Source organism: Brevundimonas sp. TWP2-3-4b2, from assembly GCF_049897345.1.
Lineage (GTDB): Bacteria > Pseudomonadota > Alphaproteobacteria > Caulobacterales > Caulobacteraceae > Brevundimonas.
Map to the genome: position 1 here is coordinate 112661 of NZ_JAFCWB010000001.1, position 57671 is coordinate 170331.

Sequence of the window (57671 nt, forward strand, 5' to 3'; positions counted from 1 at the left end):
CCGTCGTTCAGGCCCAGCACATAGGGGGTGACCTTGCGGGCCTCGGCGATGTCGGCGACCGACACGCCGACGTCTTCCGCCGCATAATAAAGACCGCCCAGCGTATCCACGGCGCGGCCGAAGGCACGGAACAGCTCGGGGGTCTTCTGGGTCCTGGAATCGCCGATGATGACCGACTTGCCGCCGCCCATCTCAAGGTCCGCGACCGCGTTCTTGTAGCTCATGCCCTTAGAGAGACGCAGTACGTCCTCGAGCGCCTCGGCGCTGGAGGCATAGTTCCACATCCGGGTGCCGCCGCAGGCCGGGCCGCGCGCACTTGAGTGAACAGCGATAATAGCACGCAGACCGGTCTTTTCATCAAAGACCGCGTGGACGCCCTCATGGTTCGCAAAGGACGGTGAATCGAACAGCGTCATGCTCATTCGAGCGTCTCCCGGGGTGTTTTTTTGTTGCGCGGCACATACCCTCCGACGTCGGACAGGGCAAGCACGGCCGTTTCACGTCAACGGGAGCGGGCCGCCTGGTCCAGCGCGGGCAGAACCGGAGCGGCTCCCGACGGCAGGGGCGCGGCCGGATTTCTCAGCCAGACGGCGACGTCGCGGAACATGATCTCGGCCTGCAGGTCGCGATCCAGGATGTGCCAGCCGTCGGGATAGTAGCCCGTCCGAAAGCCCGGACGGGTCCCGGCGTTTTCCAGCGCGCGCCGCATCGGGCCCTTTTCGACGACATGGTCGTGGGCACCATAGAGCAGCAGGGTCGGCCCGCGGACGGCGCCGAGCCGGTCGCTGGCGCTCTGCATCAGATCGACCAGGCCGTAGAGGGCGTCGAACCGGGTCGACAGGATGCTGGCCGGATCGCGGCCATTGCGGATCAGTTCCAGGCGGTTGTCGGAAGCCGCCTTCCCGCGGATGGCCCAGGCCGGCGGCTCGACCGAGCGGTCTCCCATGGCGCGGGCGGTGACCCACAGGGCGGTGCTGTTCAGGGCCCCTTGCGCCGACCAGCCCCAGACCCCGGGTGCCAGCAGGACGACACGATCGGCGGCCGGCGGGCGGCCCGAGCCGAAGGCGGCGATGGCGACCGAGCCGCCCATACTCTCGCCGACCACAGTGATGATGGCCTGCGGATGGCGGGCGCGGGCGATGGACACGGCGGTGCGGACGTCCTCGGTCAGGCGGGCCTCGCCGGCCCAGACGCCACGGCCCGGCGCGTCGCCGAAACCGCGCTGGTCAAAGGCCCAGGTCTCGATCCCCTGTTCGGCCCACCATGGGCCGGCAAGGCGGAAAGAGGCGCGGCTGTCGTTCATGCCGTGCAAGGCGATGATGACCGCCCAGGGGTCTCCGGCCTCGGGTGCCCAGCTGGCGAGCGGCAGGCGTGCGCCGTCGTCCATGATCAGCATGCCCGCTTCGAGCGCGGGCCCGGAGAATCCGGCCGGCGCGGCGAGTGGCGTCTGGATGGCCGGGGTGGCGCAGGCCGACAGGGTCAGGACTGCGGTCAGAAGGACCAATGCGCGGATCATGGCGCAAGGATGCCCTGAACACGCTCGCGAAGGTAGGGCACAATCTCGGCCTCGAACCACGGATTCCGGCGCAGCCAGGCCGTATTGCGCCACGACGGGTGCGGCAGGGGCAGGATGGACGGCGCGTATTCGCGCCACGCGCGCACCGTCCCGGTCATATTGACCTTCGCCTGATCCCTCAGCGCCCAGACCTGGGCATAGCCACCGACCAGCAGGGTCAGTTCGACATCAGGCAAGGCTGCCAGCAATTGCGGTCGCCACAGCTCTGCGCACCGGCGCGGCGGCGGATAATCCCCGCCGCTTCTGCCGTTTTTGTGGGGGGCCGTGCCGGGATAGCAGAAGGCCTGGGCGGCCACGCCAAGGCGTTGGTCGGCATAGAACGTCTCGTAGTCCACGCCCAGCCACTGGCGCAGCCGGTCGCCCGACGGGTCGGTGAACGGCAGGCCGCTTTCGTGCACGCGCCGCCCCGGGGCCTGGCCGCAGATCAGCAGCCGTGTTCCGGGAAAGACCCGGACCACCGGGCGCGGGGTATGCGGAAGCTGGCCGAGACAGGCCCGGCAGGCGCGGATGTCGGCGAGGACGGCGTCAAGGCCGTCCGCCGGATCATGCGAAGTCGTCATCGTCCTCGACGACGGGCGGCAAGGCCGCGAGGGCCGCCGCCGTTTCCTCGGCCGTCGGCAGACGCAGGCGGATCACCCCCTTGAAGGCGTTAGGGTCGATCACCTTGCCCTTCTTGGTGATGGTCAGCCGGCCCTCGCGCATCAAGGCGAGCGCGCAATGGCGCACCTTGGGCAGCATGCGCTGCCACTGCTCGGGCTGCAGGTCCTTGGCCACATCGGACGGTTCGATGCTCTTGCCGCCGACACCCTTGGGGTCGGCCTTCGCCAGTTTTTCGAAGATGGCGGATTCGATGGGGTCGCTCATCGTGCCTATATGCTGCATTGCGAGAGCAAGAAGAAGGCAGAGTTCGCATGGTCCAGAAAGTCACCGTAACCGAAGGCGAGTTCGCCGGCTGGCAGACCTATGATCTGCACGGCACCTTTGATCAGGTGGTGGGGCCGTTCTATTTCCGGCCCGACGCCGACGGGCGGATGCGATGCGCCTTCCGGGCCGAGCCCAAACACATGAACGCCGGCCACCGGATGCATGGCGGTTGCCTGATGACCTTCGCCGACATCGCCCTGTTCCAGACCGCCTATCAGGAGATGGAAGGGGCGTCCGGTGTGACTGTGTCACTGGACTCGACCTTTATCGACGGAGCCTGGGTCGGGGAACTGATCGAGGCAACCGGAGAAGTCATCCGCGCCGGCAAGAGCCTGATTTTCGTGCGCGGCCAGATCAATGCGGGCGAGCGGGTGCTGATGACCTACTCGGGTGTGATCCGGAAATTTACGCCGCGAGGCTGACCGGGGAACTGACAGGGCGGGCCGGATACGGGACCGGGCCGGTCGCGGCTTTGTGCTGCAACAAGGGGATTGACGTCGCGGGACGTGTCGGCCACCGTAAGGGCACTCATCAAGACCGGCGGAGGGATAGGCCCTTTGATGCCGGGGCAACCTTCCAGGATCCACCCGATCCCGGAGATGGTGCCAACTCCTGCGAGGCCTCCCCGGAAGCCGCGAGAGATGAGTGAAGCGACGGCCCCCTCACGCGTGGGGTCCGACTGACTTCACGGGTCTGTCACGCAAGGAATTGGTTCGCCCCATCGGTTTCGCTGAGCGAGACCGGAGCGGACCGTGGCGTCCATCGAGAAGACCAGAATCGAAGCGACGGGCCGCGATGTGCGCATTCCCGTCCCCGCCGGCTTTCGGCTTGAGTCCGGCCAGGACCTGACCGCGACCGAGGTCGTCGGACGGTTGTATGGCGTTGAGGGCGGCCCGCTGATTGTGGTCGCGGGCGGCATCTCAGGCGACCGGTTCGCCACGCGCTGGTGGTCGTGGGCCGTTCGGAACGGTGGCCCGATCGATCTGGATCGCGTGCGCGTTCTGGCCTTCGACCTGCTGCCGGGTCGCACGGATCGCGGCATCACCATCAGCACCCGCGATCAGGCGTGGCTGCTGGCCCTGCTGCTGGACGGCATGAATGAACCGCGTATCGACGCCTTCGTCGGTGCCTCCTACGGCGGCTGCATTGGTCTGGCTTTCGCCGCTGCCTTCCCCGCGCGGATCGGAGCGCTGACGGTCATATCGGCCGCGCATCGATCCCATCCCGCCGCAACGGCGGCACGCGGCATCCAGCGCAGGCTGCTGGCCTTCGCCCGTGACTGCGGCCGCGAGGCCGAGGGGATCGCCCTCGCCCGCCAGCTGGCCATGACGACCTATCGCTCCGCCGACGAGTTCGCCCTGCGGTTCAGCCTCACCCCGCCCACCCGTGCCGGCGAGCCCTATCCGGTCTGCGATTATCTGATCGCCCGCGGGGTCGACTATGCCGACGCCACCTCGGCCGAACGCTGGATCAGCCTGTCGGACTCGCTCGACCGGCATGAGGTCGCGCCGGAGGCCGTCCTCTGCCCATTGACCGTGATCGGCTTCACCTCTGACCGGCTGGTGCCGATCGCGGACAGCCGCGAGCTGGCCGCCCGGGCTCCGAACCTTCGCCGACTGATCGAGGCCCCTTCGATCTTCGGCCACGACGCGTTTCTGAAGGAGCGCGAGCTGGTCGGCCAGGCCCTTCACGACGTCCTCAAACCCCTCACCGCCCCCCAGCCCAGCGAGATTGCCGCATGACCGCCCCAGCTCAATCCCATCCCTGTACGACCGCCGCGCGTCATGGTGTGAACAGCGACCCGGCGCACGGCGCAGTGATGCCGCCGATCTATCTGTCGTCGAACTACAGCTTTGACGGGCTGGATGGGAAGCGGCGCTATGACTATAGCCGGTCGGGCAATCCGACCCGCGACTTGCTCGGCGAAACCCTCGCAAAACTGGAGGGCGGATGCGGTGCCGTGGTCACCGCGACCGGAATGGCCGCGGTGGATCTGGCGCTGTTCTCGCTCACACCCGGCGACCTGCTGATCGCCCCGCACGACCTTTACGGCGGGACCCATCGGCTACTGAGCGCCCGGGCCAGACGCGGCCATTTCGACGTGCAGTTCGTCGATCAGAACGACCGCGTCGCGCTGGACGCGGCCTTCGCCCTGCATCCGAAACTGATCCTTATCGAAACGCCGTCCAACCCGTTGATGCGTGTGGTCGATGTCGCCGACATCTGCGCACGCGCCCATGCCGTCGGCTGCAAGGCAGCGGTGGACAACACCTTCCTGTCGCCGGCGTTGCAGCAGCCGCTCGCCCTCGGCGCAGACCTGGTGATCCATTCGACCACCAAATACATCAACGGCCATTCCGACGTGGTCGGCGGCTGTGTGGTGGCCAGGGACCCGGCCGACCTGGAAAGCCTGACATGGTGGGCCAACTGTCTGGGGGTCACCGGATCGCCCTTCGATGCCTATCTGACCCTGCGCGGCGTAAGGACCCTGTTCGCGCGGATCGAGCGGCAGCAGGCGACCGCGGGCCGCATCGCGGAATGGCTGGACGCCCACCCCGCGGTGGGTGCCGTCCACTATCCGGGTCTCGCCTCCCATCCGGGGCATGCGGCCGCATCGCGTCAGCAGTCCGGCTTCGGTGCCATGCTGTCGTTCGAGCTGGCCAACCTCAACGCCGTGCGCGCCTTCGTTGATGAACTGGAGGTCTTCACCCTGGCCGAGTCGCTGGGCGGCGTGGAAAGCCTGATCGCCCATCCGGCCCTGATGACCCACGCCTCCATGGTTCCTGAAGCCCGCGCGGTGGCCGGCATCACCGATGGACTGCTGCGCCTTTCGGTCGGGCTGGAGCACCCGGAAGATCTGTTGGCCGATCTCGCCCGGGCCCTGCAGGCGGTGGTCGTCGACGCGCCCCTCGCCACTGAAGCCGCCTGAGAGGACCGCAACATGCCCGCCGTGTTCCTGTGTCGTCCCACAGTCGAGGGCGCGCCGGCGCCCGCCGCCGCCGAGCCGGTCGCCCTCCTTCAGCTCGACGCCGGCCAACCCGCCGACGCCGCTTCAGCCGTCTATCGTGAGTTCCGCCGCGGCCGGCGTGTCGTGGCCGTCGCATCCGGCGGGGCGACCGCGCTCGGCAGCCTGGTCACGGCGCTCGCCGCGATCGGCGTCGTAGCCACCCGGCCCGGCCACGGCGAGACCCTGCTGAGCGATGACGTCGCCCTTCTTGCCGGACCCGACGTCGCTACGGATGGTCCGGCCGCCGGGCCGTTCCGGCCCCTGCGCATCGCACTGGCCGGGTGTGGAGTCGTCGGTGGCGGGGTGCTGCAACGCCTGCTCGCCGACCCCCGCTTCGAGGTCGTCGGGGTGCTGGTGCGTGATCCCGGCAAGCGGCGCGACGTCGTCGTCCCGAAGGGACTGGTGCGGCTCGACCCCGCGGCTCTGCTGGCGCGAGAGCCGGCCGTGCTGGTCGAGGCCATATCCGATCCCTCGACGGGCCGGGCCCTGATCTGCGCCGCCCTGACGCGTGGCGTCGCCGTGGTCAGCGCCAGCAAACAGGCCCTCGCAGGTGATCTGACCACCCTGACCGCCCTGGCCCGAACGTCGGGCTCACCTCTGCTCTATTCCGCCAGCGTCGGCGGCGGTTCGCCGCTGATCGAAACCGTCCGCCGCGCCCGGGACCATGGGGCCGTGGTCCGCATCGAGGCCGTGCTCAACGGGACCTGCAACTTCATTCTCAACAGGCTGGCGGATGGTGTCACCTTCGACGCGGCGCTGGACGCCGCCCGCGTCGCCGGCTTCGCCGAAGAGGACCCGTCCGCCGATCTGACGGGTCTGGATGCCGCCGCCAAACTGTCGATCCTGGCGCATGAGGCGTTGGGCCAAGGTCCGACCGTGGATTCAATCCCCCGCGACACCCTGGCCGCCGACGCGGTCCTGCCCGCCGGGCGCGTTCGCCAGATCGCCAGTCTGGACCTGCGGGCCGGCACGGCGGACATCGCCTTCCGTGCGGTCGAGGGCGACGGCCTGTTCGCCGACCTGCCCGACGAGTGGAACGCGCTGCGGGTGGAGACGGCGGACGGCCGCGTCTTCACCACCCGCGGTCGTGGTGCCGGTCGGCTTCCCACCACTGAGGCCGTCTGGGCCGATCTGAACGACCTGCTCGCAGTCTGGCCGTATCAGGGGGGATGCAACGGTCACACCGATACAGACCCCCTCATCCTAAGGCTCTGATCATAAAAAATAAAGGGCGGCTAGTGGACCGATCTTTTGTCTCAAATCCTGACGCCGCCGGCCGCTATCTAAAAAGGGTGAAGATCCCCAAGCCCGGCAGGATCTCGACAATGTCCCGATGCCTTGCGCTCAGGCGGGAGGTGTCAACGACAACGACATCGTCGCCGAGTACGACCGGATCCGCAGTCTCACCGCGGCGGATGGCGGCGAGGTCGAAGACGGCGACCATCGGCCCTCCATCAGTCGATCTGAAGACCGCAACCCTTTTCAGGTCAGCGATCCGGGTACCGCCTTGCGCCATGGCGACCGCCTGCAAGAGGGTCGTGCGCCCGCGCATCTCATAAACCCCGGGCTTCATCACCGCGCCATCCACGGTAATCTTCTGGCTGGCGGCTTCAGAAACCGAGACAGATACCTCGGGATTTCGAAGATATCTCTCGCCCAGCCTTCTCTCCAGGTCCGTCGAAAGCTCTGCCGGCGTTAATCCAGCTGCCTGAACAGACCCCAGCAGGGGCAACTGCAGCTTGCCCGAGGCGTCAACAAAAATCTCAGCAAACGTCAAGTCCTCGACCTGGAATACCGTCACGGAAAGCTTGTCGGAGGGACCGATGCGATATCCGCTGGCGTCCGCGCCAGCGGAGGCGGCCATAAACTGCTCTGGATCAATGGTTCCAGCCGAACTGAACCCCGCTGGGCCCCTTGTACCGCATCCGGCCAGACTTGCCGCAGCAAGCAACAAGAGAAAAAATCGCATGGGTAAAGCTTCGATCCTGAATGCTGCTCGCCTTTGCCTGATCCTGGGTCAGTGAGCCGCGCCTAGGTAGGCTGGAGGACCCTCTATTGTCCAGAGGCGGAGCAGACGCAGCCAACGCTCTTTGAGGCCACCTTGCGGACGGTTGCCCTCGCGGGCACCTGCTGAGGCGCGGTCGCCGCCTCCTGGCCGAATACGCAGGGCTGCATCTGATCGGAGACGGGTGGCAATCCGTCCGCCTTCGCGGGAACGGACGGCAGTCGCGGCCCTCGACTCCGCCGGTTTCGCCGTCCACGCTCCAGTGTCAGCCTGGGGGAGACGCATGATCGAAGCCGCAGCCCACACCGTCGACCGCAGGGACCGTATGGTCATCCTGGCCTCCTCGGTCGGGACGGTGATCGAATGGTACGACTTCTATCTCTACGGCTCTCTCGCTGCGATCATCACCGCCCAGTTTTTCTCGGGCGTGAACGAGACCACGGGCTACATCTTCGCTCTGATGGCCTTCGCGGCGGGGTTCGCGGTGCGGCCGTTCGGGGCGATCTTCTTCGGCCGGCTGGGTGACCTGTGGGGGCGCAAGAACACCTTTCTGGTGACCATGCTGCTGATGGGGCTGTCGACCTTCGTGGTCGGCCTGCTGCCGTCCTATGCCGCCATCGGCGTGGCGGCACCGGCGATCCTCATCGCCATGCGGCTGGTGCAAGGCCTCGCCCTGGGCGGGGAATACGGCGGCGCGGCCACCTATGTCGCCGAGCATGCGCCACCGGGGAAGCGCGGCTTCTACACCAGCTTCATCCAGATCACCGCGACCGCCGGCCTGATGCTCAGCCTGCTGGTCATCCTCGGCGTGCGCACGGCGGTCGGGGAAGAGGCGTTCAAGGACTGGGGCTGGCGCATTCCCTTCCTCGTCTCGATCCTGCTGCTGGGCGTTTCGCTGTGGATCCGGCTCAAGCTGGCAGAGAGCCCGGCCTTCGCCCGCATGAAGGCCGAGGGCAAGGGATCACGCACGCCTCTGAAGGACAGCTTCGGCAAATGGCCCAATCTGAAGATCGTGCTGCTGGCTCTCATCGGCCTGACGGCGGGTCAGGCGGTGGTCTGGTACACAGGGCAGTTCTACGCCCTGTTCTTCCTCGAGAAGACGCTCAAGGTGGACGGCCCATTGGCCAACATCCTGATCGCGATCTCGCTCCTGCTGGCCACACCCTTCTTCGTCTTCTGGGGCTGGCTGTCCGACAAGGTCGGGCGCAAGCCGATCATCCTGACCGGCTGCCTGCTGGCGGCCCTGACCTATTTCCCCCTGTTCCATGCCCTGACCGGTGCCGCCAATCCGCAGCTCGCGGCGGCCACCGCCTCGGCCCCGGTCAGCGTCCATGCCGACCCCGCCGACTGCGCCCTGCAGTTCGACCCCGTCGGCAAGACGGTGTTCGACAGTTCGTGCGATCTGGCCAAGTCCTATCTGGCCAAGGCCGGCGTCAGCTATGCCAACGTCACCGCCCCGGCGGGATCGACCGCCGAAGTCCGCATCGGCGTTGTCGTGGTCCCCGGCTTCGACGGTTCCGACCTGCCCCGTCCCGACTTCAAGACCCGCAAGACCGAATGGGAGACGGGTCTGGGTAGCGCGCTGGCCATCGCAGGCTATCCGGCCAAGGCCGACAGTGCCCTGGTCAACAAGCCGATGGTGGTCGCCATCCTGTTCCTGCTCGTCCTCTATGTGACCATGGTTTACGGGCCCATCGCGGCGGCGCTGGTGGAGATGTTCCCGACCAGTATCCGCTACACCTCGATGTCCCTGCCCTATCATATAGGAAACGGCTGGTTCGGCGGCTTCCTGCCGACCGCCGCCTTCGCCATGGTCGCCGCTACCGGCAACATCTATTACGGCCTCTGGTATCCGGTGGTGGTGGCTCTGGTGACCGTGGTGGTCGGCTTCCTGTTCGTGCGGGATCGCAAGGACGTCGATCTGCATGCCTGAGGTCATGAACGAGACCGCCGCACAGGTGCTGCTGCCCCTGTGCCTGCATTTCGGCCTGATCGTCCTGCTCTACGCCGTCCTGACCTGGGCGAGGCTGGTCGTGGTACGTCGGGGCGAGGCCCGGACCGCAGACTTCGCCCGCGCCGACGGCGATCCGCGCCTTTCCGCCCGCATCCAGAGAAACCTCGCCAATCAGTTCGAGGCACCCGTCTTCGCCTGGATCGGTGCCCTGATCCTGATCCTCACCGGCCATGTGACGGGGCTGGATGTCGCCGCCGCCTGGCTGTTTCTGGCCGGTCGGCTGATCCACACCGCGGTGCAGTGCACCGGCGACAATGTGGGTCTTCGCGGAAAGGTGTTCGTGATCAATTTTGCGGGTGTGCTCTGGCTGATGGGCCACGCCATGCTAGCGATCACGGGTGGACCGTAACGCCGGCGACTGACCGCCGGATGACGGGCCCGGCCAAGAGACGACCGAGGACAAACCGTGACCGATCCTGACCTCTATCCCGTCCCCTCCGAATGGGCGCAGCGCGCCCGCATGAACGCCGCGGCCTATGAGGGCGCCCGCACCGCCGCGCGGGAAACGCCCGACGCCTTCTGGAGTGAACAGGCCCGCCGCCTCGACTGGATGATGGTGCCGACCGTCATCAAGGACGTGTCGTTCAACAAGGCTGACTTCCGCATTCGCTGGTTCGCCGACGGGGTCCTCAACGTCGCCTGGAACTGCCTCGACCGGCATCTGGCCGAGCGCGGCGACCAGACCGCCATCCTCTGGGAAGGCGACGAACCGAACCAGTCCGGCGGCCTGACCTATTGCGAACTGCATGCCGAAGTCTGCCGCATGGCCAATGTGTTGAAGGGCCTCGGCGTGGTGAAGGGCGACCGGGTCACCCTCTATATGCCGATGATCCCGGCCGCGGCTGTCGCCATGCTGGCCTGCGCCCGGATAGGCGCGGTGCACTCGGTCGTCTTCGGCGGCTTCTCGCCCGAAAGCCTGGCGGGGCGCATCGAGGATTGCGGCTCGAGGATCGTCATCACCGCCGACGAGGGCCTGCGCGGCGGCAAGCGGGTGCCGCTCAAGGCCAATGTCGACGCAGCCTGTGAGAAGGTGACGGTGGATCACGTTCTGATCGTCTCGCACACCAATGCCGACATCCCGATCGTGGCCGGCCGCGACGTGCGCTACGGCGAGGCCAAACACAGCGTCAGCGACGACTGCCCCTGCGAGCCGATGAACGCCGAGGACCCGCTGTTCATCCTCTACACCTCGGGTTCGACCGGAAAGCCCAAGGGCGTCCTGCACACCACCGGCGGCTATCTGTTCTGGGCGTCCTGGACGCACGAACTGGTGTTCGACTATCGCCCGGGAGAGGTGTTCTGGTGCACCGCCGACGTCGGCTGGGTCACCGGCCACAGCTATTGCGTCTACGGCCCGCTGGCCAATGGCGCGACCACCCTGATGTTCGAGGGCGTGCCCAACTATCCGACCGTCAGCCGGTTCTGGGAGATCATCGACAAGCACAGGGTCGAGATCTTCTACACCGCCCCCACCGCGCTCCGCTCGCTGATGCGTGAGGGGGACGGACCGGTGAAAGCCACCAGCCGAAAATCCCTGCGCCTGCTCGGCAGCGTCGGCGAGCCGATCAATCCCGAGGCCTGGCGCTGGTACCACGAAGTCGTCGGTGACGGCCGCTGCCCGATCGTCGACACCTGGTGGCAGACCGAGACCGGCGGCATCCTGGTCTCCCCGCTGCCCGGGGCCACGGACCTGAAACCCGGGTCGGCGACCAAGCCCCTGCCCGGCGTCGAACTTGAACTGGTCGACGCGGACGGCATCGTGCTGAAGGGCACAACTTCCGGCAATCTGGTCATCACCGACAGCTGGCCGGGCCAGATGCGCACCATCTGGGGCGACCACGACCGGTTCTTCGACACCTATTTCAGCGCCTACCCGGGCCGGTATTTCACCGGCGACGGCTGCCGGCGGGACGAAGACGGCGACTACTGGATTACCGGCCGCGTCGACGACGTCATCAACGTCTCCGGCCACCGCATGGGGACCGCCGAGGTCGAGAGCGCCCTCGTCCTGCACGACCACGTCGCAGAAGCGGCCGTGGTCGGCTTCCCCCACGACATCAAGGGCCAGGGCATCTACGCCTATGTCACTTTGAACGCGGGCGTCGAACCGCACGACGACCTGAAGAAGGCCTTGATCGCCCATGTCCGCAAGGAGATCGGCCCGATCGCGGCACCCGACGTGATCCACTGGGCACCGGGCCTGCCCAAGACGCGGTCGGGCAAGATCATGCGCAGGATTCTGCGGAAGATCGCCGAAGGGGATGTGGGAAGCCTGGGGGATACGTCGACACTGGCGGATCCCGGGGTGGTGGAGGAATTGGTGTCTCGTAGGGCGATTGGCCCAGGATAAGCCAACAAGGCCGTGCAACAGAAACTGGCGCAACGCGACGCCTGCCGTTCGTGAAGCTCGCCACTGCGGCCAGAAGCCGCTAAGGCTGGCCGCATTCTGTCAGATCCAAGCTGGACAACAACGCCGCGATGACGACGACGCCGATCCTTCTCCGCCCCCGGCGCTTCCAGGACACCCGAGGCTGGTTCTCAGAAACCTATTCCAAGGCAACGGCGGCGGCCGCAGGAATTGGATTGACGTTTGTTCAGGACAATCAGTCGTTCTCCGCCGCCACCGGTACGGTCCGTGGGTTGCATTTCCAGCGTCCGCCTCATGCACAAGCGAAGCTGGTGCGTTGCACCAGGGGTTCGATCATCGATTACGCTGTCGATATCCGCCGTGGTTCGCCCACTTACGGCCGGTTCGTGTCAGCCCGCCTCACGGCAGAGGGCGGCGAACAGATCCTCTTGCCGGTTGGCTTCGCGCACGGCTTTGTCACGCTGGAGCCCGATGTCGAGGTCGCCTACAAGGTCACCGACTTTTACGCGCCTGAGTGTGACGGCGGTCTGATCTGGAATGACCCTGACATCGGTATTTACTGGCCTCTTCCGGCGTCCGGTGCCTCGCTTTCCGAAAAGGACGCGGCGCTGCCCCGACTTGCCGAGTTGGACAGTCCGTTCGAATATGACGGCGCTCCGCTCGAACCCATTCCCGAACTCTGACGTAGGCCCGTGATGCGTATTCTGGTCACCGGGGGTGCCGGCTTCATCGGTTCGGCCCTTGTACGGCGCCTGATCGAGCACACCGAACATGAGGTGCTTGTGTTCGACAAGCTGACCTATGCCGGCGTACTCAGTTCGCTCGCACCTGTCGCATCGAGTAATCGCTACCACTTCGTCAAATCTGACATCTGCGATGCCGATGCGGTCTCAACGGCCCTTGCCGAATTCCGGCCCGACGTCGTGGCGCACCTGGCGGCGGAAAGTCATGTTGATCGCTCGATCGACGGCCCTGGCGAGTTCGTCCAGACCAATCTCGTCGGCACCTTCGTCATGCTGAACCAGACGCTCGGATACTGGCGTGGTCTCCAGGATACGGCGAAGGCGTCGTTCCGCTTCCACCACATTTCCACGGACGAGGTCTTCGGCTCGCTCGGGGACGAAGGCCTGTTCACCGAAACGACCCCCTATGATCCAAGGTCGCCCTATTCGGCCTCCAAGGCCGGGTCGGACCATCTGGTCCGGGCCTGGGGGCACACCTACGGCCTGCCTGTCCTGATCACCAACTGTTCCAACAACTACGGGCCGTACCACTTCCCGGAGAAGCTGATCCCCCTGATCATCATCCGGGCGCTGAACGGAGAACCGCTGCCGGTCTACGGCGACGGTTCCAACGTGCGGGACTGGCTCTTTGTCGACGATCACGCCCGAGCGCTGCAGGCCGTGTTCGAAACAGGCGCGCCGGGTGAGACTTACAACGTCGGCGGCAACGCCGAGCGGCGGAACATCGAGGTGGTGACTACGATCTGCTCGATCCTTGATCGGCTCGACCCTCGCAAGGACGGCCGCGGCTACGCCGAACAGATCACCTATGTGACTGATCGGCCGGGTCACGATCACCGGTACGCGATAGACGCCTCCAAGATCCGGGCTGATCTGGGCTGGACTCCGTCGGTGACGTTCGAACAGGGCATCGAGCAGACTGTCCGTTGGTATCTGGAAAACCGCAGCTGGTGGCAGGACATTCTTGACGCTCGCTATGCCACTCAACGGCTCGGCGTCTCGAATGGCTGAAACCCTGCACATCCTGATCACTGGCGGGGCGGGTCAGGTGGGATTGGAACTCCAGTCAGTGGACTGGCCCTCGCACGTGATCCTGCATGCGCCGCCCCGGACCGAACTCAACCTGGGCGATCTCGGTTCAGTCAGGGCCGCCTTTGCAACGACGCCGTTTGCCGCCGTGATCAACTGCGGTGCCTGGACAGCAGTGGACCAAGCCGAAACGAACGTCGCGGCTGCTTTCGCGGCGAACGCCATGGGCCCTGCCGTTCTGGCTGACGTGACCCGCGAAGCCGGTGTGCCGCTCGTGCAGGTGTCGACAGACTACGTATTCGACGGGTCGAAGACGGTCCCTTACGAGGAGACCGATTCCGTCGGCCCCCTCGGAGTCTATGGGGCGTCCAAGCTCGCCGGCGAGTTTGCCGCCCTGACAGGCAATCCGCGTTGCGTTGTCTTGCGTACGGCCTGGGTCCTGAGTTCGCATCGCTCGAACTTCCTGAAGACGATGCTGAGGTTGGCGGCCGACCGGCCCAGTCTCCGGGTGGTCGAGGACCAGCACGGCTGCCCCACGGCGGCCCGCGACATAGCGGCGGCGCTGAAGTCGATCACGATGAGAATGATTGCCGACCCCGGGGCGCCAACGGGCGTCTACCATTTCGTCAACGCCGGCGAGACGAGTTGGGCCGGCTTGGCCCGGGCCATATTCGCCTGCAGCGCCCGCTCGGGAGGCCCGTCCGCAACGGTCGAGGGCATCCCTTCGGCCGAGTATCCGACAACGGCGCGTCGGCCCGCCAACTCCCGGCTGTGCGGAGATAAACTGACACGCGACTATTCTATCGTCCCACGTCCGTGGCAGGAGGCCGTGGACGAAATTGTCTCTGAATTAATGCCTGAAAGGTCCTGCGTATGAAGGGCATCATCCTGGCCGGGGGATCAGGCACGCGCCTGCATCCGATGACCCTCGTCACGTCCAAGCAGCTGATGCCCGTCTACGACAAGCCGATGATCTATTATCCGCTGTCGACGCTCATGCTGGCCGGCATTCGGGAAGTGCTGATCATCTCGACGCCGCGGGACACGCCCAGCTTCCAGGCCCTGCTCGGCGACGGATCTGGCTGGGGGATGGAGATCCAGTACGCGGTTCAGCCAAGTCCGGACGGCCTGGCCCAAGCCTACATAATCGGTGCCGACTTCGTAGGGAACGAACCGTCCGCCCTCATCCTGGGCGATAACATATTTTATGGTCACGATCTCCACGGTCTGCTTGCAGACGCCAGAGACTCGACCGAGGGGGCGACCGTCTTCGCCTACCACGTCGGGGATCCGGAACGGTACGGCGTGGTAGAGTTCGACGCCGGCCGCAGAGCTGTCGCGATCGAGGAGAAGCCGCTGCAGCCACGGTCGAACTGGGCCGTGACGGGGCTGTACTTCTACGATGGTGAGGTCGTGGACATCGCGAAGTCCCTCAAACCCTCAGCCCGTGGGGAGTTGGAGATAACCGATGTCAATCGCCAGTACCTCGAGCGCGGCCGGCTCAATGTCCAAATCATGGGCCGAGGCTATGCCTGGCTCGACACCGGCACGCCGGAGAGTCTGCTGGAGGCCGCTGAATACGTCAGGATTCTGGAAAAAAGGCAGGGCTTCAAGATCGCGAGTCCCGAAGAAATTGCTTACCGGCAGGGGTTCATCGATGCGTCGCAGCTGCGGTGCCTCGCCGAGCGCCTCGGAAAATCTGAGTACGGCGCCTACCTCAACAAGCTTGTTGCTGACCAGTAGAACTGGAATGATGGTTTCTTGTGGCGCATCGTCTTGAGCACTCGATACGCGTTCGCAGTGCCCCTGTTAAACACATGAGCGACAAGATCCACGCCGAAGGTGCCCTCGCCCGATCGTCCGTCAACCCGAGCGGCCGTGAACTGTCGCTGCTGCTCATCGCTCCGGCGCTCGTGATCGCCTTCCTGATCCTGCCGCAGGTTTACGGCGGGGTCGTCTGGGGTTTCGGCTACCTGCATGAGTTCAAGGGTCAAGCTCTGAACTTTCTGGTCCAGAACGGCGTCGCCAACTTCCTGGTAATGGCGGGCTCACTCGGCCTCAAGGGGCGCCTTGATCGCAAGCTTGCGCAATCCCTCACACGGGCAGGAATTGTCCACGGTGGCTTCGCCTTCCTGGTATTGATGCTGCACCAGTTTCACTCGAACCAGATCCTGCTTCTCGGTGTGCTTGGATCATGCGTGTTCGGTCCCCTGTTCATGCTCTTCGAGCACAAGCAACGCCGCCCTAAGGTTGCGGTCCTGAAAACGTCGGATCTGAAGGATGCCATCGACACGGAATGCGACCACGTTTCCGACCCAAGCCAGGATTTGCGCCACTATGACGTGATCCTGACCGCAGAGATGGGCCACTTGCCCCCGCAGTGGGCTGCAACCCTCACTCGCGCCGCGCTATCAGGCACGCCCGTGCGCCATTTGGCGGAATATGTCGAAGAGCGGCATGGCATCGTCTCCATCGACCACTTCGATATCGACCACCTGCCGTTGGGCGGCCTGACCTCCTACGTCCTCCGCAAGCGCCTGATCGATATCGCTCTCGTCGTCCTTACCCTGCCGATCACAATCCCTCTCCTTCTGATCGGGATCGCGGTGGTGCGCTTCACCATGGGGAGCCCTGTGTTTTTCACCCAGCAGCGCACAGGTCTCGAGGGATGCGAGTTCGTGATGTACAAGTTGCGGACGATGAAACCCCTGGGCGCGGATGATGAGAAGCGCACCACCGTCAGCGGCGACGCGCGCATCACGCCCGTTGGACAGTGGCTCAGAAAAACCCGGATCGACGAACTGCCGCAACTGCTCAACGTGTTCAGAGGCGATATGAGCGTGATCGGTCCGCGCCCGGAGTGGACTTTCCTGAGCGCCCAATACACCCGCGACCTGCCGGTTTACGCTTACCGCCACCTTGTACGCCCGGGCATCACCGGCTGGGCTCAGGTGCGGGGGGGGTATGCAAGCGATCTCGCCGAAACGAGGACCAAGGTCGGCTACGACCTCTTCTACATCAAGAACCTGTCGTTCGCTCTCGACATGCAGATTCTGGTGCGTACCGCGTGGACCGTGGTGTCCGGTCGAGGTGCCCGCTAACCGGTCCAACGGGTCAATCCGACCCGATCGCCCAATCCTTGAGGAGCGTTCTCCCTGCTTCAGGTTACCCGATCCGTATTCACGCCTGCTGATACCCCGGCGCACATCGCCTTGGCTCGCAAGGTTTACGAGGGACCGGCGACCACCGATCGGGACCACTGGAACTGGAAACACGCCCAATCACCCTTTGGCGCATCAGAAGTGACATCCCTGCTGGCCTCTGGAGAACTGGTCGGCCGCACCATCAGCAGCAGCCGGCCTTTCCGGGTGGACGGAGTGGTCTGCCGCGGGCGGACAATCATGGACTTCGTCATCGACCCGGCCTTCCGGCGGGCCGACCAGACGATCAGGCTGATCCGGGCCGGATCGCAGATGGAAGACGGCGACATCATCCTGCACGGCTCCAACGAGATGAGTGATGCGCTTTACCGCAAGCTCTTCAGATACCCGATCGTGGGCAGCCTGACCGCCGCGGCCTTTCCCCTGCGCGTTCGGGGCCTCGTCGCCAAGATCGCCGGCCGCGCCGCAAGCCGGGTGGACGTGCTGGTCGCTCCGTGGCGCTGGCTCTGTCGCGGGATCGGGGCTGCGGCCCAGGCGCTTACGGGAATCCGGCTTGTAGAGGCGGCGCCGACCGATGCCGAAATGGACGAAATGCTGCAGGCCTTCCGTGAGAAGGCGGGCCCCCATTTCGAACGCTCGCGCGCCTTCGTCGACTGGCGTTTCCGAGCCGGCCCGGTGTTCAATGCCCGGGTGCTGAGCATTCGCACCAAGGGCGTATTCCGGGGCTACGTGGCCGTCCGACGCGTAACCGTGGAAGGCTTCGAGTTCGAGGTCATCATCGACTTCGCACACGATCTCCGATTGCGAGGATCGGAACGGCTGGCGCTGCGTCTGGCGCTCATCGGCATGACGGCTCGCAGGGGGGGCGACGCCCTGTTCGTGATCGCCAACTTCGCCAATGACGCCATTCGGCAGACGCTCGGTTTCCCGCTCGTCCCGATCCCGGACCGCTTTCTCAAGCACCCCACGCCGATCTTTGCCCACGTCCGTGACCATCGGGAAAATCGCTTGAAAGCGCTGGGCGGAACCTTCATGACACTGGCCGACATTGATTATCTCTAGTGAAGCGACATGAACTTCCTCAGCTTGGTCTTTGATGCGATCGACATCGTGAACGAGCAGATCGTCACCGGCTCGAAGATCGGCAAGACGGCAGACACCGTACTGCTTGGCGAAGAGGGAACGATCGACTCTCTCTCGCTCGTCAACCTTGTGGTCGCGGTCGAGGAACTTGTCGCGGACCGGACCGGCAAGGCGATCACGCTGGTCGACGAGGAAACGTTCACGGACGAGTCCCGCCCATTGGCGACTGTAGGCTCTCTGGCGAGCTTGGTGGACAAGAAGCTTGCCGACTGAGCGGCCTGAGACAGTCCTGATTACAGGCTCAAGCCGAGGTCTCGGGTGCCTCTTGGCCGAGCGGCTAGCTTCCCGAGGAGATCAGGTCGTCGGCCTCGCCCGGTCTCCTGCAGGCTTCGAACATGAGAATTACCGTCATATCCAGATCGACCTGACTGACGAGGCGGAGGTCGTCGGCGTGTTCGCGAAGCTCAACGCCGAGGCGGGCGGAATCCGGCTTTGCGTGAACAACGCGGGGGTTTCCCAGACCAGTCTGGCTCTCCTTACAAAAGCTCAGACCTTCAACGCGACCCTGACTGCAAACCTCACCACCGCCTTCCTGGTTTCGAGAGAAGCATTGAAGCACATGAAGCGGCGCCGGTTCGGCAGAATCGTGAACATGACGTCGATCAACGTCCCGATGGCGAGCGTCGGCGGTGCTGCCTACAACGCGTCCAAGGCGGGTCTTGAGGCGCTGATGCGCACCTTCGTCAATGAGATCGGTCCGACAGAGGACATCACGTTCAACGCGCTCGGCCTGTCGCTCGTCGCGGGCTCCGGAATGGTAGAGGGCCTGTCCCCCGCTGCCTTGCAGGCGAAAACCGCACGTCTCGCCAAACCGGCAATGCTTGACGTGTCCGAAGTGCTGCATGCCCTCGACTTTCTGGCCGCGCCTGAAGCGCGCAACATCACCGGCCAGACGCTGTATTTCGGGGGCGTATGATGGACGTCTTGGCCCTGACCACCGGACCTTTCCGGCAGAACGGCTACGTCGTCGTCGGTTCCGGGGGCGATGCTCTCGTCATCGACCCGGGTGGCGAGGCGGACCGCTTCCTGACTGCTCTGGAGAGCCGAAACGCTACGCTGAAGGGCATTGTGAACACCCACGGCCACTTCGATCACATCGGCGCTGTTCAGGACCTGATCGACGCTACGGGCGCGCCGTTTCTGCTACACAGCGGAGACCACGCCCTCTTGCGGCGAGCAAACCTCTACAAGGCGCTGTTCCAATCCCGCGAAGCCATTCGCGTGCCCGGGACGGTCATCGATCTGAAGACGGAGTCGAATCCTGTGGCCCTCGGGAGTTTGTCCGTGGAGTGGATCGAGACGCCGGGGCACACCGATGGGTCCGTCTGTCTGTTGATCGAAGATGCGCTGTTCACAGGCGACACGCTCCTTTCCAAGGGGCCGGGCAGAACGGATTTGCCGGGCGGTGATCGCAAGAAACTCGAGCAGAGCCTGGATGTCCTCCGCGGTCTGCCTCCGACACTGCAGGCCTATCCCGGCCACGGACGCCCCACCACGCTGGCGCAGTTTTTTGGCCATATTCTGGATTCCGAAAAGGGCGAGCATGCAGGCCGGCATTGAGGGGATTGGCGTCGCGCTCGGCTCAACGACTCTGACCAACGACGAATTGGCGGCGCAGTTTCCGGAATGGGACTTCACCAGCCTGATCGGCAAGACCGGCGTCACGTCTCGCCCGATCGCCGCACCGGGTGAAACGGCGCTCGACCTGGGCGAGCGCGCCTGCCGCCATCTCGAGGCGCAGGGACTTCTGAAGGCGGACGAGATCGACGCCGTGATCTTCTGCACAGAGACTCCGGACCACCCGATCCCGCCGAACGCCTGCGTCCTCCATGGCCGACTGAAGCTGAAAACGTCGGTCAGCGCGTTCGACATCACCTTGGCCTGCTCTGGCTTCACCTACGGGTTAATGTTGTCGCGCAGCATGATCGTCAGCGGTGCGGCGAGTCGTGTCCTGTTGGTCACCGCGGACACCTACTCGCGCCTGATCCACGAGGGCGATCGGGCGACGCGTTCGCTTTTCGGCGACGGCGCAGCGGCGACAATCATCTCCACGAACCCGGCCGGGATGCAAATCCTCGACGTGCAGACCGGAACTGCCGGCAGCCAGCATGGCCGGTTCATTGTCCGGGCGGGCGGTGCCCGTCTTCCGGTCAGCGAAACGACGCGGGCGGAGTATGTCGACCGGAGCGGCAACCGACGATCCCAGGAGCACATCGAGATGGACGGCCTCGGCGTCCTGTCGTTCTTCAACTCGACGATTCCCGGGGCCGTGCGCGACCTGCTCGCCAAACATCAGATGACGATCGCTGACGTTGATCTGTTTATTTTCCACCAAGCGAGCGCCGTTGCTCTCGAGGGCATTCGCAGGGCGCTTTGCTTGTCGGCGGAGAGATTTGTGGTCGATCTCGAAGAGACAGGTAATCTGGTCTCTGCATCGATCCCTGTTGCAATGTCGCGAGCGCAGAAGTGTGGACGCCTCGGGCCCGGTCAACGTATCGTTGTCTGCGGTTTCGGCGTAGGTCTATCTTGGGCGACGGCGCTGGTCCAGACCTGACCATCAACGACGGAAACGCCATGTCAGTCATCGACTTCCTCAAGGCGCGCCTTCTCGAGAACGCGGACGAACGGGTGCTAGGGTTCCGGGGAGAAAGCGTCACCGGCCGCCAACTTTTCGGGCAGATCGAGGCGAGCAAGCGCTGGCTGGCCGACCAGGGCGTGGGCAGCGGAACGACCGTGGTCCTGATCGGAGATTTTACGTTTGAGGCCATCGGCCACCTGTTAGCGCTCGTAGAACTTGGCGCGATCACGGCCCCGCTGACGCGCGCAACGCTGCGGAGCGTCGAGGAGCAGCTCGACGAGATCGAGCCGGACCTGATCGTCGATGCAGAACAGTCATCGGTCGAGAGGCGCGCGCGCCCCGTCGTCGCCAACGCCCATTACCAGGCCCTCCGCGAGCGTGATGCGGCCGGGCTGGTGCTGTTCACCTCGGGGTCTACCGGGCGCCCCAAGGCTGTCGTCCACGATTTCTCGCGGCTGCTAGAAAAGTTCCATGACGTGCGTCCCGCCATGGTGACGCTGAATTTCCTCCTGTTCGACCATTGGGGCGGGCTCAACACGCTGCTGCACAGCCTCTCAAGTGGGTCCATGCTTGTGTTGCCCGACAGCCGGAAGCCCGACGACATCTGTACGATGATCGACCGCTATCGCATCGAACTTCTGCCTGCCACACCCTCGTTCCTCAACATGCTGCTCATCAGCGGTGCCGTTCAACGGCATGACCTTTCCAGCCTTAAGGTCATTTCATTCGGGGCCGAACCGATGCCCGCCAGCACCCTGGATCGGCTTCGAGTGACCTTCCCGGCCGTCGACCTGCGGCAGACCTACGGAATGATCGAACTGGGCGTGTTGCGCGCCAAGTCGAGAAGCGACGGGTCTCTCTGGGTCAAGCTCGGCGGGAAGGGTTACGACCTTCGCGTGGTGGACGGGATGCTCGAGATCAAGGCGACCGCCACAATGCTCGGCTACATCAACCATCCGTCGCCCATCACCGAGGACGGCTATTTCAGGACCGGAGACCTCGTCGAGGAAGACGGTGAGTATCTGAAGATCCTCGGCCGAAAATCGGACCTGATCAACGTCGGGGGCCAAAAGGTCTATCCCGCCGAAGTAGAGACCGTCCTGCTCGAAGTCGACGGCGTGCTCGACGCGTCGGTCCACGGTGAGGCTCATGTGCTGACCGGCAAGATCGTGGTGGCCCGCGTCGTCATCCCGGAGGGTCACGACCCCGCCGAGATGCGGAAAACCATCAAGCGCCACTGCGCCGAGCGCTTGCAGCCCTACATGGTGCCCACGAAGATCAGCTTCGAAACCGGGCAGCTGCAGAACCATCGCCTCAAACGCCAGCGGCTCTAGCTCTTTTCGGGCCGTCTGCGGCGCTTCCTCGGGATTGGCGTCAACCGCCAGACCGCCATTCAACAATCCGGACCACCATGCTCACCGTCGGCACCATAGGCACACGCGGGATCCCCAACAGCCACGGCGGCTTTGAGCGCTTCGTCGAACTGCTTGTCGACGATCCGCGTTGGGCCGACGACGGCGTTCGCTTCGCGGTCTATGGCGAAGGCGAGGACACCCCGCACAATTCCTGGACGGCGCTCAGATCAGTGGGCTGCACGAAAAAGGACCGACCGTTCTGGTACTATTTCCGATCGGCCTACTTGGCCTCGAGGGAATGCGACGTCATCCTCTGCTGCGGCGTCGCCCTGTCCATCTTCGCCTTCTGGCCGGGCTTGAGAGGCAAGGCCCTGATCGTCAATCCGGACGGATGCGAATGGCGGCGCACGAAATGGTCGCGCCTTGGGCGCCTTATCGTCTGGGCGATGTATGCGCCGGCGATGCTCGCCGCCAAGCGGATCGTGATCGACGCGGAAGCGCTCAGATCGGATTTCAGGCTGAGTACGGAAGCTTGGTACATCCCGTATTCAGCGCCCGAACCCAAGGCAGCCGCGCTGACGCACGCGACCCGTGAGGCCTACGCGCTCGACCGGCCATATGTGCTGGTCGTCGCCCGGCTTGAGCCGGAGAACAACATCGGCATGATTGTGGAGGCGTTCGAAGCCTTGGCGGATCCGAGGTGCGAGCTCGTCATCATCGGCGGCACGACAACGCCTTTCTATCATTCCGTCCTGGCATCCCGGGCGAGCCCGAACATCCGCTTCATCGGCGGGATATATGATCAGGAAATCCTGGACCAGGTCCGGTCGAACGCCACCGTATATCTGCACGGACATTCGGTGGGGGGCACCAATCCGTCGCTCCTCGAAGCTCTCGCTTCGGTGACGGGCCGCCTCGGCTGTCACGACAACAAATACAACCGCGAAGTCGCCGGTGCCGAGTCAGACTATTTCGCCGATGCGGAGCAGCTGACGGAGCTGATGCGACGCCATCTTGCCGAACCGACGCCGTACACCCGGCGTCCTACCCGCGATATGCGCTTCCACCCCAATACGATATACGAGCGATACAAAGCCGTGTTCAGGGACGCCGATGCTGCTCGTTAACTCGTTTGACGTCGAACCCTGGTGGACGTCTACGCCTCCGTGCGTCGATCCGGCGGACTGGGGCGGCATGCCGGACCGCAGCGCCGGCCCCATGGCGGAATATCTCGACCTTTGCGACGAGGCCGGGGTCAAGAGCACCTTCTTCTTCATCGGCTGGTACGCTAAGACCTTCCCCGAGCGGGTTCGCGAGGTCGTGGCCCGCGGCCATGAGGTCGGCTGTCACTCCCTGTTGCACGAGGATGTCAGCACCCAGACGACCGCGGAATTCCGGGAGACGACCCTCACGGCTCGGCAGATCATCGAGGACGCCGCAGGTGTCGCGGTGGAGGCGTATCGCGCGCCCTCATTCAGCTTCCCGCCGGCGCGCAGCCGCGAACTCCTTACCGAACTCGCCGGGATGGGGTTCCGCGTCGACTCCTCCATCACAACCGCGGGGAGGGTCTACGGGGGGGGACACTCCGCCGAGCAGTACCCGAGGCCTATGCATCTAGGCGAAAGTCTCGGGATCGACATCTTTGAAGTTCCCGTACCGGGAGTCAGGATCGCGGGCCGTGACCTGACCGTGTTCGGGGGAGGCTATTTTCGACTGGCCCCCGGTCCTCTCCTGAACCATCTCGCCCGCCGCGAGCAATACCAGGTTCTTTACCTGCACCCGCACGACTTCGACCCCGATCTGCCGCCCCTGCCGAACAGCGGCACCGTCAGCCAGTTGCGGCGGAAACTCAGCATCGGCGACATCCGGCGCAAGCTTCTGGATCTTTACGCGAGCGCCGATGTCAAGACATGTGGTGAACTGGCGACGGCCGCCGCCTAGGCGGCGACGTCCCTGACAATCTGGGCGAAGCGCCGGGCAACTCTGTGCCAGGAGAATTTGGCGAGTTGCGCCTGCCGGTCACCCGCCGAGGCCGGACGGATTGGTTCTGAACCAAAATGCCCGGAGATAAGGTCACGCAACACGTCCCTCGCGTCGTCCCTTTCCGGGTCGAAGTAGGTCGCCAGTGATCCCGCGACCTCTGGCATCGACGTCCGGCTGGACGAGATGACGGGCAGCCCGAAAAGCGTTGCGTCAAGCAGCGGTATACCGAAACCTTCAGCGCTGCTTGGGAAGACGAACAGCGACGCCCCTCGGTATAGGTCGATCAGTTCCGCATCAGAGACATTGGAGAGCTGCCGGATCCGGTGATCCGATGGGACCTTCCACTCGTAACCCATGTGGTGAGAGCCGACGATGACAAGGTCGACGTCGGGCAGGTCGGCCGCCAGAAAGGCCTCTACGAGCAAGCTGATGTTTTTACGGCGTTCTATCCGTCCGACCGCAAGAATGTAGGGCCGTTTGGCGGGATCCGGTTCAGCCACCTCATAGACGGCCTCATCGAATGACGGTCCCAGCAGCAGCACATGGACCTTGCTGGATGCGAAGGGGAAGAGGCGTCGGATTGAGGCGGCGCTCGACTCGCTGATGGTGAGAACGCGCTTCGCCTGAATTAGCGTGAGAAGCGTCAGGAGCCTGAATCGGAAGGCGAAGGCCCAGGGAAAGTACTGCGGGTGGGTGACCGGCAGAATGTCGTGCATGAACACGACCGTCGACACTGGCGACAGGGGTGGCGCGATGTAGGTGAATAGCGCCGCCCTGACCCGCTCCCGGCGAAGCAGACGCGGGAAGTCGAGGAGCAGTCGGCGCGAAGAGGACGACGACGGCAGCTGTCTATGCTCGACACCAGGGTAAGCCTGACGGATTTGTTCCGGATCGTCGGAGAACAAGACGATTCCATCAGCCAGACCCTCCGCCTGAAGCGCCTCGACCAGGCGCGCCAGAACCGTTCGTGATCCTTGCGACTTTCCCGTCAGCACATGACCGTCAATGGCCAGCCTAAGCGTCACGTTATTTGCCCACGGCGCTCATGCATGAGACATCAGAAGTTGAAGCGGCGTTCGACGACCCGCCGCTCGTCGGCCTCGGCCATCATGACGACGAGCTGATCATAGCTGACAGCACGCTTCCAACCCAGCTTCTCCTCGGCCTTGGACGCGCTGCCGATGAGCAGGTCCACTTCGGCGGGGCGGAAGAACTCAGGCGAGACGCGCACGACCAAAGCGCCGGTCCGGGCGTCATGCGCGACCTCGTCGAGGCCCTCGCCTGACCAAACGACCCGCATGCCGATGCTGTCCGCAGCCCCGCTGACGAAGGACCGGACACTGCGGGTCTCACCCGTCGCGAGAACGAAATCGTCGGGAGTATCTGCCTGAAGCATGCGCCACATCCCTTCGACGTAGTCGCCAGCGAAACCCCAATCCCGCTGCGCGTCCAGGTTACCGAGTTCAAGCACATCGGCCTGCCCGTGTTTGATCCTCGCAAGCGTCCGGGTGATCTTGCGGGTCACGAACTCAGACCCGCGCAGCGGGGACTCGTGATTGAACAGGATGCCAGAGCAGGCGAACATTCCGTAGGCTTCGCGGTAGTTGATCGTGGCCCAGTGGCCAAACAGTTTCGAGACGCCGTACGGGCTGCGGGGATGGAACGGCGTATCCTCGGTCTGGGGCACCGCACGAACCTTGCCGAACATTTCGGAAGTCGAAGCCTGATAGAAGCGGGCTTGCGACCCGCTGGCGCGCAGTGCCTCCAGCATCCGCATCACGCCAAGTGCGTCGACATTGGCTGTATAGATCGGCTGTTCGAACGAGGTGCTCACAAAGCTCTGGGCGGCGAGGTTATAGATTTCGTCAGGCGCGACCTTGTCGAGGACTCGCTGAACGTTGGTCATCTCGGCAAGATCAAAGTCGTGGAGCTTGACGTCGCCGGAGATTCCCAACTCTTCAAGCCGGCCAATCGGGTTGGAACTGCTACGACGCACTCCTCCCTGTACCTCGTAACCCTTTTCAAGCAGCAGCTTGGCCAGATACGCTCCGTCCTGGCCGGCTATTCCGGTAATGAAGGCAGACTTTGTCATAGTGTCTCTCACAAACGCGCGATCCCCATACCGGCACCTTCGAACAATGCAAGGGAGCCCCCGCGGATTCCGGCCTTGACGGAGCCAGGGGCCAAGGCTGAGGTCAGCCCGACGGCGGTGACACAGGCCCGCGCCAGGCGAATCGCGCCGGGGTCGGCCCACGCGGCTGAGCTGCCGCGTTCGGGCTCCCCAAGCCCTTGGCGACGTGCGCCTGTCCGACCAGCAGGCTGCACCCGATGATCAGGCCGAGGGCCAGCAAAGGCGTTGATCCTCCCTCGCCCTGGTTCAGAAAACCAGCGGTCGTCGGCACCGAAAGCAGCATCGCCAGGTGCAGGCCACAGCCATAACGTCCCAGCAGGCGGAACTGTCGGATCGGCGACAGGGCGAGCCGCTGCAGCGGCAGGGCGAGGACGACGTGCTGCAGCCCGATCAGAATGATGCCTATTACCCCGGCCCTGACAAAAGCGAAGGAGAACAGGCTGTGGAAGACCGGAATGCCGGCATAGGTGCTGCCTTGCAGCAGCATCAGTTCGCGCAGCGGCACGACGCTGTGCAGGCCGGTGCCGAACACCGTGTTCCATAGGCCCTGTCCCTGCACGAAATTGTACGCTGAGAACGTCTCATATCCCCGCCAGAACGAGTTGATATCGCCGGCGGCCGTGCGGTCGAGCGCTAGGACTTCGCGCAGGACGGCGGGCGCGGAATAGTCCAGCAAACTGACAAGATCGACCGACAGAAGCATCGACAGGATCGGCGTGGTGAGCACGAACAAGGCCGCATAGATGACCGGAACGACACCCCAGGCGTACAGACGGAAGGGAATGAGCCCGGCCATTCCGATGAAGACCATGCCGCCGGCGACCAGCGCCGTCCTCGACTGGCTCAGCACGATGGTGGCGGCGGCCAGAACGACGACGGTGCCCAGCCATAACGCGCCGGCCGCGCTTATCCGCGGCTGGGTGATGAGGGCGTAGACCGCCGCGGCGGCCCCGAGCGGCAGGATCAACCAGCCGCCGGCGAGTTCGGTACGCAGTACATAACGTCCCTGGGCCACGATCTCGGGCGACGTGACGTACAGGCCAATGAAGTAGACGCTCAGCCCGACAGCGGCGAGCATCAGCGCGTTCAGGGGCACGCGGATGTCCCGGAAGTGAACGACCAGCGCGATGCCCAGTCCGAGCCAAACCGGAACCCGGAGGACGTAGTAGGTCGCGCGGAGCGCATCAAGGCCGAGATGACCGGTCAGGATGGTCACCACCGCTCCCACGCCCAGCAAGGCCAGCAGCGGAGCCACGATCCTCATGGTGGTGGCCAACGTCAGCTTCCGCCCGAGGAGGAGCAGGGCGAGGGCAGCGAGCACGGTCAACAATTCCGGCAGGCGGTTGCCGTTGGCCAGCCCTGCGGCGAGCAGGGTCGTGGCGATGGCCTTGGCACCTTCGTCGTGCGCCGCCGCGCCGACGGCCGGCGTCCGGGCCGCGGATCTCGCTTGAACAATAGATAGCATGTCCAAACACTATCGGCGGCGGCCGACCCCGGCAAGCAGCCACCTGCGCCTCCATCCCCTTGTCGCCGCGCGGGGGGACGCTCGGGGCCTATCCAAAGCGATTAGCGGGTGCGTTTCGCACCTCCGCTGGCTAATGTCGCTCGCTCTAACCATCGTCAAAGAAAGCGTCACGTTTCTTCATGGCCCACGTTCTGGTCACCGGCGGTGCCGGCTTCATCGGCTCGGCGCTTTCCGCGCGTCTGCTGGAATCCGGCCACAAGCTGAGGATTCTCGACTGTCTCAGCCCACAGATCCACGGTCCGGCCGCGACGCCGCCGGCCTGGATTGCGGACGCCGGCGTCGAGTTCCTTCAAGGCTCGGTGGAAGATCGCGGCGCGTTTGAGCGGGCGCTCGAGGGCGTCGAGATCGTGGTGCACCTCGCGGCCGAGACGGGGACCGGTCAATCCATGTACGAGATCGCCCGCTACAATGGCGTCAACAGCCAGGGTGCCGCCAATCTGCTGGACATCGTCGCCAGCCAGACGCACCGAACCCTGCAGCGAGTGATCCTGACCTCCAGCCGGTCGATCTACGGCGAGGGCGCCTATGCGCGGGTGGACGGGGCGCGCGTCACTCCCCCCGCCCGCTCGGCGCGCCAGCTCGCGGAGAGAATTTGGGAGCCGTTGGACGAAGTGACAGGAGATGTCCTGAGGGCCGTTCCGACGCGCGAGAGCGACCCGCCGCGTCCGGCGTCCATCTATGCGGCGACGAAATACGCGCAGGAGGACCTGGTCCGCATCGGCTGCGAAGCCTTCGGCATCGGCTATGCGATCCTGCGTCTTCAAAACGTCTACGGGGAGGGCCAGTCCCTGAACAACCCGTACACCGGCATCCTCTCAATATTCTCCACCCGGATTCGCCGCGGCATTACCCTGCCCCTGTTCGAGGACGGCGAGGAAAGCCGCGACTTCGTTCACGTCGAGGATGTGGTCGGCGCGATCTCGGCCTGTATCGAGACCCCGGAGGCGCCTGACGCGGTGGTGAACGTCGGGTCCGGCGTGGCGACCAGCGTGCGGTCGGTCGCCGAGTCCCTCAGCCGCGCCTTCGGCCGCCAGGCCGACCTGGTGATCACCGGCGAGTATCGCCTCGGCGACATCCGCCACAACTGGGCCGATATCAGCCAGCTACGCGAGCGTCTTGGTTACGAACCCCGGATCGATCTGGATACGGGGCTTCGCCGTTTCGCGGACTGGGTCTCCGCCCAGCCCCTGCCCGAGGACCTGCTGGACAAGGCCAACAACGAGCTTAAGGCGCGCAACCTGATGCGGGCCTGAGCCGCGCTCAGGAAAACGTCCCGCCCCGCGAAGGGCCCAAGAAGGACTGACGGCTTGAAAGCCAAAACCCTATCGAACGCGATCTGGAACGTCGTCAACGGGAGTTCCAGCGCTCTCGTCGCCGTGATCGTGCCGCCGTTCCTGACGCGCCTGCTGGCACCCGACGCTTACGGTGCATGGGCCGTAGCGCTTCAGATCGGTGCCTATGTCGGCCTGTTTGGCTTCGGCATCCAGATGGCCGTCGGCCGCTATGTCGCCTATTGCGACGCGCGCGGCGACCGCGAGCAGAGGGACGGCATCGTCGCCACCGCCTTCTGGTTCCTGACGACCGCCAGCGTGGCGGCCTTCTTGGTTATCCTCGCCGCGGCCTTCTCGATCCAGCGGCTGCTTCCTGAACTGGACCCGGCGCTCGTCGGCCAGACCCGGTCGGCCATCGTGCTGGTCGGACTGTCCCTCGCCATCAACCTTCCGGCGTCCGTCTTCGCCGCCATCTTCACCGGTCTGCAACGGTCCCATGTGCCGGCCCAGATTCAGGGCGCGGGGCGCATACTGCTGGCGTGTGGGCTCATCGCCGCCGGCCAGTTCCGTGACATCGGCGTCCTGGGCCTTGTCTATGTGCTGATTTCGGCCCTCACCGTCGCCGGCCTGTGGTTCGCATGGCGGACCCGCACCCCGGCGCCCAGTCTGGCCCTGCGGAAGGTTTCAGCCGCACACGGCCGCGAACTCGCCAGCTTCTGCTTCAGCCTGACCATCTGGAACTTCGCCATGCTGATGGTCAGCGGCCTGGATCTGCTCATTGTCGGGCGGTACGACTACGCCTCAACGGCCTTCTTCGCCGTGAGCGTCACCCTGACCACGCTGGTGTCGGGCGTCCTCAGCTCTCTCGCCGGCGCGCTCGTGCCGGCCGCGGCCTCAGTGGATCACGCCGAAGGAACGGCGGAGTTGCGCACACTCCTGTTCCGCGCGTCACGCCTGATCCTCGCCGCCTCCATCGTCGTTTCAGCGCCACTGATCTTCCAGGGCCAAGCGATCCTGAACATGTGGGTCGGTCCTGCCTACGCCGCACAGGCGACCATCCTGCTGGCCGTTCTCGTCCTCGCGACCCTGATCCGGAATGCGATGGTGCCCTATGTCACCGTGGCGATCGGAATCGGCTATCAGCGGCGGATGTTCGCCACTCCCTTGGTGGAAGGCGCTGTCAGCGTTATCGCCAGCGTGGTGCTATGCCAGCTTCTGGGCGCGATCGGCGTTGCGGTCGCCAAGGCGATCGGCGCCGTTGTCGGCGTCGCCCTCCTGCTGGTTCAGCACCCTCTGAAGCAGCCCCTGGGCGGGGTCAGTCGCTTCGATTATTTCCGTCACTGCGTGATGCAGCCGGCCTTGGCGCTAATCCCGATCGCGGCGGTGGGATGGCTGGTGGACCGGACACTACCTGATGTCGGACTTGTGGGACCGGGTCTCATCTTTGCCGCAGCGGTGGTCGCGGTCTGGTTCTTCACACTGTCGTCTGAAGACCGAACATTTGCGATCCAGGTTGTACGGCACCGGGGTTCACTTCGTCATCCTTCAGGGCCTCGCGCCGAGGGTTGATGAGTGATGCGACGCTGCCAGTCACCCCGGCTTTGTGGCGGAGAACTCATAAGTCCGCGTCAGCATGCCCGAGGCCAGACCGAGCGTCATGCGATTTGCAAGCGCCGACTTGTTCAACAGCACGGGTTCGATCCTGACATCGACAAGTCCGGCAGACCGCAGCAACTCGTCGATCGAGGAGCGGGTGAAGAACCGGTAGTGCGTCCGATCCATGATACCCTCCTCGACGTACTCCCACTTGCCTCTGAAAATGAGCGGGAAGGTCACGCTCCAGTGCTGAACATTCGGCAGCGCACCGACGAACTGCCCGCCGGGCCGGATCCTATCAACGATGTGCTTCAGGACGAGCCACGGATCGTTGACGTGCTCAAGGACAAAGCTGGCAATCGCGAGATCGTAGCCGTTCCCTAACTCTTCAGGCCCGAACGACGAGATGTCGCCGGACAGAATTTTGGCTTCAGGGCACGCTGCCCGCGCACGCTCTGCAATCGAGGGGATATATTCGACGCCGGTGGCGACAGTCGCGCCGTCGTCAATCAGGCGGCGGAGGAGTGCGCCACCCGCGCAACCAACTTCCAGAACGGAGCGAAATCCTGGGCGAACAAACGCGAGCAGTCGGGACTGATCATGGTCGTAGTAGCCTTCTGCGGAAACGGGTGCAGACATGCTCATTCCTTAAGCAACCGCGCCGGAACGCCGCCAATTCGGCTTCCGGCAGGGAAAGATTTAGTAACTACCGCCCCGGCCCCGATGACACAGCCTTCGCCCAGCTCGACACCCCCCAAGATTTTCGCACCGTAGCCGACAAAGCACCAGTCTCCGATCCGGACCGGCCCTTTTGAACGCAACGGTTGCTTCATTATCGGAACGTCGCGACGATCTTTAGAGTGTTCGTTGTCGCTAATGTAAACGTGTTCCGACAGCACGACGTTGTTACCGATTATGACAGACTGGCATGACGTTATGCAGGAGAACCGCCCGATGTAGACATCGTCTCCAATGACAATATATGGCTCGAATTTCTCACCCGAATATTCAACAATCGGCGAGAAGTATGAATACTCGCCAATCCGACACCTCTTGCCAATGCGGATGCGCTCTGGGTTGTGTATAAGCCGCGGCCGCGACATGACTGCGTCTGGCGCGCGCTTTAGTATCGGGAGCGGTGGGACCGACCGTAACCTGTCCAAAAAGCGTAATATGAATTTTTTCATAGAGCCGCGATGAAAATACGTCCGCCCGAGAAGATCTGATACATCAGGTGACCAATATCGACCCCAAACCGGCCAGTTCTAAGCGAATAATCCGCAGTTTACATTTGGGACTCTGCGGGAATATACGCTCTTGGCGCGAAACTCAATGACCGCGTCGTAGCGATGGCAGGTTTAGGTGTCCAGGATAACCCTCGTCACGGTCACGTTCAACGGCGCCGGCGTGTGGGTGCCGTTCATGGCGTCGGTGTTGGCCCAGAAGCCGGCCGACTGGCGGCTGATCGTAATCGACAACGCCAGCAGCGACGGCACGCGCGCCCTGCTGGCGCAGATCGATGATCCGCGGGTTACGGTCATCCTGAACGACGGCAATGTCGGCGTCGCCGCGGCCAACAACCAGGGCATCGAGGCGGCGCTCGCAGGGGGCGCGCACCGCGTGGTCCTGATCAACAACGATACGGAGTTCGGGCCCGACCTGCTGGCCCGGCTGGACAGTCAGATGGCGGCATCGGGGGCGGACGTGATCTCGCCGTTGATCCCTTACTACGACCGGCCGGACCGGATCTGGTACGGCGGCGGGTCGTTCGTTTGGCTGTTCGGCATCATGAACAAGCACGACCATTCCGACGCGGAACTGGCAGCCGTCGGCGACAAGCCGTTCCAGAGCGACTATGCGCCGACCTGCTGCACCATGATCGACCGGAGCGTGTTCGAGCGGATCGGCCTGATGGACGAACGCTACTTCGTCTACTGGGACGACACCGACTTCATGTGGCGGATGAAGCAGGCGGGTCTTCGCCTGTTCGTGGACCCGTCCGTCATCCTGCTGCACAAGGTGAGCAGTTCGACCGGCGGGGCGTTGTCGAATTTCACGATCCGCTATTATTTCCGCAACCAGATGCTGTTCACGCGCAAGTTCCACGGCTGGGCGGGGACCCTCTACTCGGCCGCGACCTCGCTGGCTGTCGGAGCCGTCAGGCTGGTGCTGAGGGACGACAAGCCGCGGCACTTCTATCTCAGGGCGCGAGCCCTCGCCGAAGGTCTGTCGCTGCCCCGTCCCTGAAAGCCGGCCTCTGAAATCACCGTGCGACTTTCTGGAACCAGGCGGAGCGGTTGTCCCTTGATCGTCGGACAATGGCGCGCCGCGGGCGGTGCCGCACGTCGAGCCTGTCCTGTACCTGGAAATTCATGCGTAACCTTATCCTTGTCGCCCTTTTCGCGGTCGCCGCGTGCTCGACCGGCCCGCCGGGGGAGACGACGTCAAACGCCTTGCAGACCGTTGACCGGATCGCGCTGCAGAATGCGATGGCGACCAGTTTCTTAGAGACCGAATACCGGATCGGCCGGACCGACACAGGGCCGATCGGACCTGTTGCTACTTGCGCGGCTTGCGCATGGTGGCCTTTGAGTTCGTCGCGCGACTTGCTAAGGCATGAAGCGGATCACTTCGAGTTCGTCGAAGGGTTTGGCAGGCAGCAGCAATTTCTGCTTCCCGCCCGCTTTGGGATCGGAACTTTATGCGCGCGCTCCTGATAGCTTGCTTGTTTATGCTCTCTGCGTGTTCGTTAGGATCCATGCCCGCGGCCTCATCGGATGTGGCTGGCCGTTTAGACCCTCTGGCGCTGCAGACCTTCGGAAGCGATCCCGGCGCTCCCACTTACCGGACAGGACGGTCTGACCTGCTGGCTGTGTCGGTTCCCCAGATCCAGGACCTCAGCCTTGAAGAGGTTCGAATTGATACTTCGGGCAACCTGCCATTGCCGCCGCACCGAGCTTCGCAGCCTTCACCTATCTCTAGTTGAAATTGCGGGGCCCGAACCGCAGTTGACCTCTCCACTCCGGATTACGACCGTCGGCTAGGCCGATCTCCATTTGTTACGCAGGTTAGAAATATGCTTGGTGAAAACCCTCAAGATGGACGCGCAGATGCGCATCGGGAAGCGGCGGGCGCTGCCGGCTTGATGACCTACGGAACGATGCAGGCGGGCGCGTCGGCGAATCCGGTTTTTAATATTGCAGAATATTGGCGGCTCGCTCTCAAGCACCGCCTGGTGATCGGGTGCACATTTGTAGCATCCTTGGTGATCGGTATCGCAGTCACCTTGTTGATGACACCGATATATACAGCCTCGACCACAGTTCAGATCGACAGGGAGGCGGCTCGAGTTCTGGACGTCGCGGAGGTTCAACCGCGGGAATCGATGGTTCAGGGAGAGGAGTTTTTCCAGACACAGTACGGTATCCTGCGAAGCCGTTCTCTTGCCGAACAAGTGATCGACAATCTCGGCCTGGCCAGCTCTGATGCCTTCCTTGTCGAAATGGGTGCTTCTGATCCGGAAATCGCGGAAGGCGCTACAGCGGCGAGCCGCCTCGCCGCCCGACGCGAGGCCGTCCTTGAAGTTGTGCAGGCGAATCTTGGGGTGATCCCGGTTCGGGGCTCGCGCCTGGTGGCTGTGACATTCAACAGTCCTGATCCAGTTCTGTCGGCCCGCATCGCCAATGCCTTCGCCAGCAACTTTATTCAGGCGAATCTGGACCGTAAATACCAATCCTCCTCATACGCTCGCACCTTCCTTGAGGAGCGACTTGCCCAAACCAAGGCTACGCTGGAAAACGCTGAACGCGCCTTGGTGTCCTATGCTGCGGCTCAGCAAATCATCAACATCCAGGACGGCGACACCGCGAACGATCGCACCCAGTCGCTCGCTGCCAACAACCTGGTCGCGCTGAACGAGGCTTTGGCGGACGCCACGGCCCAGCGCGTCTCGGCAGAAGAGAAATGGCGGCAAGCCCGCACCTCTTCCCCGATGTCGCTGCCTGAGGTGCTTCAGAATCTGACGATCCAGGGCCTGACCGAGATGCGCGCCAAGACACGCGCCGAATATGAGCAGAAATCTCGCATCTATCAGGCTGATTGGCCTGAACTTGTTCAGTTGCGCGGGCAACTTGATGAGTTGGACAGCCAGATCAACGCAACGGCCCTGAATGTTCGCCAATCGATCCAGGGTCAGTACACCGTCGCTCTGAACCAGGAGCGTTCGCTGCGGGCCCAGGTCAACGGCCTGAAGGGCGACGTCCTCGACTTGAGGTTCCGGAGTGTTCAGTACAACATTCTTCAGCGGGACCTGGATACGAACCGCACTTTGTATGACGGCCTTCTGCAGCGCTACAAGGAAGTCGGCATCACCGGCGGTGTGACGACCAACAACATTTCCATCATCGACCCGGCGGAGCCGCCGGCCGAGCCTTCCAAGCCGGATCTGCTGCTCAACATCCTGTTGGCGATCATCCTGGGGCTCGGACTGGGCGTTGTGATTGCCTTCCTCCTGGAAGCACTCGATCAGAGTCTCGCTACCCCGGATGATGTCGAAAGCAAGCTGGGCATTCCCGTGCTGGGGGTCATCCCGCTCTTTGAGAAAGGAGACACGGCGCTCGCGGCGCTGGCGGACACCCGGTCGCCGTTCTCGGAAGCCTATTACTCCTTGCGTACGGCGCTTCAGTTCTCAACCGGGAACGGCGCTCCGAGGTCCCTGCTGGTCACCAGCGCGTCTCCAGCCGAGGGCAAGTCGACGACGGCCTATGCCATCGCTCTCAACTTCGCGCGGATCGGAAAACGTGTGTTGCTGATCGACGGCGACCTGCGGAACCCATCAATGCACCGGGTTGTCGGCGTCGACAACGACAGGGGCATGAGCAATCTGCTGGCTGGCTCCGCCGAGATCGGGGAAGTAGCTCGCAACACCCCACAGGCGAACCTTGACATCATCTCATCCGGCCCGCTGCCGCCCAGCCCGGCCGAGCTTTGGGGCGGTGACCGGCTCCGTCGGCTTCTTGATGAACTGAAAACCCGCTACGATCATGTCGTAATCGACGGGCCGCCGATTCTCGGCTTCGCCGATGCGCCCATCCTCACCGAAGCGGTCGAGGGCACCCTCTTCATTGTTTCTTCCCGAGGTGTGAGGCGCGCGCAGGCCCGTGGCGCCCTGCGGCGCCTTGCATTTAATCACAGCAGCATAATCGGCGCTGTGCTGACCAAGTTCGATACCAAGGCAAGTCAGTACGGCAGCTATGACTATGCTTACGACTACAACTACGGGTCAAAACCGGCCACGGCCGGGGCCGGGAGCGGGAAGAAGGGCAAACGGGATTGAGAAACAGGGCGGATGGTTCTGTGTCGTTTCGACGGATTCAGGTCTCTGAGGTCGCCTCCTACGTCCTGACCGTCGGGGCCGTTGTGCTGGCATGGCAAATGGCCACTCAGCCAATCATTCAGCGGGCGCCGGTGGAGATCGCCATCCGTATCGCCCCGGAATCGCCCCTGGTGTTGCGACGCGCGGCCGAGGCTGAACTGGCAGCAGGGCGCGTTGACGACGCCGCCGCCCTTGGCCGGGAAGCCTTGGGCCATTCGCCCTTCGACGTTCGGGCGCTTCGGGTGATCGGCCTGACGGAGGCTCGGGCCGAGCGCCGCGACAGGGCGGACGAGATTCTTACCTTGGCCGGAAACTGGAGCCTGCGCGACGATCCCGCCCATGCTTGGCTGGTCGAGCACCGACTGCGACGCGGCGACTACGCCTCCGCCTTCGCCCACGCCGACACTCTGGCGCGGCGTCGCGAGGATATCCACCCCCAGCTGTTTCGCCTGTTCACGGTCGCTGCCGCCGAAGACCCCCAACGTGTCCTGCCGGTGCTCACCAGCCTTTTGGCTGCCCGCCCGCCGTGGCGGTCCACCTTTCTGTCCAGCCTTTACGACGCAAACGGCGGCCTCCAGGTCGTCGCCAGCTTGGCAGTGCTGTTGCAATCAAGTCGGGCACCGCTTTCAACAGCGGAGCTGCAGGAGTTCTATAGCCAGATGATGGGAAGGGGGCAGATTGAGGCCATCAAAACCGTCCGGACTCGCCTGAACCGCCCGCGCACAGACACAGCTGTCACCAACGGCGGCTTCGATGATCAGACCGCGCCGGAACCCTTCCAGTGGTCATTGATCCAGAAGGCGGGCGCGGTCGCCCAAGTCATTGAAGACGACACGGACAGAGGAAATCCCGCCTTAAGGGTAGAATACGATGGTTACGCGACAGCCATTATGGCACGCCAACAGACGTTCCTGTCGGGCGGCCGGTATAGCCTGCGCACACAATCAAGAACCGAGGCGGGTGAACCGACCGGGCGCATGGAATGGACGATCACATGCGCTCCCGGGGGCGACAGGCTTGCCTCCGTCCCCGCGGTGCCGGCCACAGGCGCAGGCAACAACGCCTGGGTAAAATCGACGGTGGAGTTTTCGGTGTCGACGGCCTGTCCCGCCCAATGGCTCGAACTCAGGGGACTCCCCCTCGATCGCCGCGCTCCGATGGTGGTGTGGTTCGATCGGATCGCCATCACTCCTCTTGATCCGACTCGGAATGAGCGATGACCGGCGACGCACAGATCTGACCAGGGAAAATCTTGTTGCCTTTGGAAGCACGCGTAAGACCATCGCCGCTGTCACGGCGGGCCTGCGGGTCGTTGTTGGCCAGGCCGCTGCCGCTGACACTTCCGCCGTCACCCGCTGTGGCGACCGTGTTGGAGCTCGCGCCGACGCGAGCTCCAGGTTGGCCAGTATGCCGGTTTTCGTACTCCTGGTCGGCACCGCGGTTCTCGTCACCACGGTCGTGGTTGCGACCGACGACCGTTCGGAAAGCGATTCATCCGACCCTTCTCACACTGCTTTCGTTGTCGTATTGAGGTAGCGCGTGCCAAGAAAGAATTTCAGGGACCATTGGGATGCTGTCGCAATTGCGGCAGTTATACTGCTGGTCTTTTCTTTTGTGTTCGGCGGGGCCAGTCGCGAGCACGCGCTGCGTCTGGCGCTCGTAGAGCTGGCTGCCCTCCCGCTTCTGGTGCTCGCCGCCAACCGTCTCGTCAAAACCGGTCTGTGGCGTGAGCATCGTATGGCGCTGGGCCTGCTGGCGGCAGTGGTCGCCATCCCGCTGACCCAGCTGCTCCCGCTCCCCCCGTGGATTTGGACTGGACTGCCCGGCAGAGACCAGATGGTGATTGCGCTGGAACTCGCCGGAATCGAGCCGGGCTGGAGTCCGTTCAGCCTTGCGCCCGAACACACCTGGCGGTCGGCCCTGGCGCTTGCGCCTCCTGCGGCCCTTTTTCTCGCTATGCTGTCGGCGTCCACTGACCAGCGAGAGCGGCTTGCCCGGTTTTGCATCGCCGCAGCAATCTTGGGAATCTGCCTCGGCTCCGCCCAGCTGGCTACTGGCGGAAGCGGTCTTTACGCTTGGAACGGCACGCGCGCAGGCTCGGTCAATGGCCTCTTCGCCAACCGCAACCATTTCGCGTCTTCCCTCCTGGTCACCGTACCCTTCGCCATCACGCTCGGGGCCGCGGCCCTGAGACGACGCAATCCCCAAACCACGGCCCTGTGGTTGGGAGCCCTGTTCACGGGTCTGGTGATTGTAGCCCTTGCCGCGATCCGGTCGCGGGCAGGGATCATCCTGTTCGCCCCGGTTATGGTAGCCAGCCTGATGGCCGCCTGGATCGCGGCAGGACGAGGACGCCCCGGTCTACGGCTCCTGGTGCCCGTGGGCCTGATCGGCGCGGCGCTGACGGCCGTCGCGGTGTTGGCGCTGCCCTCGATCCTGGACCGGTTTGATACCCAGGGGGCTCCCGAGGGCCGCTTCGAGCGCTGGCCGCTGGTTGCGGAGACAGCCCAGACTTACCTTCCTCTCGGTTCCGGTATCGGCAGTTTCGACGCCGTCTATCGTTCGGTCGAACCTCTGGAACAGTTGGACAGCACCTTCTTCAACCAGGCTCACAACGAGTATCTGGAGACATGGCTTGAGGCCGGCTGGCTGGGCATCGGCCTGGTCCTGGCCTTCCTCGTCTGGTATTTCCGGCGTTCGTGGAGCGCCTGGAAATCTCCACCCTCCAGGGAAGGGGATCTTCAGCGCGCGGCCAGCATCGGCGTCGGCGTTCTGGTCCTGCACTCCCTCGCCGACTATCCGCTCCGGACCGCCACGCTGGCTGTCGTCTTTGCGCTGTGTTGCGGCGTGCTCGAACTGGCCCGGCGATCCGACCCCGCGCGTTGAAAGCACCGGTCAGCGGACGGAATTGGCCGGCCGCCATCATCATCGCAGCGCGCCCGTTGAAGACCGAGGGCTCACGGGCCGCGGCCGAAGGGACTACCCGACGGCGTCGGAATCAGCCGCCGAGGGGCTAAGTCGCTCGGCACGAACGACCACGCCCGTGCCCCCGGTCGGAAGGTATTGTTCAACCTCGCACCGGGGTCCGGGTCCACGCCTTGGCCCGATGGACTGAAGGAGGCTCCGCTCACACCCGTCCAGCCTCACGGCGCTCAAAACCCCTGAGTCATAGGCCTTGGTGTCAATGCCAATGCGGCGATGATCCGCATGCACTCCTGTTGCCGGCGTATGGCCATGCACGATCACGCATTCGAACTCCGCCGGGCTCTCCAGAAAGGGTTGGCGGATCCACATCAAATCCTGCGGGGACTGCCGGGACAGCGCCAGTCCCGGACGCGCTCCGGCGTGGGAGAAGAAATAGTCACCGACGGTCACACTGAGTTCGAGAGTCTGAAGGAAGGTCATTTCAGGCGCCTCCAGCTTGTGCCGCAGGTCAGCCGCCACCCGGCCCCAAGCGTCCGCCCGATGCGCCATTTCGGGAGCGCACAGTCCGTAGGAGCGCAGCGCACGGTCACCGCCGTACTCGCACCAGCGTGAACCCTTGGTGGGGTCGGCGAGGAAATCGAGCATCGCCTGCTCGTGGTTGCCTTTCAGGAACCGCCATTCAATGCCCTCGGACGGGGAGAGTCCGGCGAGCAGCCGGAGCACGCCGCGGGAGTCCGGGCCACGGTCGATGTAGTCACCCAGGAAGATGACCACTTTTCGCTCAGAGACGCTGGCGTGAAGATCTGCTGTGATCGCTTCCACCAGGGGCAGAAGGAGATCAAGGCGGCCGTGAATATCGCCTACGGCCCAGACCACCGTCCCTGGCGGAACAGCCGGCGCGTTGGGTACCGTCACTTTGGTTCGGGCTCGGAACAACTTTGAGATCATCGTATTCTGACACGCGCTGAAGGTCTGCGCGGACGCCACTCTGGTGCTTCCCCGACCTACCCCTATAGCAACGGACCTGTGTCTTCAGAAGGGCGATGATGAGGCTTCCGGAGCACCGGCTCGTTGATTGACGGCGAATGCGTTCCAGCCGGTGGCGCCGGTTCCCCGCTGACAGGCAAGCCACGGCGCAGGCGTGGCCCGACCGACAGAGTGTCTCGGCCACCCTGCCCGGTCTCCGCCAACGGCATGGCGGCAAGGATCTCCCGGAGCTGCCGGCCCGCCGCCAGGATGTGATTGAGCGAACGCGCCGGGGCGGGTTCGCTCTCAAACAGAGCGTCGGATCCCGGTTGCGGCAACGGGTGAGGCCGCACAAGCCTGCACATTGCCGAACAAGCCGGACTACGCCCGCCGCACTATTCGGACGCCCACGCCACGGACGCGCCGGTCATCCAAAAGCGTCATACTTGGAAGGAGCACCCATCACCGACCAGTGATCCAGCAGTGTCAGGCCTTCCTCGGAAGAGGTGAGCGGGTTCTCCTGGGGCAGTGACATCAGGATGTCCCGGGCAAACTCCATCTCTGTGAGGGAGACAGCCCCGAGGTCGAAGCCATTCGTGAGCTCCGGCATGACGGGCGGCAGGTCATCAAATTTCGCCGTCAGGACGAAGCCATCGTCGACCGTTGGGAAGACCTCAGACGATCCCCCTTGATCCATCCATGCGGCGACCAGATAGCCTTCGTCCGCCGGAACCTCGTACAGATGATGCCTCTCTGCGGTATTGCCGTGAAGCGGTGTGAAGTCTGCCGGTCCGGGCCTGTCGCCTGCGGGACGCAGGGTCTCGCCCGGAAGAACCTGAGGTCCGTCTTCCTTGGCTATGTCGCTCGTCGCGATGGGCAGACCCTGCTGCCCGCTGAAGGCCTGCGAAGCTTCCAGCGAAATCGATCGGGCACCGGAAATGTTGAGTTGGAAGGTGCCGGCCCCGAGGTCGAAGTCATTCGGGAGCTGCGGCATGACGGGTGGCAGGTCATCAAATTTCGCCGTCAGGGCGAAACCATCGTCGACCGTTGGGAAGACCTCAGACGATCCCCCTTGATCCATCCATGCGGCGACGAGATAGCCTTCGTTCGCCGGAACCTCGTACAGATGATGCCTCTCTGCGGTATTGCCGTGAAGCGGTGTGAAGTCTGCCGGTCCGGGCCTGTCGCCTGCGGGACGCAGGGTCTCGCCCGGAAGAACCTGAGGTTCGTCATCCTTGGCTATGTCGCTCGTCGCGATGGGCAGAACCTGCGGCCCGCTGAAGGCTTTCGAAGACTCCGGCGAAATCGATTGGGCACCGGAAATGTTGAGTTGGTAGGTGCCGGCCCCCGAGGCCGAACTTGAGACCACCACATAGTAGACGCCCGATGCTGGCACAGTGAAGCTGATCCGGGCGTCGCTGGCAGGACCGCTATTGTCATCTTTCGCCAGCAGGTTGCCGCGAGCGTCGTAGATCCGCAGCAGACCGTCCTGAAGTGTTCCAAGGCCCGCGCCCATGCCCTCCAGGTCAAGTATCAGCTGTTCGCCGGCGTTGCCCGAGAACTGGAACCAGTCGCGATCACCGATCGCGTTGAGCTGGCTCGTCTTCGAAGTGACCAGAAGGTGATCGGATCCTTGCTCCCGACCGAACAGGGAGTCTCCCGAACGGCCTTCGTCCGCACCCGCGATAAGCCAGTGCTCGCGCGCCTGAGCGGGTGTGAAGTTAGCCAGATCGCTGTTGCTGAGCAGGTAGGCGACCGCGTCGAAGCCCGAGGTTTGCCTGCCTTCTGCAAACCCTGTCGTCAGATAGTGCTGGACCGCCGCTGCGACGTCCATTCCAAACACCGACGCCAGGTCGCTGCTGGCCGCAGCGTACGCCAGCGGGTCGAAGCCGGTGGTCGCTCGCCCCTGAGCAGCGCCGACCGTCAGATAATGCTCCAGGCCGGCCTGGCTGTTCGTGCCGAAAGCGACCGTCAGATCAGCATGCGATGCGATGTAGATCAGAGGATCGAAGCCCGTCGTGCTCCGGCCTTCCGGCAGGCCGGCGATCAGGAAATGTTCGAGCCCCCTGTCGGCGTTCATTCCGAAGGTCAGCGCCAGATCCAGGTTGGATGCAAGATATCGCAGGGCGTCGAATCCAGTGACAGCGCGCCCGGCATCAGCCCCCGCGATCAAATAGTGATGCAGGGCTTGCACCGGGTTGTTGCCAAAGACCGCCAGCAGGTCCGTGTGCGACGCAAGATAGAGCCGCGGGTCGAATCCGGTGGTCGGACGTCCCTCAGCCAGACCGGTCGTGATGTAATGGGTCACACCCGCTACCGGATCGTCGCCGTACTGCCGGGCCAACGTCGGATTGCTCGCCAGGTAGATCAGCGGATCGAAACTCGCCGTGAAGCGGCCTTCCGCATATCCCGTCCCGAGGAAGTGCTGGGTGAGCGCCGTCTGATTCATTCCAAAGACCTGGGCGAGGTCAGTATTGCTCGCGGAATAAATCAGCGGATCGAAACTTGTCGCTGATCGGCCGGCCAGGGATCCCGTCGTCACAAAGTGTTCGGAGGCCAGCCGCTCATTGGTCCCCAGCGTGGGGATGAGATCCGGATTGCTGGCGACATACCGGAGCGCGTTGAACTGTGTGGCTGAACGGCCCTCGCTCTGACCCGCAACAACATAGTGACGATACGCCTCCTGCGGCGACCCGCGGAACGCACCGAGCAGATCGGAATAGCCTGCCATGTAGCGATAGGCGTCGAAGCCGCTCGCCGCCGCTGCACCGATCGAAACTGCGGCACCAACGCCGAACTGAACCTGCTCCACGCCGGTGACAGTGTCCACGTCCTGGGCACCGTCATAGACTCTCCACCCGCCTTCGATGGCCTGGAAGAAATAGCTGCTGGCCGGGCCCGAGAGTACAAGGGTGTCGATACCCTCGCCACCATTGATCGTATCCGATCCGGCTCCGCCGCTTAGCCGATCGTCACCGCCCAGACCATTGATGACGTCGTTGCCCGCTGCTCCGTTAATGACGTCGACACCCAGCCCGCCAGTAAGCGTCTCGCCGGCGGGACTGCCGTTGACAGTGTTGACGATCACCTCGCCAGCGACAGTGTAATAGCCGTCAGAGAACTGCAGGCGCTCCACGTTAACAAGCGCATCGACACCATCGGCGCCCGAGACGGTCGTGACTCCGGCCGCAGTGCTCAGCGTGTAAGCCGAACGGGCACCCGCATAAACGGCGGTGTCAGAACCGCTGCCGCCATCGATAGAGTCGTTGCCCGCGCCGCCGATCAGGAGGTCGTCGCTGCCACCCGCGTCGATCTGGTCGTTGAACGCCGTGCCTGTGATCGAGTCCGCGTTAGCCGTACCCGCAAAATACTGGCCGCCCCCGGCACCCACGATCAGCGTGCCGTCCGAGAACTGCATCCGCTCTACGTTGGTCAGGCTATCCGTACCATCCGGGCCCGCCACAGTGGTGACGGCACCGTTGGTCGATCGCGTGGAGCCGGCCATGGTACCAGAGAACACGGCCGTATCGGTTCCGGCTCCGCCGTCAATCGTGTCGTTGCCGCCCAGACCATTGATGACGTCATTGCCGTCAAGCCCGTTGATGACATCATCACCGGCCGTGCCGTTCAGGGTGTCCGCACTGGCCGTGCCGTTGATCGGCAAGCCCTCAACGACGCCCGCTGCATTGGTCACCATATCCGCGAACTGCAGCCGTTCCACATTGGTCACGGTGTCGGTGCCCTCGGCATTGGAAACCGTCGTGACACCGCCGGAAACCGTGACGGTGTAACTGGCGCGATTGCCCGCGAAGACGGCCGTGTCCGTGCCGATTCCGCCGTCCAGAACATCGCTGCCCAGGCTGGACCTCAGAATGTCGTCACCGGCATCGCCGAAGAGCTGCGAGCCGAGCAGGGTGGTGGGCTGGATCGCATGACCCGGAACCGAGATGTGAAGCGTATAGGTCAGTCCCGGCGGTGCCGGCGTGGTGGCATACCCGGTCGCGCCTGCCGACGCGTATTGCCCGACCTGCACATAGTAGGTCCCCGCCTGCGCGAAGGTGAACGTGAGCAAGGAGTCGGTCGCCGGGCCCTTGTCGCCGGTATACTGGGCGTCGTCATTGTCAGCCAGTTCCGTCCCGGCGGCGTTGAAGATCCGCAGGGTGGAGTCGAAGGACGCACCATCGATATCGAAGGTGACGGCCGTGTTCGCGCCAACGGTGAAGGCGTAGTATTCGAGCCCACCATGAGTCTCGGCGACGACCGTGGCGTGCGGCGTGACCTCGGCATCGAGAACGCCGTCACGCGGCAACCTGGCGAATGCACCATCGAGGGACACGGCGCTGGCGATTGAGCTGTTGGCCTCGTCAAACAGCTTGAGCACGTCAACCCCACCGCCGGAATTGGCCGCCGAGGCGACGAGCTCGTCGTTTCCGCCCCCACCGCGCAGTATATCGTTGCCGCCGTTTGCAGCCAGATAGTTGTCTTCGGCACCCCCGACGATCACATCGTTGAACCGCGACCCGATAACCCGTTCAAGGCCCGAGACGCTGTCGGTGCCCATTCCGCCGCGGGAGACTGTCCCCAGTTGCAGGTCGATTCGCAGTCCGCCCCGCGCCGCACTGGCGTCGAGCGTATCGACGCCCTCGCCCCCTGCGATGATATCGTTGCCCTGGTCGATGTAGAGCAGATCGTCACCACTACCGCCGTTCAGGGTGTCGTTGCCCCGACCGCCCGTGAGCTGATCGCTTCCAGCCAGACCGTTGATCACATCGTCGCCGCCGCCGCCGGAGAGGGTGTCTCCAAACTCCGAGCCGTCGATTGTGTCGTTGGTCATATCGCCGGAGAGCGTCAGCGCGCCGGTCCCCGCCGGGGCTGCGATGGTCATGTCCGAAAACACGAGAGACTCGACGTTCAGGAAGCGCGTCGTCCCCTCCGGGCCGGTAATGAAGCCCTCCCGGCCGGTGATGGTGATGGTGTAGGATGAGCGGGCACCACTGAAGACCAGCGTGTCGGTCCCCAGCCCCCCGTCCACCTGGTTGTTTCCGCCACCCGGCGTAATGCGGTTGTCCGCGCTGTTGCCATAGATGGTGTCATTGCCGGCACCGCCGATCGCATTCTCGATCACCGCGCCGATGGCGATGGAGACATTGCCGATCAGGGTGCCCAGATTGGAGAAGGCCCCCTGGCGCAGGTCGATCAGCTGTGTCGTGTTGTAGCCGGAGAAGTCGAACGTATCGACCCCGCCGGCGTCCCAGACGGCAAAGATCGGTGTCGCTGCGGACAGGGTGGCACTGAACCAGGCCCGGTCTGCCGTCGAATTGAAGCCGTAGGTCGTGTCTCCCGTCCGCGTCGACATATTGGCACCGTAAAGCCGCTGGGCGGCCGCGATGTCATCGAGAAGGGGAGCCGCCGCATACCGGCCCGCCCCATATGAGGCACCGGTCAAGGTCTCCCGGAAATAGCTCATCACAGTGTACTGGTTGGAGTCCTCGGCATAGGTCGCGTCGGCCGCATAGGTGATGCTGACGCCTTCTGCCGCGTTATAGTCGGACGGATGCCGCAGTCCGATCGCGTGGCCGATCTCGTGAACGAGGGTCAGCTGACCGTAACCCCACAAGGGCAGTGAGTTGCTGTTGTTGTTTAGCGAGATGTTGATCCAGACATCTCCTGCCTCCGCCCTCGTCCCGGGTGTGTAAGCGAACGCAGCAGCGCCGGCCTGCCCGCTGGAATAGTTCCCGAACAGCATGGTGGCGTTGTTTGAATAACCAGCCCCATCATCCTGACGCTGGAAAACGATGCCGGCGACGTCGGACCATGACTGGAGTGCCGTCAGGGTGGCCTGGATCTGGACTGTCGTGAAATTCGTGAAGCCCGAAACATTGTTCGGCAGCGTGCTAGCGCTCGACCTGAACGCATAGGTGACCGTCGTGGCCTGTCCGAGGGGCCCCCAGCCTGCAATACCGCGGGTGAGTTGCACCGCCGCCTCCAAGACATCGAGCGAAGGCTTGCCGTTGGCAACCGCCCCCCCGCCGCGCAGGTCCACGTAAATGGACAGACCCTTGTCGTCGCTCATGCAACCGGGGCAGCCGCAACCACCGATGCTGCTGCCGCTGATGTGGTCCACGCTCGTTGACCGAGACGCCATAACGCCGTCGTCCCGACCGTTGAACTGTTCGACGGCGAAGTTCGTCCGTTGCATGGAAAATCGAACAGGCATCACGGTGCTCCAGCAGAATGACACCCTCACCCTTGCCACGTGCAGAAGGCGTGTGTCAGCTACCCACACGTTAGATTGATTGGCCCGAAAAGCGACCCTGTCGTTCGCCACTTTGCGGCCGCCCGCGAATACAGCGACGTGGCGACTGTATGTGAGCCCGAACGATCTGCTTCAGCGTCAGGGCGGGGATGCGCGCGAAGTCCGGGTCAGCGCGCTTTCGAATGCCCGCGTCTTGACGTCCCTATTGCTCGCTGCCTGACCGCCAGAGATTGTTGGTCAGGGGTTCCAGCAGGTATTCCAGCGCCGTTCGTTTCCGCAGCAGAATGATCACCTCCACCGGTGCGCCGGGGCGCAGCGCATTCGCTGCCCGTCCCAGGGTCCTGAGTTCAGAGGCCGGGACCACGATTTCGGCCCGGTAATAGGTCGATCCCGTCTGCTCGACGGTGAAGCTGTCGGCCGAAATCCGCGTCACCCGTCCCTGGATCTTGGGTGGACTGCGTTCGCGCAGACCCGGGAACCTCACTTCGGTCGTCATCCCGACGCGCAGGTTGTCGACGTCGTTCGGGTTGACCTGGGCCACGATGACCTGGGACGCGTCGCGGGGTACGACTTCCATCAGGGTCTGCCCCGGCTGAATGACCCCGCCCGCCGTGAAGATGGTCAGGCCCACGATCTCGCCTGATGCCGGTGCCCGGACCTCGGTGCGCGCAATCTGGGCCCTGAGTTCCAGCATCCGCGGCCGCAATTCGTTCAGCTGGACGTCGATCTGGCGCAGCTGGTCGGCCACATCCTCGTTCATCCGGGTGGCGACGCCCGAAACCTGCAGGCGGGTCTCGCCGATCGCTTCGCGCGAACGCGCGATCTGCGACCGCAGCGAACCCATCTCGCCGTCCAGCTGCGCGGCTGTCCGCTCCAGCGCGCGGACGCGGGTCAGGGGCGCATAGCCCTGATCCGCCAGGCTGCGCATGCCGGTCAGTTCCTCCTGGATCAGCCGCTGCTGTTCGACATTGGCGGCGATCTGCCGCTCATAGCCTTCGATCTGTTCGTCAAGCTGCGCGACCCGCTGGCCCAGCACCCCGGTCTCCGTCGACCGGCCACTCCGCCGGGCACCGAACTGCAACTGCTGGATCCGCAAGGACTCCCGCGCCAGAACAAGATCGTCTCCCGTAAGACCGGCGAACTCGGGCGGGGCCGGAATGGCTCCGAGCCGATCCCGCTCTGCGGTCAGGCGCGCTCTCTGGGCGATCAGGGCATAGACCTGGCTGGCCACGCCACGCTCGGTCGCCCGCAACTCACCCGACGCCAGTTGCAACAGGATCTGGCCGCGCCGGACCGTATCGCCTTCGGCCACGTGCAGGGCGCTGACCACGCCGCCCTCGCGATGCTGCACGGCCTGACGGTTGCCGATGACGGCGATCTGGCCCTGCGCATAGGCCCCTGCATCCAGCGGCGCAAAGGCCGCCCAGCCCAGGAAAATGACGAAGAACACGACAATGATGCCGCCGCCGATCACCAGTTCGCGGCGCGGCGTATCCGGGACCAGGCCCTGCTCGGTCTCCGTTGGAGGGGGCGGGGCACCGGGGGCGGATGTCGGAGGCGTGACGGCGTCTGTCATTCCGTGCGCCGGGAGGCTGGAAGGCCAGACGGTGGCTGAGGTGGATGCCGCTGGTCTGTGCCCGCCGGATGACCGGCGCGTCCGGGCACCTCGGCGGGCCTGTCGCCCGCGGGGCCCGGCGTCGCGTTTGGCCGACCGGCCGAGGTCCGCATTTTCGCCAACACTTCCTCGCGCGGCCCTTCCAGCTGGACGACACCCTCGCGCATCATCAGCAGACGGTCCACGCGCGCCAGCACACCCGCCCGATGGGCGATGATCACCACCGCCGCGCCGCGTGCGGCGGCCCCCAGGATCGCCTGCATCAGCGCCGCCTCGCCCTCCTGGTCGAGGTTGGAGTTCGGCTCGTCGAGCACCAGCAGCACGGGGTCATTATAGAGCGCTCGTGCCAAGGCGACGCGCTGGGCCTGTCCCGCCGAAAGCCCCTGGCCGGAGGGCCCCAGCACGGTGTCATAGCCCTGCGGCAGACGCTGGATCAGTTCATGCGCGCCCGCCGCCAGCGCGGCCTTCACCGCGCCCGCGTCGGCGGCTTCAGGGTCAAGCCCGGCGGATGTCGCGAAACGGGAGATGTTCTCCTTGATCGAACCGGCGAACAGGCTGGGAACCTGGGGCAGATAGCCGATCCAGCGCGCCAGATCGTCCCCCTCGCGCGCCTCGTATTCCGCGCCGTCGAGCCGGACGGCTCCGGACTGGGGTTGCAGCGCCCCGGCGATGACACGGGCGAGTGTGGTCTTGCCGGAGCCGCTGGCTCCGACGACGCCCAGCGTCTGTCCGGGGGTGAGGGTGAAGGACACGCCCCTCAACTGAGGCTGGTCGGTATCGGGAAACTTCACCGACACGCCCTCGACCTGCAGCTTGCCGGACGGGTCGGGCAGTATGATCCGTTCGCGCTCGACCGCGGCGGTGTTGACGAAAAGGTCGTTCAGGGTTTTCCAGCTACTCACCGCCTGAACTAGGCTGGGCCAGACCCCGACCAGCAGTTCGATCGGTGCCACGGCGCGGCTCAACAGGACCGAGGAGGCGATGATCGAGCCGGGCGAGATCTCGCTCTTGACCGCCAGATAGGCCGCGAGCCCGAGCGCGGAGGACTGAAGCACGAGACGCAGGAATTTGATCGCACCGGAGTAATGGCCGCCCGCCAGCAGGGCGTCGGCCTGGGCCGCGGTCGACAGGCGGCGTTGCGTGACCTGACGCGCGATGGACGACTGCCGCATGCCGAGGGCGCGAACGACCTCTGACTGGCTCGCAATTCCCTCCTGCGCGGCATAGGCGGAATTCTGCGACTGCATGGCCTTTTTCAGACGCGGCCGGGTATCGCGCTCGTTCATCCACGCCAGGGTGAACAGGACCCCGCCACCGACCAGGGTCAGCAACCCGATGGCCGGGTGCAGCAGGAAGCAGCACAGCAGATAGATCGGCGTCCAGGGCGCGTCGAACAGCGCCAGCATGCCCTGGCCGCTGATCGCGCCCCGGACGTGATCGAATTCGCGCATGGCCTGGGTGTTCGGCGACCTGGCCTGCAGGTCGACGACCCGGGCCAGCACCTTGCCCGACAGCAGCCGGTCGAGGCGCAGTCCCGCCCGCAGCATGAGCCTGCCGCGCAACCAGTCCAGCGCCGCCAGGGCCGCAAGGGCGAAAACGGCCACGATCGTGACCAGAACCAGCGTGGTCAGCCCGCCGGTCGGGACGACGCGGTCGTAGACCTGCATCATGTACAGCGTCGGCGTCAGATACAGCAGATTCACCAGGGCCGAAAACACCGCCGCCCAGACAAAGTGCGGGCGGCAGGCCTTTAACGCTGCGGCCAGGGGCTCGGTCCCCGGCTTGCTGGGCAGCAGGTGTTTCAACAAGACTGGGCCACGCGTGCTCTATTCAAGGTCTGACCTATAATACACTAGCGCTGTCGTGTTGACATCCACGGCTCACAACTTGCGCAAACACGTTCTTTCCCGCCCTCGTTTCGGCAGGCGGAGGCTAACCCCGTTTTATCGCGCGGAACGGGTGTGCGCTTCCGCCAAGCTGCAGACGGAACTGCCGCAGATAGCCAATTTACCCGACCCATCCGGCCCTGAACCGGTCGGCCTGCTCAGCTTTCGGCGGCGACGAAGTCGCAGTCGTGCGCAGATATTCTCTAAGGTTGCAATCACAACTGTTTTTTGCGCTTGCCTCCTCCGGTCGCCAATCGTATAAGCTCGAAATAGATGCGAACCAGATATCGCTCGGATTAATCTGTAGGGGAGAACTTACATGCGTAAGACCATTGCCGCTGTAACCGCGGGTCTGTTGCTGGTGGCCGGCCAAGCCGCAGCCGCTGGATCCAACAACGCCGTCGTCCGCGTTGGTGACCGCGTTGGAGCATCTTCGGAGGCTTCCAGCGAGTTCTCGGGCATTCCGCTCCCGGTCCTGCTGATCGGTGCCGCTGTAATCGTCGCCACCGTGATTGTGGCCTCGGATGACGACAGCGAGAGCGACTGACTTAAACTTCCGGCGCGTCATTCTTCGATCTCGCGCCTGATTTCCTGAAGTTCAGTTCTGGCCAGCACAACGATATCGCGTTAGCGATTTTCGTTGCGCTGGCCTTTTCGTTTGTCCGGGCCACAAACCAGAGAATTCGCTCGCGCGTCTTGTCAGACGTGCTGTTGTAGATGGCCCGCACGAATTTGGTTCACCCAGCGACGACCTGCGAGCGGACAAGAACTCCGCACACGGCTCAACCTTCGAACACCGCTCCAAAGTCCGCGTTGGCCTGCGCATAATCGGGCGGACGGCCGATATCCATCCAATAGCCCTCGGCGCGCTGAAGCCTGACCGGAAGATCGCGCGCGATCATGTCGGCGATCAGAGCGGGCATGTCGTAAAAGACGTCCCTGGGGATCAGGTCCAGAACCGCGGGCGACAGGACATACACGCCGGCGCTGATCATGTAGCTCTGCGTCGGTTTCTCATCGATGCGGATCACCCGGGCACCGCTGGCGTTCACCACCCCGAACGGAACCTGCATCTGGTAGTCGCGCACCACCACGGTGGCCAGGGCGTCCGATTGAAGGTGCGAGTCCAGCAGATGGCTGTAGTCGACCTTGGCAAGCACATCCCCGTTCGTGACCACACAGGGTTCGTCAGGCCGGGGCATCAGGCTGAGCGCGCCGCAGGTCCCCAGTGGCTTTTCCTCGCGCAGGTAGCGGATGTCGAGGCCACGCCCCGACCCATCGCCGAAATGGCCCTCGATCTGTTCGGCCTTGTAGTTCACGGCCAGCCAGAAGTTCCGGAACCCCTGCCCCGCCAGATTGCCGACGATGGTGTCGAGGATCGGCCGCGAGCCGACGGTCAGCATCGGCTTGGGCGTGTCGCGGGTCAGTTCGGCCAGTCGCTCGCCCTTGCCGCCGGCCATGATGATCACCGGATTGGTCCGCACCGGGATGTTGAGGAAATCCGCGACCGTAGCCAGGCCGACCACGCGGCGACCGTCATCGAGGATCGGCAACTGACGCAGGCTGTGGGCCCGCAACGTCGCCAGCATCGCCGCCGGATCCTGATGGGCGTCGGCGCAGACGGGCTTCGCATTGGCAGCTCCGATGGCCCGGTCCTCCATCCCCGCGCCCCTGATCAGGGCACGGCGCACGTCACCGTCGGACAGGGCACCCAGAAGCCGTCGCTCACCGTCGACGACCAGGGCGATGCCCGCTCCGGTCGAGTCGATCGAGATCAGGGCGTCGCGGAACGTCGCCTCCGGCCCGATCAGCGCCTTTTCCCACTGACGCATCACTGTATCCCCTGCCCGTCGTCGGCATCTGCCTCGACCGCATCGTCAGGCGCAGGGTCGCGCTGCGGTGCCGATCCGATCCACCCGCGTTCCCTGGCCTTCATGCAATTCCCCTGCGCCTGGCCGGTACGCCGATCAGCATGCCCTCGCCCACGCCCGCCTCAAGCACCACCGCGCCGGCACCCACCACCACACCCGGCTCGAGCCTGACGCCTTGTCGAATAACGGCACCGGCACCGATGTGGGAGCCCTCGCCCACTTCGACTTCGCCGCACAGGATGGCGCCGCTGGCGCAATGGGTGAAGGCACCGATACGGCAGCCGTGTTCGATGATGACGCCCGTGTTGACGATCGCCCCGGCTTCGATCCGCGCGCCGGCCTGGACCACGCTGCGGGCCAGAAGCTGGACCCCGACGGCCAGGGCGGCATGCGGGGAAACCACCACTGAGGGATGACGCACGCTGGTGAAATGAAAGCCTCTTGCCTCCAGCCGCACCTGCACACGCCGCCTCAGATCCCGGTCTCCGCCGGCACCGGTCCCGCCGATTCCGTTTGCGAGGTCATAGCCGGCTTCAGGGTCGAGGTTGTCGTCAGAGCCCAGCAGGTCGAGGCCGGGAAGACCGATCGCGCTATCCGGCCTGGGGTCCACAAAGCCCAGAACGGTTCGGCCTTCCGCCAGCAGGGCGTCAGCCACCACCGCGCCGTGCCCCCCCGCGCCGACAACGATGACGGGGCGGCCGCTCATGCCTCGACCGCCTCGTCGGCCTGATAGGCGCGCGCGGCCGGACGGCCCAGCATCGGCCAGACCTCCATGGGCGAGACGCCGTCGGCGGGCCTTTTGGCCGTCAGGTTGTCGAGACTCAGGGGCTCGCCCGCCGCGATCGGGCGGGCGGCGACCAGGCTCCGGCGGGCGATGGCGCGGTTGCCCAGTTCCTCAGGCGCCGGTGCCTTGATCGGGCGGCCGAGGGCGATCTCGACCTCGCGGATGGCGGCGATCATCGCGGCCAGTTCGACCGGCTCCAGCGAGGCGGCGTGATCCGGCCCCGGGCGGGTGCGGTCGAGGGTGAAATGCTTCTCGATCACTGTCGCGCCGCGGGCGACGGCGGCGATGGCCACGCTGGTCCCGAGCGTGTGGTCGGAATAGCCGACCGGCAGGCCGAAGGTTTCGGCCATCACATCCATGGCGCGCAGGTTCACAGCCTTCAGCGGCGTGGGGTATTCGGTCGTGCAGTGCAGCAGGGTGACGCGCTCGCGCAGCCGCGCCCGGGCGGCCGGACTGGCGAATGCCTCGGCCAGATCGGCCCTGCCCGTCGGGACGTCCGTCCGCGTCAGGCCGAAGGCGATCACCGACAGGGCGTCGCGGATCTCATCCAGGTCCGCCATGCCGGTCGAGACGATCAGCGGCTGGTCGAGCCGCGCGGCCGCCAGCAGCATGGGACCCCAGGTCAGGTCGCCCGACGGCAGCTTGATGGCGGGCATGCCCAGCGAAGACAGAAAGGCCAGGCTGTCGAGATCGAAGGCCGTCGACATGAAGCGCACACCCTGCGCGGCGGCATGGGCGGCCAACGCCTGATGGTCCTGATGCGCCAGCTCCAGGGCCTTGAGCATGGCAAACTGGCCGCCGTCCTCACCGGTGTTGCGTGTCTGGTAGGCTGCCTTGGCCGCACGGCGGGTGACCAGTTGTTCAGCCTGAAAGGTCTGGAATTTGACCGCGTCGGCCCCCGCCTCGGCGGCGACATCGATCATGCGGCGGGCGTCGTCCAGCGAGCCGTCGTGGTTGACCCCCGCCTCGGCGATGATGAAGACGCGGTCGCTCATGCGACGCGCTCATCGAACGACCGGGCCAGCAAGGTGGCGCGGGGCGGCGCGTGCCGCAGGATCTGGACAATGCGCGGGGCACTGAGACCGTCGCCATATGGATTGACGACGCTGGAGCAGTCGAGGGTCAACGCCCGTTCGACAGCTTGGCGGATCGCACCCGTCCGGGCAACACAGTGGATCACCGAGGCGGCGGACAGCCGGCCCTTCTGGCGGTCGCCGATGTCGACCGTCGGCACGCCGAACGACGGCGCTTCATACAGTCCGCTGGAAGAGTTGCCGACCACCGCATCGACCTGGGCCATCAGCGACAGGTAGCGCAATTGGCCGAGAGAAGCGAAGACTCGCACATCGGCACGGCCGCGACTCCAGTGGTCAAGCTCTGCCTCGATCGCGCGATGACCCGGATCTGCGTTGGGGCGGGTGATCCATTTCACGACGTCCGTCGGCAGGGCGTCCAGCGCCGCCAGCAGTGCCTTGAAATCCGCCTGTCCCCGATCCGCAGTCAGGGTCACCGGATGGAAGGTCACGAGGATGTTGCGCTCGCCCAGCGGCCCGCCCAGCGCGGCCTCCAGCGCGGCCCGGCTCAGCAACGGCTGCCGCCGCAACTGATCCAGCCCGGGGCTGCCGACGACATGAACCCGATCGGCCGTCGCACCCATCTGGCGGACGCGCCGCGCGGAGGTCTCGTGGGTGGTCAGATGGATGTGCGCCAACTGGGTCAGGGCGTGGCGGATGCTTTCGTCGAAGGCACCTTCGGTCGTGTCGCCGCCGGCGATATGGGCGATCGGAACGCCGTGGATCAGCGCTGCCTGCGCCGCCGCCAATATCTCATACCTGTCGCCCAGGATCAGCATGATGTCAGGCTTCAGCGCCTCCAGCGCGTCCGATACGCCGGTCAGGCAGCGTGCCATGGCCCGCACGATATCTCCCGGGTCGTCAGCCTCGAGACCCAGCGGCACGCGGGCGTCGATGCGGAAACCGTCGGCCTCGATCTGGTCGGCCGTCATGCCGAAGCGGGCTTCAAGGTGCGAACCGGTGGCGATCAGCTGCAGTTCCAGATCCCCGGCCGCGCGGATGTCGTGCATCACCCATTGCAGCAGGCCGTAGTCGGCCCGCCCTCCCGTGATCACGCAGATCCGGCGGCGCGCGCTCATACGTCCGCCAGTTTGGCGCTGCTGGGCAGGTTGATGACGCTGGCTTCCAGCGCCTCGGCGACCGGCAGGGCATCACGGGGGCAGGCCGCATACATCGGCAGGCGGTGCATCAGCGTCCACAGCGGCCGGGCCATGAAACCTTCGCCGTTCAGGGTTTCGAGCAGGGCGTCGCGCATCGCCATGTCAGGCCGGTCGAGGATCAGGGCATTGAGCCAGTGGTTGACCTCGGCACCGAGCCGGGCGGTCAGGAGACGCGCGCCCTCCACATCGCGGAACACTTCGGCATAGCGCTGCGCCAGCAGTGTCTTGCGCGCTATCATGTCGGGCAACCGTTCCAGCTGGGCGCAGCCGAGGGCGGCGTTGAGGTTGGGCATGCGATAGTTCCAGCCCACCTCGTCATGCACGAACGACCATTTGTGCGGCAGGCGCGCAGTGGTGGTCAGGTGTTTGGCGCGCCGGGCCAGATCGGGATCGTTGGTCAGGATCGCCCCGCCTCCGCCCGTGGTGACGATCTTGTTGCCGTTGAAGCTGAGCGCAGAGACCCGCCCCACATTCCCCAGGTGCCGGCCGTTCCAGCGGGAGCCCAGGCCCTCGGCGGCGTCCTCGACCAGCGCCAGCTTCCAGCGGGCCGCGACCTCGGCCAGCCCATCCAGATCGCAGGGGTGGCCAAAGACGTGCATGACCATCAGTGCCCGGATCGGGGTTGCGGTGCGCGTGTTGACGCAGACGTCGCCGTCGACGCGCGCGGTTTCCCGCAGATGGGCCTCAAGCCGCACAGGATCGACGCCCAGGGTCACGGCTTCGGAGTCCACGAAATGCGGCGTCGCGCCCTGATAGGCGACGGCGTTGGCCGTGGCGACAAAGGTCAGGCTCGGGACCAGCACCTCATCGCCCGCCTGAACCCCGGCAAGGCGCAGGCAGATGTCGAGCGCGGCGGTACCATTCGAGGTGGCGATCGCGTGGGCGGCGCCGGTGATACGCTCAAGGTCGCGTTCGATACGGTCGACATAGGCTCCCACGGACGAGACCCAGCCCGTGTCGAGGCAGTCCTTCAGATAGGTCCACTCCTGCCCCCGGAACTCGGGCTCATGCAGGGCCACGCCGCCGTCCGACCCGGGCAGGGCCGCACGCACCGCCGCGAGGACCTGATCGGGCAGACTCACAGCACGTACCGATCGGCCTTGTAGCGGGCGAGATTCGCGGGATCGCCGAACCAGTCGATGGTCTGGCGCAGACCGTGCGCGAATCCCTCGCCGCCGCCGTACTCCGGGGTCCAACCGGTCAGGGACTGCATCAGGCGGCTGTCGGCCCACAGTCTTTCGACCTCGCTGGCCTCGGGGCGCAAGCGCTGGTCATCGGTGACGATGGCGACGTCGCGGCCCATCAGGGCGATGATCTGGCGCGCCGTGTCGCCGATCGAGATCTCGAATTCGCTGCCGACATTGACCGTCCGGCCCACGGCGGCGTCGCACTCGGCCAGGGCCTCAAAGCCACGGGCTGTGTCAGCGACGAAGGTGAAGTCGCGGGTCGGATGCACGGCACCGAGCTTGATCTCCCGCGCACCGGCGGCGATCTGGGTGATGACGGTCGGGATCACCGCCCGCGCGGACTGCCTCGGCCCATAGGTGTTGAACGGCCGGATCACCGTCACCGGCGTCCCGAAGGCGGCATGAAAACTCAGCGCGATCTGGTCCGCGCCGATCTTGCTGGCCGAATAGGGCGACTGACCCTGCAGCGGATGGGCCTCGGTGATCGGCACGAACCGGGCGGTGCCGTAGACCTCGCTGGTCGAGGTGTGGACCACCCGCTCGACGCCCAGATCCCGCGCCGCCTGGACGATATTCAGTGTGCCCAGAACATTGGTCTCAACGTAGGTCTGGGGCGAGTGATAGCTGTAGGGAATGGCGATCAGGGCCGCGAGGTGAAGCACCACGTCGCAGCCGGTCATGGCCGTACGCACCCCGTGCGGATCGCGAATGTCGCCGGCGAAGACGTCCAGATCCTTGCGGATGTCCGCCGGGCTGTCGTCCAGCCAGCCCCACCCGCCCAGGCTGTTGTACTGGACAAAAGCGCGTACGTCGCAACCGCGCCGGACCAGCCGTTCGACCAGATGCGAGCCGATGAAGCCGTCCGCGCCGGTAACCAGTATGCGCTTGTCGTCCAGTCTCATGGGGTCCGTCCCGGTCGGCGAATGCGCCGCAGGGCCAAGGTGGTTGATGGCCGTTAAGGAACCGAAAAGGGCGGGGACTGCAACGGCCGGCTGCCGCGCAAAATCCGGTTGCCTGCGCCGCCCTGATCCTGTCTCTGGGAGAGCCGGCTGTCCATGCTGGCGATCGAACCCGCGCCATGCTGTCTCGTAACCGTCTGTTGTCCGCCGCGTTCGCCTTCGCCGCCGCTGGCACCCTCGTCGCCTGCGGACAGGCTCCGGCAGGCGGTGCCTTGACCATCGGGGTCGCAGACGCGGCGTCGCAACGGCTGACGACGCTGACGGCGCTGGACCAGCGCGTCGCCCGGGTGGCTCAACGGCTGTCCGAGGCCAATGTCGATCTTTGTCCGGCCGTCCGGCAGTCGGCCGGCTGGGCCCTGCATTCCGCCAATCAGTACAGCAACGAGCTGAGACCCCTGGTCCAGTCGCGCTTCGGTCTCGAAGGCGATCTGCCCGGTGTGCTCTCCGCGCCGGCGGGTTCGGCCGCGGCGGATGCGGATCTGCGTGAGGGGGACCTGATCCTCGCCGCCAACGGCACCGCCCTGAACGCTGGTCCGACCCGCGCCACACCCGCGTTCGAGGGTCTGGCCGCCAATGTCGCCGTTCTGGACCGCGCCCTGTCTGGCGGCGTGACCCGGCTCGAGATTCGCCGCAGCGGCCAGCCTCTGAGCGTCACGATCGAGCCCCATCGCGCGTGCGGCTATGACGTCCAGCTGAACCCGTCCGACGAGCTCAATGCCCGCGCTGACGGTCGGCGACTGTTCATCAGCACGGCTCTGGCCGGCTTCACCCGGTCGGATGACGAGCTGGCGCTGATCCTCGGCCATGAACTGGCCCACCATGTGCTGAGACACCGCGACTGGAGCGACGTGGGCGGGGCCGGACGCCAGGCCAATGACGCGACGGCCATCACCGGTGCCGGCGACAAGGAAACCCAGGCCGACAGGGTCGGCCTGTATCTGGCGGCCCGCGCCGGTTACGAGACCCGGATCGCTCCGGCCTTCTGGCGCCGCTTCGGAGCCTACAACTGGCGCGTCCGCTATCCGCAGTTGCGCCACGCCTCGGCCGAAGCCCGCGCCCGGGCCCTGGAACAGGTGCAGGTCGAGATCGACACGAAACGGGCCGCGGGCGGCCCCCTCCTGCCCTGACGGTCAGTCCGCCAACCGCTCGGCGGTGTGCAGATCATCCAGGGTGTCGATGTCCACCGAGCGTTCGACCGGCATCTCA

50 protein-coding genes and 1 riboswitch (2 of these 51 running past the window's edge) are annotated in these 57671 nt (G+C 64.7%); of the genes, 29 read left to right on the forward strand and 21 right to left on the reverse strand.

What is annotated here, in order from left to right; all coding sequences use genetic code 11:
* The 4 genes from ACP7AS_RS00525 to ACP7AS_RS00540 form a co-directional block, all read right to left on the reverse strand.
* A protein-coding gene (locus ACP7AS_RS00525; protein ID WP_426027485.1) for a Glu/Leu/Phe/Val family dehydrogenase crosses the window boundary here: on the reverse strand, positions 1-416 show its 5' end (the start). The gene continues 676 nt to the left of window position 1, outside the view; only the first 416 of its 1092 coding nucleotides appear in the window; it begins with the start codon at positions 414-416; the stop codon falls past the left edge of the window.
* 86 nt (positions 417-502) lie between these two features.
* A complete protein-coding gene (locus ACP7AS_RS00530) occupies positions 503-1516 on the reverse strand; it encodes an alpha/beta fold hydrolase (RefSeq protein WP_426026872.1) in 1014 nt (337 codons plus the stop codon).
* Positions 1513-2136, reverse strand: a complete 624-nt coding sequence (locus ACP7AS_RS00535; protein WP_426026873.1) for a uracil-DNA glycosylase family protein — start codon at positions 2134-2136, stop codon at positions 1513-1515. Before ACP7AS_RS00535 ends, ACP7AS_RS00530 begins: the two co-directional genes overlap by 4 nt.
* Complete coding sequence (locus tag ACP7AS_RS00540; RefSeq protein ID WP_426026874.1) at positions 2120-2440, reverse strand: DUF3253 domain-containing protein; 321 nt, start codon at positions 2438-2440, stop codon at positions 2120-2122. The genes ACP7AS_RS00535 and ACP7AS_RS00540 overlap by 17 nt, the downstream gene beginning before the upstream one ends.
* Before the next feature lie 47 nt (positions 2441-2487).
* On the opposite strand from ACP7AS_RS00540, the gene ACP7AS_RS00545 reads away from it, so the two are divergent.
* The 4 genes from ACP7AS_RS00545 to ACP7AS_RS00560 all read left to right on the forward strand — a co-directional run bounded on the left by ACP7AS_RS00545 (position 2488) and on the right by ACP7AS_RS00560 (position 6722).
* A complete protein-coding gene (locus ACP7AS_RS00545; protein ID WP_426026875.1) occupies positions 2488-2922 on the forward strand; it encodes a PaaI family thioesterase in 435 nt (144 codons plus the stop codon).
* A gap of 103 nt (positions 2923-3025) precedes the next feature.
* A riboswitch (SAM riboswitch) is annotated at positions 3026-3148 on the forward strand.
* A gap of 104 nt (positions 3149-3252) precedes the next feature.
* Entirely contained in the window at positions 3253-4242 is a 990-nt protein-coding gene (gene metX / locus ACP7AS_RS00550) for a homoserine O-succinyltransferase MetX (RefSeq protein ID WP_426026876.1), read from the forward strand.
* The gene (gene metB, locus ACP7AS_RS00555) at positions 4239-5429 is read left to right on the forward strand and encodes a cystathionine gamma-synthase (RefSeq protein ID WP_426026877.1); all 1191 of its coding nucleotides are present in this window, start codon (positions 4239-4241) and stop codon (positions 5427-5429) included. Before metX ends, metB begins: the two co-directional genes overlap by 4 nt.
* 12 nt (positions 5430-5441) lie before the next feature.
* Positions 5442-6722, forward strand: coding sequence for a homoserine dehydrogenase (locus ACP7AS_RS00560; RefSeq protein WP_426026878.1), 1281 nt, complete (start codon positions 5442-5444; stop codon positions 6720-6722).
* A 64-nt stretch (positions 6723-6786) separates the two neighbouring features.
* Here ACP7AS_RS00560 and ACP7AS_RS00565 read toward each other — a convergent pair whose 3' ends face one another.
* Positions 6787-7371, reverse strand: coding sequence for a polysaccharide biosynthesis/export family protein (locus tag ACP7AS_RS00565; RefSeq protein WP_426026879.1), 585 nt, complete (start codon positions 7369-7371; stop codon positions 6787-6789).
* A 424-nt stretch (positions 7372-7795) separates the two neighbouring features.
* Between ACP7AS_RS00565 and ACP7AS_RS00570 the strand changes: the two genes are divergently transcribed.
* The 16 genes from ACP7AS_RS00570 (at position 7796) to ACP7AS_RS00645 (ending at position 23844) form a co-directional block, all read left to right on the forward strand.
* The gene (locus ACP7AS_RS00570; protein WP_426026880.1) at positions 7796-9445 is read left to right on the forward strand and encodes an MFS transporter; all 1650 of its coding nucleotides are present in this window, start codon (positions 7796-7798) and stop codon (positions 9443-9445) included.
* Entirely contained in the window at positions 9438-9875 is a 438-nt protein-coding gene (locus ACP7AS_RS00575) for an MAPEG family protein (RefSeq protein ID WP_426026881.1), read from the forward strand. The genes ACP7AS_RS00570 and ACP7AS_RS00575 overlap by 8 nt, the downstream gene beginning before the upstream one ends.
* 111 nt (positions 9876-9986) lie before the next feature.
* The gene (gene acs, locus ACP7AS_RS00580; RefSeq protein WP_426027486.1) at positions 9987-11876 is read left to right on the forward strand and encodes an acetate--CoA ligase; all 1890 of its coding nucleotides are present in this window, start codon (positions 9987-9989) and stop codon (positions 11874-11876) included.
* 128 nt (positions 11877-12004) lie between these two features.
* Positions 12005-12577, forward strand: a complete 573-nt coding sequence (gene rfbC / locus ACP7AS_RS00585; protein ID WP_426026882.1) for a dTDP-4-dehydrorhamnose 3,5-epimerase — start codon at positions 12005-12007, stop codon at positions 12575-12577.
* Between the two features lie 12 nt (positions 12578-12589).
* Positions 12590-13648 carry a dTDP-glucose 4,6-dehydratase gene (rfbB, locus tag ACP7AS_RS00590; RefSeq protein WP_426026883.1) on the forward strand — a complete coding sequence of 353 codons (1059 nt, stop codon included), beginning with the start codon at positions 12590-12592 and terminating at the stop codon, positions 13646-13648.
* The gene (gene rfbD / locus ACP7AS_RS00595) at positions 13641-14543 is read left to right on the forward strand and encodes a dTDP-4-dehydrorhamnose reductase (RefSeq protein WP_426026884.1); all 903 of its coding nucleotides are present in this window, start codon (positions 13641-13643) and stop codon (positions 14541-14543) included. Before rfbB ends, rfbD begins: the two co-directional genes overlap by 8 nt.
* Positions 14540-15409: a glucose-1-phosphate thymidylyltransferase RfbA gene (rfbA, locus tag ACP7AS_RS00600; RefSeq protein WP_426026885.1), complete on the forward strand. Its 870-nt coding sequence runs from the start codon at positions 14540-14542 to the stop codon at positions 15407-15409. Before rfbD ends, rfbA begins: the two co-directional genes overlap by 4 nt.
* 74 nt (positions 15410-15483) lie before the next feature.
* Positions 15484-16767 (forward strand): sugar transferase, encoded by a 1284-nt coding sequence (locus tag ACP7AS_RS00605; protein ID WP_426026886.1) that lies wholly within the window; start codon positions 15484-15486, stop codon positions 16765-16767.
* A 300-nt stretch (positions 16768-17067) separates the two neighbouring features.
* Positions 17068-17889: a hypothetical protein gene (locus ACP7AS_RS00610; RefSeq protein WP_426026887.1), complete on the forward strand. Its 822-nt coding sequence runs from the start codon at positions 17068-17070 to the stop codon at positions 17887-17889.
* A gap of 9 nt (positions 17890-17898) precedes the next feature.
* Positions 17899-18183: a hypothetical protein gene (locus ACP7AS_RS00615; RefSeq protein WP_426026888.1), complete on the forward strand. Its 285-nt coding sequence runs from the start codon at positions 17899-17901 to the stop codon at positions 18181-18183.
* Positions 18173-18886: an SDR family NAD(P)-dependent oxidoreductase gene (locus tag ACP7AS_RS00620; protein WP_426026889.1), complete on the forward strand. Its 714-nt coding sequence runs from the start codon at positions 18173-18175 to the stop codon at positions 18884-18886. The genes ACP7AS_RS00615 and ACP7AS_RS00620 overlap by 11 nt, the downstream gene beginning before the upstream one ends.
* Positions 18887-18894: 8 nt before the next feature.
* Entirely contained in the window at positions 18895-19530 is a 636-nt protein-coding gene (locus ACP7AS_RS00625; RefSeq protein ID WP_426026890.1) for an MBL fold metallo-hydrolase, read from the forward strand.
* Positions 19514-20524, forward strand: coding sequence for a 3-oxoacyl-ACP synthase III family protein (locus ACP7AS_RS00630; RefSeq protein ID WP_426026891.1), 1011 nt, complete (start codon positions 19514-19516; stop codon positions 20522-20524). Before ACP7AS_RS00625 ends, ACP7AS_RS00630 begins: the two co-directional genes overlap by 17 nt.
* 20 nt (positions 20525-20544) lie before the next feature.
* Positions 20545-21882 carry a class I adenylate-forming enzyme family protein gene (locus ACP7AS_RS00635; protein WP_426026892.1) on the forward strand — a complete coding sequence of 446 codons (1338 nt, stop codon included), beginning with the start codon at positions 20545-20547 and terminating at the stop codon, positions 21880-21882.
* Between the two features lie 77 nt (positions 21883-21959).
* Complete coding sequence (locus ACP7AS_RS00640) at positions 21960-23030, forward strand: glycosyltransferase (protein WP_426026893.1); 1071 nt, start codon at positions 21960-21962, stop codon at positions 23028-23030.
* Positions 23017-23844 (forward strand): polysaccharide deacetylase family protein, encoded by an 828-nt coding sequence (locus ACP7AS_RS00645; protein WP_426026894.1) that lies wholly within the window; start codon positions 23017-23019, stop codon positions 23842-23844. The genes ACP7AS_RS00640 and ACP7AS_RS00645 overlap by 14 nt, the downstream gene beginning before the upstream one ends.
* Here the strand turns inward: ACP7AS_RS00645 and ACP7AS_RS00650 are convergent.
* The 3 genes from ACP7AS_RS00650 to ACP7AS_RS00660 all read right to left on the reverse strand — a co-directional run bounded on the left by ACP7AS_RS00650 (position 23841) and on the right by ACP7AS_RS00660 (position 27482).
* Positions 23841-24911 carry a glycosyltransferase family 4 protein gene (locus ACP7AS_RS00650; protein WP_426026895.1) on the reverse strand — a complete coding sequence of 357 codons (1071 nt, stop codon included), beginning with the start codon at positions 24909-24911 and terminating at the stop codon, positions 23841-23843. The genes ACP7AS_RS00645 and ACP7AS_RS00650 overlap by 4 nt on opposite strands.
* A gap of 32 nt (positions 24912-24943) precedes the next feature.
* Positions 24944-25978 carry a GDP-mannose 4,6-dehydratase gene (gene gmd / locus ACP7AS_RS00655; protein WP_426026896.1) on the reverse strand — a complete coding sequence of 345 codons (1035 nt, stop codon included), beginning with the start codon at positions 25976-25978 and terminating at the stop codon, positions 24944-24946.
* 103 nt (positions 25979-26081) lie between these two features.
* Positions 26082-27482 (reverse strand): hypothetical protein, encoded by a 1401-nt coding sequence (locus tag ACP7AS_RS00660; protein ID WP_426026897.1) that lies wholly within the window; start codon positions 27480-27482, stop codon positions 26082-26084.
* A 179-nt stretch (positions 27483-27661) separates the two neighbouring features.
* Between ACP7AS_RS00660 and ACP7AS_RS00665 the strand changes: the two genes are divergently transcribed.
* Together ACP7AS_RS00665 and ACP7AS_RS00670 are read left to right on the forward strand one after the other, a co-directional pair.
* The gene (locus tag ACP7AS_RS00665) at positions 27662-28795 is read left to right on the forward strand and encodes an NAD-dependent epimerase/dehydratase family protein (RefSeq protein ID WP_426026898.1); all 1134 of its coding nucleotides are present in this window, start codon (positions 27662-27664) and stop codon (positions 28793-28795) included.
* 54 nt (positions 28796-28849) lie between these two features.
* Complete coding sequence (locus ACP7AS_RS00670; RefSeq protein WP_426026899.1) at positions 28850-30382, forward strand: MATE family efflux transporter; 1533 nt, start codon at positions 28850-28852, stop codon at positions 30380-30382.
* A 21-nt stretch (positions 30383-30403) separates the two neighbouring features.
* Here the strand turns inward: ACP7AS_RS00670 and ACP7AS_RS00675 are convergent, their stop codons facing one another.
* Together ACP7AS_RS00675 and ACP7AS_RS00680 are read right to left on the reverse strand one after the other, a co-directional pair.
* A complete protein-coding gene (locus ACP7AS_RS00675; protein WP_426026900.1) occupies positions 30404-31048 on the reverse strand; it encodes a class I SAM-dependent methyltransferase in 645 nt (214 codons plus the stop codon).
* Positions 31049-31050: 2 nt separating this feature from the next.
* Positions 31051-31596: an acyltransferase gene (locus tag ACP7AS_RS00680; RefSeq protein WP_426026901.1), complete on the reverse strand. Its 546-nt coding sequence runs from the start codon at positions 31594-31596 to the stop codon at positions 31051-31053.
* A gap of 175 nt (positions 31597-31771) precedes the next feature.
* On the opposite strand from ACP7AS_RS00680, the gene ACP7AS_RS00685 reads away from it, so the two are divergent.
* The 5 genes from ACP7AS_RS00685 (at position 31772) to ACP7AS_RS00705 (ending at position 38669) form a co-directional block, all read left to right on the forward strand.
* A complete protein-coding gene (locus ACP7AS_RS00685) occupies positions 31772-32656 on the forward strand; it encodes a glycosyltransferase family 2 protein (protein WP_426026902.1) in 885 nt (294 codons plus the stop codon).
* A gap of 125 nt (positions 32657-32781) precedes the next feature.
* Positions 32782-33126 (forward strand): hypothetical protein, encoded by a 345-nt coding sequence (locus ACP7AS_RS00690; protein ID WP_426026903.1) that lies wholly within the window; start codon positions 32782-32784, stop codon positions 33124-33126.
* Between the two features lie 359 nt (positions 33127-33485).
* Positions 33486-35744 carry a GumC family protein gene (locus tag ACP7AS_RS00695; RefSeq protein WP_426026904.1) on the forward strand — a complete coding sequence of 753 codons (2259 nt, stop codon included), beginning with the start codon at positions 33486-33488 and terminating at the stop codon, positions 35742-35744.
* 20 nt (positions 35745-35764) lie between these two features.
* On the forward strand, positions 35765-37003 hold the full coding sequence (locus tag ACP7AS_RS00700; RefSeq protein ID WP_426026905.1) for a tetratricopeptide repeat protein: 1239 nt from the start codon (positions 35765-35767) through the stop codon (positions 37001-37003).
* A 319-nt stretch (positions 37004-37322) separates the two neighbouring features.
* On the forward strand, positions 37323-38669 hold the full coding sequence (locus ACP7AS_RS00705; protein WP_426026906.1) for an O-antigen ligase family protein: 1347 nt from the start codon (positions 37323-37325) through the stop codon (positions 38667-38669).
* 93 nt (positions 38670-38762) lie between these two features.
* Here ACP7AS_RS00705 and ACP7AS_RS00710 read toward each other — a convergent pair whose 3' ends face one another.
* From ACP7AS_RS00710 to ACP7AS_RS00725, 4 genes are all read right to left on the reverse strand, one after another.
* A complete protein-coding gene (locus ACP7AS_RS00710) occupies positions 38763-39695 on the reverse strand; it encodes a metallophosphoesterase family protein (RefSeq protein WP_426026907.1) in 933 nt (310 codons plus the stop codon).
* A gap of 406 nt (positions 39696-40101) precedes the next feature.
* Complete coding sequence (locus tag ACP7AS_RS00715) at positions 40102-45891, reverse strand: M10 family metallopeptidase C-terminal domain-containing protein (protein ID WP_426026908.1); 5790 nt, start codon at positions 45889-45891, stop codon at positions 40102-40104.
* A gap of 241 nt (positions 45892-46132) precedes the next feature.
* Positions 46133-47506 (reverse strand): HlyD family type I secretion periplasmic adaptor subunit, encoded by a 1374-nt coding sequence (locus ACP7AS_RS00720; RefSeq protein ID WP_426026909.1) that lies wholly within the window; start codon positions 47504-47506, stop codon positions 46133-46135.
* A complete protein-coding gene (locus ACP7AS_RS00725; protein WP_426026910.1) occupies positions 47503-49353 on the reverse strand; it encodes a type I secretion system permease/ATPase in 1851 nt (616 codons plus the stop codon). The genes ACP7AS_RS00720 and ACP7AS_RS00725 overlap by 4 nt, the downstream gene beginning before the upstream one ends.
* A gap of 397 nt (positions 49354-49750) precedes the next feature.
* On the opposite strand from ACP7AS_RS00725, the gene ACP7AS_RS00730 reads away from it, so the two are divergent.
* Positions 49751-49978 (forward strand): hypothetical protein, encoded by a 228-nt coding sequence (locus ACP7AS_RS00730; protein ID WP_426026911.1) that lies wholly within the window; start codon positions 49751-49753, stop codon positions 49976-49978.
* A 235-nt stretch (positions 49979-50213) separates the two neighbouring features.
* Here ACP7AS_RS00730 and ACP7AS_RS00735 read toward each other — a convergent pair whose 3' ends face one another.
* The 6 genes from ACP7AS_RS00735 to ACP7AS_RS00760 all read right to left on the reverse strand — a co-directional run bounded on the left by ACP7AS_RS00735 (position 50214) and on the right by ACP7AS_RS00760 (position 56408).
* Positions 50214-51263: a nucleotidyltransferase family protein gene (locus tag ACP7AS_RS00735; protein ID WP_426026912.1), complete on the reverse strand. Its 1050-nt coding sequence runs from the start codon at positions 51261-51263 to the stop codon at positions 50214-50216.
* A gap of 100 nt (positions 51264-51363) precedes the next feature.
* Positions 51364-52008 (reverse strand): NeuD/PglB/VioB family sugar acetyltransferase, encoded by a 645-nt coding sequence (locus ACP7AS_RS00740; protein WP_426026913.1) that lies wholly within the window; start codon positions 52006-52008, stop codon positions 51364-51366.
* The gene (neuB, locus tag ACP7AS_RS00745; RefSeq protein ID WP_426026914.1) at positions 52005-53081 is read right to left on the reverse strand and encodes an N-acetylneuraminate synthase; all 1077 of its coding nucleotides are present in this window, start codon (positions 53079-53081) and stop codon (positions 52005-52007) included. The genes ACP7AS_RS00740 and neuB overlap by 4 nt, the downstream gene beginning before the upstream one ends.
* Positions 53078-54238 carry a UDP-N-acetylglucosamine 2-epimerase gene (gene neuC / locus ACP7AS_RS00750; protein WP_426026915.1) on the reverse strand — a complete coding sequence of 387 codons (1161 nt, stop codon included), beginning with the start codon at positions 54236-54238 and terminating at the stop codon, positions 53078-53080. Before neuC ends, neuB begins: the two co-directional genes overlap by 4 nt.
* Positions 54235-55401, reverse strand: coding sequence for a LegC family aminotransferase (locus tag ACP7AS_RS00755; protein ID WP_426026916.1), 1167 nt, complete (start codon positions 55399-55401; stop codon positions 54235-54237). The genes neuC and ACP7AS_RS00755 overlap by 4 nt, the downstream gene beginning before the upstream one ends.
* Complete coding sequence (locus tag ACP7AS_RS00760) at positions 55398-56408, reverse strand: NAD-dependent 4,6-dehydratase LegB (RefSeq protein ID WP_426026917.1); 1011 nt, start codon at positions 56406-56408, stop codon at positions 55398-55400. The genes ACP7AS_RS00755 and ACP7AS_RS00760 overlap by 4 nt, the downstream gene beginning before the upstream one ends.
* Before the next feature lie 176 nt (positions 56409-56584).
* Here ACP7AS_RS00760 and ACP7AS_RS00765 point away from each other — a divergent pair, with 176 nt between their 5' ends.
* Positions 56585-57592 carry a M48 family metalloprotease gene (locus tag ACP7AS_RS00765; RefSeq protein ID WP_426026918.1) on the forward strand — a complete coding sequence of 336 codons (1008 nt, stop codon included), beginning with the start codon at positions 56585-56587 and terminating at the stop codon, positions 57590-57592.
* A gap of 3 nt (positions 57593-57595) precedes the next feature.
* Here the strand turns inward: ACP7AS_RS00765 and ACP7AS_RS00770 are convergent, their stop codons facing one another.
* Positions 57596-57671, reverse strand: partial view of a cytidylyltransferase domain-containing protein gene (locus tag ACP7AS_RS00770; protein ID WP_426026919.1) — the 3' portion only. The gene runs 611 nt beyond the window's last position; only the last 76 of its 687 coding nucleotides appear in the window; its start codon lies off the right edge, out of view; its stop codon occupies positions 57596-57598.

Excerpts from the sequence above, each read along its gene's own strand:
- ACP7AS_RS00530 (WP_426026872.1), bottom strand. The coding sequence starts at position 1,516 with ATGATCCGCGCATTGGTCCTTCTGACCGCAGTCCTGACCCTGTCGGCC.
- ACP7AS_RS00535 (WP_426026873.1), bottom strand. The coding sequence starts at position 2,136 with ATGACGACTTCGCATGATCCGGCGGACGGCCTTGACGCCGTCCTCGCC.
- ACP7AS_RS00540 (WP_426026874.1), bottom strand. The coding sequence starts at position 2,440 with ATGAGCGACCCCATCGAATCCGCCATCTTCGAAAAACTGGCGAAGGCC.
- ACP7AS_RS00545 (WP_426026875.1), top strand. The coding sequence starts at position 2,488 with ATGGTCCAGAAAGTCACCGTAACCGAAGGCGAGTTCGCCGGCTGGCAG.
- metB (WP_426026877.1), top strand. The coding sequence starts at position 4,239 with ATGACCGCCCCAGCTCAATCCCATCCCTGTACGACCGCCGCGCGTCAT.
- ACP7AS_RS00560 (WP_426026878.1), top strand. The coding sequence starts at position 5,442 with ATGCCCGCCGTGTTCCTGTGTCGTCCCACAGTCGAGGGCGCGCCGGCG.
- ACP7AS_RS00565 (WP_426026879.1), bottom strand. The coding sequence starts at position 7,371 with ATGGCCGCCTCCGCTGGCGCGGACGCCAGCGGATATCGCATCGGTCCC.
- ACP7AS_RS00570 (WP_426026880.1), top strand. The coding sequence starts at position 7,796 with ATGATCGAAGCCGCAGCCCACACCGTCGACCGCAGGGACCGTATGGTC.
- ACP7AS_RS00575 (WP_426026881.1), top strand. The coding sequence starts at position 9,438 with ATGCCTGAGGTCATGAACGAGACCGCCGCACAGGTGCTGCTGCCCCTG.
- acs (WP_426027486.1), top strand. The coding sequence starts at position 9,987 with ATGAACGCCGCGGCCTATGAGGGCGCCCGCACCGCCGCGCGGGAAACG.
- rfbC (WP_426026882.1), top strand. The coding sequence starts at position 12,005 with ATGACGACGACGCCGATCCTTCTCCGCCCCCGGCGCTTCCAGGACACC.
- rfbB (WP_426026883.1), top strand. The coding sequence starts at position 12,590 with ATGCGTATTCTGGTCACCGGGGGTGCCGGCTTCATCGGTTCGGCCCTT.
- rfbD (WP_426026884.1), top strand. The coding sequence starts at position 13,641 with ATGGCTGAAACCCTGCACATCCTGATCACTGGCGGGGCGGGTCAGGTG.
- rfbA (WP_426026885.1), top strand. The coding sequence starts at position 14,540 with ATGAAGGGCATCATCCTGGCCGGGGGATCAGGCACGCGCCTGCATCCG.
- ACP7AS_RS00605 (WP_426026886.1), top strand. The coding sequence starts at position 15,484 with ATGAGCGACAAGATCCACGCCGAAGGTGCCCTCGCCCGATCGTCCGTC.
- ACP7AS_RS00610 (WP_426026887.1), top strand. The coding sequence starts at position 17,068 with ATGGACTTCGTCATCGACCCGGCCTTCCGGCGGGCCGACCAGACGATC.
- ACP7AS_RS00615 (WP_426026888.1), top strand. The coding sequence starts at position 17,899 with ATGAACTTCCTCAGCTTGGTCTTTGATGCGATCGACATCGTGAACGAG.
- ACP7AS_RS00630 (WP_426026891.1), top strand. The coding sequence starts at position 19,514 with ATGCAGGCCGGCATTGAGGGGATTGGCGTCGCGCTCGGCTCAACGACT.
- ACP7AS_RS00635 (WP_426026892.1), top strand. The coding sequence starts at position 20,545 with ATGTCAGTCATCGACTTCCTCAAGGCGCGCCTTCTCGAGAACGCGGAC.
- ACP7AS_RS00640 (WP_426026893.1), top strand. The coding sequence starts at position 21,960 with ATGCTCACCGTCGGCACCATAGGCACACGCGGGATCCCCAACAGCCAC.
- ACP7AS_RS00645 (WP_426026894.1), top strand. The coding sequence starts at position 23,017 with ATGCTGCTCGTTAACTCGTTTGACGTCGAACCCTGGTGGACGTCTACG.
- gmd (WP_426026896.1), bottom strand. The coding sequence starts at position 25,978 with ATGACAAAGTCTGCCTTCATTACCGGAATAGCCGGCCAGGACGGAGCG.
- ACP7AS_RS00660 (WP_426026897.1), bottom strand. The coding sequence starts at position 27,482 with ATGCTATCTATTGTTCAAGCGAGATCCGCGGCCCGGACGCCGGCCGTC.
- ACP7AS_RS00665 (WP_426026898.1), top strand. The coding sequence starts at position 27,662 with ATGGCCCACGTTCTGGTCACCGGCGGTGCCGGCTTCATCGGCTCGGCG.
- ACP7AS_RS00675 (WP_426026900.1), bottom strand. The coding sequence starts at position 31,048 with ATGTCTGCACCCGTTTCCGCAGAAGGCTACTACGACCATGATCAGTCC.
- ACP7AS_RS00680 (WP_426026901.1), bottom strand. The coding sequence starts at position 31,596 with ATGAAAAAATTCATATTACGCTTTTTGGACAGGTTACGGTCGGTCCCA.
- ACP7AS_RS00690 (WP_426026903.1), top strand. The coding sequence starts at position 32,782 with ATGCGTAACCTTATCCTTGTCGCCCTTTTCGCGGTCGCCGCGTGCTCG.
- ACP7AS_RS00695 (WP_426026904.1), top strand. The coding sequence starts at position 33,486 with ATGCTTGGTGAAAACCCTCAAGATGGACGCGCAGATGCGCATCGGGAA.
- ACP7AS_RS00715 (WP_426026908.1), bottom strand. The coding sequence starts at position 45,891 with ATGCCTGTTCGATTTTCCATGCAACGGACGAACTTCGCCGTCGAACAG.
- ACP7AS_RS00720 (WP_426026909.1), bottom strand. The coding sequence starts at position 47,506 with ATGACAGACGCCGTCACGCCTCCGACATCCGCCCCCGGTGCCCCGCCC.
- ACP7AS_RS00730 (WP_426026911.1), top strand. The coding sequence starts at position 49,751 with ATGCGTAAGACCATTGCCGCTGTAACCGCGGGTCTGTTGCTGGTGGCC.
- ACP7AS_RS00735 (WP_426026912.1), bottom strand. The coding sequence starts at position 51,263 with ATGCGTCAGTGGGAAAAGGCGCTGATCGGGCCGGAGGCGACGTTCCGC.
- ACP7AS_RS00740 (WP_426026913.1), bottom strand. The coding sequence starts at position 52,008 with ATGAGCGGCCGCCCCGTCATCGTTGTCGGCGCGGGGGGGCACGGCGCG.
- neuB (WP_426026914.1), bottom strand. The coding sequence starts at position 53,081 with ATGAGCGACCGCGTCTTCATCATCGCCGAGGCGGGGGTCAACCACGAC.
- neuC (WP_426026915.1), bottom strand. The coding sequence starts at position 54,238 with ATGAGCGCGCGCCGCCGGATCTGCGTGATCACGGGAGGGCGGGCCGAC.
- ACP7AS_RS00760 (WP_426026917.1), bottom strand. The coding sequence starts at position 56,408 with ATGAGACTGGACGACAAGCGCATACTGGTTACCGGCGCGGACGGCTTC.
- ACP7AS_RS00765 (WP_426026918.1), top strand. The coding sequence starts at position 56,585 with ATGCTGTCTCGTAACCGTCTGTTGTCCGCCGCGTTCGCCTTCGCCGCC.